Here is a 57671-nt window from a genome sequence, read left to right as displayed (position 1 = left end):
GACGGTGGGGCGGTCCCGGCCGCTCATCGGCTTCAGCGGGACGGTGGCGGCGAAGAACCCGTCGCCGTCGTCGACGAGTTCGGCCCGCGCTCCGTCGAGGAGGACGGCGACCGCGCGCGCGAAGGGGCGCAAGGCGCGGAAGACGACGCCCGCGCCGGTCGGGTGCGCGCCCAGATGCGCGTGCGGGTCGTGGTGCGTCCCGTCGAGGAGGCGTCTGCGGTCCGCCTCGGGGAGCGGTGGTGCCGGTAGGACGGCGCAGCGCGGTGCGGGGTGCTGCGGCGGGACGGGGGCGGGGCGGAGCGGGTTGCTCGTCGTCACGGCGGTGCCTTTCTGGGGCGGTCGGAGGCCGCGCTGCTGCGGTGCGGTTCAGCCGCGGGCCTCGGTCATGGGAGCGGCGAGCCTGCGGACGGCGGAGAGCGGAACGGGCAGCCAACTCGGGCGGTGGCGTGCCTCGTAGCGCACCTCGTAGACGGCCTTGTCGGTCTCGTACGCGCGCAGCAGCACCGCGTCGTCCCGCGGATCGCTGCCGGCCGACTCGGCGTAGCCTTCGCAGTAGGCACCGCGCGCGGCCTCGGCCCAGCTCCGCGCCCACGGGTCGTCGGCGGAGCGGGCGCCCGGCCGGTAGGAGGCGTAGTCGAAGGAGCGCAGTATCCCGGCGACGTCGCGGACGGCCGGCTGCGGATGGCACCGCTCGGCGAGGGGGCGGGCCGGCTCGCCCTCGAAGTCGATGAGCGACCAGTCGCCCTCCGGGCCCTGGAGGACCTGTCCGAGGTGGAGGTCCCCGTGGACGCGCTGGGCCCGGCGCCGCCTGCCGTCGCTGCCGAGCCGGGAGAGTGCGCGGAAGGTGCCCAACAGGCGGGCGCGGTACGGGCGCAGGGCCGGTACGGCCGCGGTCGTCGACTCCAGCCGGGCGGTCATGCCGGCCGCGGCCTCCTCCAGGTCGCCGCTGTCGAGCGCCTTCGTGGGGAGCGCCTCGGCGAGGGTCCGGTGCACCTGCGCGGTGGTGCGCCCCAGCGCGTGCGCCTGCGCGGTGAAGTGGCGGCCTTCGCCGAGCGAGCGGAGCGCGAGCTGCCACCCGTCGACCGCCTCGGGGAAGAACGGCTGGAGGACGCCGAGCGTCAGGGTGTCTTCGGTGGCCCGCGGTTCGGCTGCGGTGGGTGCCGGAGCCGCCCGGCGCGTACGGGGCGCTCGGGACTCCGGCGCCGCGGGCGTGCACCCGGTGCGGGGCGGCGTGCGGGGCGTGGCCTCGAACCACGCAGTCGGCGCCGGGACGCGGTCGCAGCCGTGGCGGGCGAGGGCGAGGGAGAGTTCGAGGTCCGGGTTGACGCCTCGCTCGACCCGGCGGAAGAGCTTCAGGATGTGCGAACGCCCGTAGATCACGGAGGAGTTGGACTGCTCGGCGGCGAGCGGGCGCGGCGTCAGGCCGTCGGCGATGTCCGTGTGCGGCACTCTGGTGAAGCGGAGCGGGCCGAGGCTCCCCGGCGTACGCAGCCGCTCCAGCAGGACGGACGCGAGGCGGGGATCGAGCAGCGCCTCGTAGACGGCGCGACCGCGCAGCGGCCCCGAGCGCGGCCGCCCGACGAGGGCGTGCGCCAGCTCCTCGGGGAGGCGGGGCCGTACGCCGAGGAGCAACTGGTAGCAGTCGGCGGGGTGTTCACCGGCGGCGGCGCCCGGACCGCCGCTCTCCGGGTGCGCGGCGAGCGCGGGCGAGTCGGTGTGCCAGGCGCGGACCAGCAGGTGGAGGAGTCCGGGCCCGGAGCCGAGCGTGGGGAGCAACTCCACGGAGGCGACGAGCGAGAGCCCGGCGAGGTCGCGCCCCCCGCCGGCGAACCATCGCTGTATCGGCAGCCATTCGGTGAGGAGGGGCGAGAGCGAGGCGAGCAGCGCCGTACCGCCCGCGTGGGTGGGTGCACTCGCCCGGCCCGCGGCCAGGGGCGAGGAGCTGTCCGACATGGCGTCCTTTCCCCGGGCACACGAAAGGTACGCAGAGTCTCTCGGATGACGGAGAGGGATGCTCGGGTGCGCGGTCCGTGTCGAGCAACTTCGTGGGTTTTCTGCCAGGACCCGCGCCGGGTGCGCGCGCCCCCGCTCGGCTCTCCTGCGCGAGCGGGGGTGCGGGAGGACGTCGCGTCAGACGTCCTTGCGGAGCCGGAACCAGTAGAAGCCGTGGCCCGCGAGAGTGAGGAGGTAGGGCAGTTCGCCGACGGGCGGGAAGCGGACGCCGCCGATCAGCTCCACCGGGACCCGGCCGGTGAACTCGGCGAGGTCCAGCTCGGTCGGTTGCGGGAAGCGCGAGAAGTTGTGCACGCACATCACCACGTCGTCCCCGCCCTCCGGGAGGCGCACCTCGCGGAGGAACGCGAGGACCGCCGGGTTGCTGGAGCTGAGCTCTGCGTAACTCCCCAGCCCGAAGGCGGGGTTCTGCCGGCGGATCTCGAGCATCCGCCGCGTCCAGTGGAGCAGGGAGCTGGGGGAGCTCATCGCGGCCTCGACGTTGGTGACCTGGTACCCGTGGACCGGGTCCATGATCGTCGGGAGGAAGAGGCGGCCGGGGTCGCACGAGGAGAAGCCGGCGTTGCGGTCCGGTGTCCACTGCATCGGCGTGCGCACCGCGTCGCGGTCGCCGAGCCAGATGTTGTCGCCCATGCCGATCTCGTCGCCGTAGTACAGGATCGGCGACCCGGGGAGGGAGAGGAGGAGCCCGGTGAAGAGTTCGATCTGCTTGCGGTCGTTGTCGAGGAGCGGGGCGAGCCGGCGGCGGATGCCGATGTTGGCGCGCATCCGCGGGTCCTTGGCGTACTCCGCGTACATGTAGTCGCGCTCCTCGTCGGTGACCATCTCCAGGGTCAGCTCGTCGTGGTTGCGCAGGAAGATGCCCCACTGGCACCCCGAGGGGATCGACGGCGTCTTGGCGAGGATCTCGGAGACGGGGTAGCGGGACTCGCGGCGGACGGCCATGAAGATCCGCGGCATCACGGGGAAGTGGAACGCCATGTGGCACTCGTCGCCGCCGCGCTCGTAGTCCCCGAAGTAGTCGACGACGTCCTCGGGCCACTGGTTCGCCTCGGCGAGGAGGACGGTGTCCGGGTACTGCGCGTCGATCTCGCGGCGTACGCGCTTGAGGAAGGCGTGCGACGCGGGGAGGTTCTCGCAGTTGGTGCCCTCCTCGGCGTAGAGGTAGGGGACGGCGTCGAGGCGGAACCCGTCGATGCCGAGGTCGAGCCAGAAGCGCAGCGCCGAGATCATCTCGTCCTGGACGCGCGGGTTCTCGTAGTTGAGGTCGGGCTGGTGCGAGAAGAAGCGGTGCCAGTAGTACTGCTTGCGCAGCGGGTCGAAGGTCCAGTTGGAGACCTCGGTGTCGACGAAGATGATGCGCGCGTCCTGGTACTGCTTGTCGTCGTCGGCCCAGACGTAGTAGTCGCCGTAGGGGCCCGCGGGGTCGCGCCGCGACTCCTGGAACCACGGGTGCTGGTCGCTCGTGTGGTTCATGACGAAGTCGATGATGACGCGCATGCCGCGCTGGTGCGCCGCGTCGACGAACTCGACGAACTCGGCGAGGTCCCCGAACTCCGGCAGGACGGCGGTGTAGTCCGAGACGTCGTAACCGCCGTCCTTCAGCGGGGACTTGAAGAACGGCGGCAGCCAGAGGCAGTCGACACCGAGCCACTGCAGGTAGTCGAGCCTCGCGGTGATCCCCTTGAGGTCACCGATCCCGTCTCCGTCGCTGTCCTGGAAGGAGCGGACCAGTACCTCGTAGAAGACGGCGCGTTTGAACCACTCCGGGTCGAGCTTCCCCGCGGGGGTGTCCTCGAAGGTGTCGGGGACGGGCTCATTGACGGTCATTGGGTGACCCTCCGATCGGTGAGGACGGTCGCAGGGTGAGGATGTGCGCCGCAGCGGGGGAATCACCCCCCGGCCGCAGGCGGACATAGTTGGCCCTGCCCCAGTGGTAGGTCTCGCCGGTGAGCTCGTCGCGCACCGGGAAAGACTCGGACCCGCTCAGTTGAGCGGCACTCAGGCCGAACGTTGCAAGGTCCGTGCTGTCCAACGACACCGTCGCCTCGTGGGTGTGGTGCGGATCGAGGTTGACCACGACGAGCACCGTGTCCGCGTACGGGTCCTCGCAGTGCTTGGAGTACGCCAGCACCTGGTCGTTGCCCGTGGAGTGGAAGCGCAGGTTGCGAAGGCGCTGGAGCGCGGGGTGGCGCCGGCGCAGCCGGTTGAGCAGGGTGACGAGGCCGCGGAGCGAGCGGCCCTCGCGCTCGGCCGCCGCCCAGTCGCGGGGCCGGAGTTGGTACTTCTCCGAGTCGGCGTACTCCTCGCTCCCGTCGTGCGCCGCCTCCGCCTCGCAGAGCTCGAACCCCGCGTACATCCCCCAGGAAGGGGAGAGCGTCGCCGCCAGCACCGCGCGGGTGGCGAAGGCGGCGGGTCCGCCGTCGCGGAGGTAGGCGTGGAGGATGTCCGGGGTGTTCACGAAGAGGTTGGGGCGCAGGTACGCGGCGGTCTCCGTGGTGAGCTCGGTGAGGTACTCCGTCAGTTCCTGTTTGGAGTTGCGCCAGGTGAAGTACGTGTACGACTGCTGGAAGCCGATACCGGCGAGCGTGCGCACCATCGCGGGGCGGGTGAACGCCTCGGCGAGGAAGACGACGTCGGGGTCGGTGCGGCCCACCTCGCCGAGCACCTTCTCCCAGAAGACGACGGGCTTGGTGTGCGGGTTGTCCACGCGGAAGATCCGCACGCCGCGGCCCATCCAGAAGCGGAGGACGCGGAGCGTCTCGCGGACGATGCCGTCGAAGGCCGACGGGTGGTCGTCGAAGCAGAGCGGGTAGATGTCCTCGTACTTCTTGGGCGGGTTCTCCGCGTGCGCGATCGAGCCGTCCGGACGGTGGCGGAACCACTCCGGGTGCTTCTCGACCCAGGGGTGGTCGGGTGAGCACTGGAGCGCGAAGTCGAGGGCGACCTCCATGCGCAGCGAACGCGCCTTCGCGACGAAGCGGTCGAAGTCGGCGAGGGTGCCGAGCTCCGGGTGGACGGCGTCGTGGCCGCCCTCCGCCGAGCCGATCGCCCACGGGCACCCGACGTCGTACGGGCCGGCCTCGAGAGCGTTCCCCGCGCCCTTGCGGTGCGTGGTGCCGATCGGATGGATCGGCGGGAGGTAGACGACATCGAAGCCCATCGCCGCGAGGGTGTCGAGGCGTTCGGCGGCGGTGCGGAGGGTGCCGCTCACGGGCGGGGCGCCCTCCGTGACGACGGCGCCCTCGGAGCGGGGGAACATCTCGTACCAGGAGCCGAAGAGGGCGCGCTCGCGCTCCACTTGAAGGGTGAGCGCGGCGGAGGAGGTGACGAGCTCGCGCAACGGGAAGCGTGCGAGTACCGCCGCGACCTCGGGGGAGAGCGCCGCCGCCAGACGCTCGTGCGGCGGGTGCGTCGGGTCGCGCAGCGCGTCGACGACATCGAGGACGACGGCCCTGCCGTCCCGTTTCGGTACGCCGGCGGCGGCGCGCTCGTGCACCTCGGCGCCCTCCAGGCACGTCAACTCGGCGTCGACGCCTGCCGGGATCTTCACCTCGGCCGTTCTTCGCCATGCGGTGAGCGGGTCCGACCAGGCTTCCACGCTGTACGTCCATCTGCCCTCGGTGTCCGGGACGACCTGGGCGCCCCAGCGGTCGGTGCCGGGCGCCAACTCCTGCATCGGGGTCCACGGTCCGGCACGGCCGGCGGGTCCGCGCAGCACCACATTGGCGCCGACCGCATCCTGCCCCTCCCTGAAGACCGTCGCCGAGACCTCGAAGGACTCGCCGACCACCGCCTTCGCGGGGCGGCGTCCGCCCTCGACGAGCGGTCGGACGTCGAGCACGGGGATACGACCGATCATGGATTCACCTGGAGGATCGTGGGGAGGGCAAGCGTGCTCCGCTCTTTCTATCCGCTCCGTGCACGGCTTCCCCGGCGCGCGCGTGACCCCTCAGGTCCGCGTTCACTCTGCTGGGGGCGTACGGGATTCCGGGCGTGCGGGGGCGGTTGCGGGAGGGTGGCGCGGGCGTCCGCGTCGTGCCGGTACCGCTCCGCGAATGCCGATCGCCGGGCGCGGGCGGTGGGTTGGGCGGGGCGTGCGGCACGGCCGGCCGGGTCCGTCGTACGGTGCCGCTGCGGCGGGCGCCGTTGGGTTCCACTGGGCGGCGAAACGCTGTATATCCGGGCCAACCGTGCGAAACGGGCGAGTGCGCAGCTACCTTCGTGCGGTGTGAAGGCCATTCGTCGTTTCTCCGTGCGCCCCGTCCTCCCCGAACCGCTGCGCCCGCTGGGCGAACTCGCGGGCAACCTCCGCTGGTCCTGGCACGCCGGGACGCGGGAGCTCTTCCGCACGCTCGATCCCGCCGCCTGGCGCGAGTCCGGCGGCGACCCGGTGCGGACGCTCACCGAGGCGGCGCCCGAGCGCTGCGTAGAGGCCGCCGCCGACCCCGACTTCGTGCGGCGGGTCGACGCCGCCGTCCGCGAACTGCGGCGGTACCTGGAGGAGCCGCGCTGGTACCAGGGCCAGGACGGCGAACTGCCCGCCGCCGTCGCCTACTTCTCGCCCGAGTTCGGGCTCGCGGGGACGCTGCCGCAGTACTCGGGGGGGCTCGGCATCCTCGCCGGGGACCACCTCAAGGCGGGGAGCGATCTGGGAGTGCCGCTCATCGGAGTGGGGCTGCTCTACCGGCACGGCTACTTCCGGCAGTCGCTCGGCGCCGACGGATGGCAGCGCGAGGAGTACCCCGTCTTCGAGCCGGAGGGGACGGCGTTGCGGCTGCTCCGGGAGACCGCGCGCGCGTCGGACCAGACGCCTCCGCGCCCCGTGCGCGTCGGACTGCGGCTCCCCGAGGGGCGCAGTCTCGTGGCGCAGGTGTGGCTGGCGCAGGTGGGCAGGGTGCCGCTGCTCCTCCTCGACTCGGACGTCGACGCGAACGCACCGGCCGAACGCCAGGTCACCGACCGGCTCTACGGCGGCGGCAGCGAACACCGGCTGCTGCAGGAGATGCTGCTCGGCGTCGGCGGTGTGCGCGCGGTGCGGGCGTACTGCGCCGTCACGGGGCACCCCTCGCCCGAGGTCTTCCACACCAACGAGGGGCACGCGGGCTTCTCCGGCCTGGAGCGGGTCCGCGAACTCCTCGCCGACGGCGGGGACACGCGGGCGTGGGCGTCCGCGACGGGCTCCTGTCCCGACGCGGCGAGCGACGCACAGCCGGACGACGCGGAGCAACCGCCCGCGGACAGCGCGGAGTTCGACGCCGCCGTGGAGGCGGTGCGCGCCGGCGCCCTCTTCACCACGCACACACCCGTGCCCGCGGGGATCGACCGCTTCGACCGCGGGACGGTCGCTCGGTACTTCGGGGCGGAGGGCGAGCTTCCGGGCGTCGAAGTGGAGGACGTGCTGCGGTTGGGGGCCGAGGAGTACCCCGGAGGTGACCCGGGCGTCTTCAACATGGCGGTGATGGGGCTGCGTCTCGCACAGCGGGCCAACGGCGTCAGCACGCTCCACGGGGAGGTCGCGCGCCGGATGTTCGTCGGCCTCTGGCCCGGCTTCGAGCCCGAGGAGGTGCCGTTGGCCTCCGTCACCAACGGCGTGCACGCGCCCACCTGGACCGCTTCCGAGGTGCCCGCCGACGGCGCCGCGCTCGGCGCGCTCGACGAAACCGGCCTGTGGCGGATGCGGCGCACGCTGCGCGAGCGGCTGGTGGAGGACGTACGCCGCCGCCTCCACCGCTCCTGGCGGGCCCGCGGTGCCGCGCACGCCGAACTCGCCTGGATCGACGGGGTGTTCGACCCCGAAGTGCTGACGATCGGTTTCGCCCGCCGTGTCCCCTCCTACAAGCGGCTGACGCTGATGCTCCAGGACCGGGACCGGCTGGCGGAGCTGCTGCTCCATCCGACCCGACCCGTGCAGATCGTCGTCGCGGGCAAGGCGCATCCGGCCGACGACGGGGGCAAGGGCCTCATCAGAGAGCTGGTCAGATTCGCCGACGATCCCCGTGTGCGCCACCGGATGGTCTTCCTGCCGGACTACGGGATGTCGATGGCCCAGACGCTCTACCCGGGGTGCGACGTCTGGCTCAACAACCCGATCCGCCCCCTGGAGGCGTGCGGTACCAGCGGTATGAAGGCGGCGCTCAACGGATGTCTCAACCTCTCGGTGCGGGACGGTTGGTGGGACGAGTGGTACGAGCCGGAGTTCGGGTGGGCGCTCCCGACCGCCGACGGCGCCGCGGAGGAGGACCCCGAGCGCCGCGACGCCCTCGAGGCCGCCGCTCTCTACGACCTCCTCGCCGAACAGGTGGCACCCTGCTTCTACGCGCGTGAGTCTCCCGAGGGGACCGGCGACGGGGGCGCGGAGGTCCCGAAGCGGTGGGTCGCCAAAGTCCGCGAGACCCTCGGACGGTTGGGCCCGCGGGTGAACGCGGAGCGCATGGTGCAGGAGTACGTCACCGGGCTCTACGCGCCCGCAGCCCGCGCGCACCGCGAGCTCACGCCCGGGGTGGCCCGCGAACTCTCCGCCTGGAAGCGCCGGTTGCGCGCGGAGTGGGCAGAGGTGGCGGTGGAGCGGGTGGAGTCCGAAGGCGACTCGGTCGGGGACGAGACGTTGGAGTTGGGGGCATCGCTCGCCCTCCGGGCGCGTGTCGCGCTGGGCGGTCTGGACCCCGCCGACGTGGAGGTGCAGGCCGTGGCCGGGCGGGTTGACGAGTCGGACGTGGTCATGTGGGCAGGGGCGCGGAGTCATCCCCTGAAGCGGTCGGGCGGTCGGGACGTCGAGGGCAGGTGGCTCTTCGAGGGCCGACTTCCTCTCGACCGGACCGGTTCTTTCGGCTACACCGTCCGGGTGCTGCCGGCGCACCGGTTGCTCTGCGGTGCGGCGGAGATGGGCCTCGTGGCGGTCGCTTCGGGGGACGCCGGCGTTTCCCCCGAAGCCGGCGTGCTGCTGCGGTAGTCGGCGGAGGTGCGGCTTCCCGCGCCGGGCGTCGGAGGCCCGGGCGCAGGGGTCGAGGCTGCTCGGATTCGCGGCCGTACGGCTCGTCTACCCCGCCCACTCGCCCCGGATGTGGTCGAGATGGCGGGTCATGACGGCCTCGGCGCGGGCCGGGTCACGGGCCAGCACGGCGTCCAGGAGCTGGAAGTGCTCAGGTGCCGTCTGCTGCAGGATGCCTTGTTCGGCGAGGGTACTGACACCGTAGAGCCGGGTTTGGTCGCGAAGCTGGGCCACGGTCTCCACCAGCCGTGTGTTGCTGCCCAGTTCGAGGAGCGACAGGTGGAAGCGCCGGTCGGTCTCCAGGAAGAGGGCGACGTCTCCCGTACGCGCGGCTGCCTCGATCTCTGCGGCCACGGGGCGTAGGGCCTCGATGTCCTCGTCGCGGGCGCGGTCGATCAGCGCGACGACCGCGGGGACCTCCAACATGCGGCGCATCTCGCCTATTTCGTCCAGGTCGTGCTCGCTGATGGGCACGATGCGGAACCCCCGGTTGCGCACGGGCTCCAGGATGCCCTGGTTGACCAAGGTCAACATGGCCTCGCGGACCGGGCTGTTGGAGACGCCCAGCCGGCTCGCCAGCGCGGAGGCCGAGTAGATCTCGTCCGGCCCGATCTCGCCGGAGACGATCGCCTGGCGAACGATCACCAACGCTTGCTCTCGCAGGCTCACATGTGCCAGCCGGTCCAACGTCCCTCCTCCGTCTGCTCTTCGGCAAACCCTTGACACCCGATTTCCGGTGTTCGCATACTACCGGGCATCGCTAAACGGTAATCGCTTACCGGTCACTAAGGGGCCGGCAGCGCCGTCCCTCCCCCTCTTCTCTCCCGGTTCTTCCGTTCTCCGTCTCACGCCCTCGTCCTCTGTTCGCAAGGGGTCCCCTCGTGCCACCTGAGAAGAAGCACGGATACTGCACGCTGTGCCGCTCCCGCTGCGGCGCGGTATACACCGTCGATTCCGGCCGGATGACGCGAGTGGACCCCGATACGGCCCACCCGACCGGCACCGCCCTCTGTCCGAAGGGGCGGGCCGCGCCGGAGATCGCGCACAGCACCCGCAGACTCACCACGCCCCTGCGCCGCACGCGCCCCAAGGGGGCCGAGGACCCCGGCTGGGAGGAGATCGGGTGGGAGGAGGCGATGGCGACCGTCGCCGAACGGCTCGATGCGATCCGGGCGGAGAGCGGTCCGGAAGCCATCGGCTTCGCCGTCACCTCGCCCAGCGGAACCCCGATGTCGGACTCCATCGAGTGGGTCGAGCGTTTCATCCGGCGCCTGGGCGCCTCCAACACCTGCTACTCCACGGAGATCTGCAACTGGCACAAGGACTTCGCGCACACCTTCACGTTCGGCAGCGCGCAGCCCACCGCCGACTACCGCGCCACGGAACTGGCGGTGCTCTGGGGGCACAACCCGTCCAAGACCTGGCTTGCCCAGGCCGTCGCCCTGCGCGAGGGCAAGGACAGAGGCGCCCGTATCGCGGTGGTCGACCCCCGGCGCTCGACCAGCGTCCGGGATGCGGACCACTGGATGCGGGTCCGGCCCGGTGCGGACGCGGCGCTGGCCCTCGGCGTGGCCCGGCACCTGCTGCGGACGGAGCGGTACGACGAGGACTTCGTGCGCTCCTGGACCAACGGACCGCTGCTCATCCGCGACGACACCGGCGAGCTGCTCACCGCCCGGGAGGTGGCGACCGACGAGGGCGAGGGCTTCGTGGTCTGGGACGTGGCGGCCGGCCGTACTCGTCGCTACGACACCCGTACGCGCGCCGAGCGGCCGGAAGACTTCGCCCTCCGCGGGGAGTTCACCGTCACGCTGCTGGACGGCCGGCGAATACGGGCGCGTCCCGCGTTCGAGCTCTACGCCCAGGCGTGCGAGCCGTGGTCACTCGCCAGGACCGCACGGCACACCTGGATCGGCGAGGACGAACTGCTCGCGTTCGCCGAGGACTTCGCGGCGGCGCGCACCGTTGCCTACCACTCCTGGACCGGCGTGGGACAGCACGGGAACGCGACTCAGACCGAGCGCGCCATCGCCACGCTCTACGCCCTCAAGGGCTGCTACGACACAGCCGGCGGCAACGTCGTGCTGCCCAAAGTCCCCGTCAACCCGGTCACCTCGCTGGAGGAGATGGAGCCTGGGCAACGGGAGAAAACCCTGGGGCTGCGCCGGCGGCCACTCGGCCCCCCGGCCACCGGGTGGGTGACCAGTCACGACCTGTACAACGCCGCACTCGATCACGAGCCGTACCGCGTCCGGGCGCTCGTGGGGTTCGGCGCCAACCTCCTCGTCTCGCAGCCGGAACCCGCGCGGGGCAGGGAGGCGCTCCGCGCTCTCGACTTCCAGGTGCACTGCGACCTGTTCATGAACCCCACGGCGCAACTGGCGGACATCGTCCTCCCCGTGAACAGCCCCTGGGAACGCGAAGCTCTCAAGGTCGGGTTCGAGATCGACGAAAACGCCCAGGAACTGGTGCAGTTGCGTCAGCGTATGGTGCCCCCGCTCGGTGCCTCACGCTCGGACATGGAGATCGTCTTCGACCTGGCGTGCCGTCTGGGCTTGGGCGCCGACTTCTTCGACGGTGACATCGAGGCCGCGTGGAACCACGTGCTCGCGCCCACCGGACTCACGACCGGGCAACTGCGCAGCGCCCCCGGTGGCGTTCGCTACCCTCTGCGCACCGAGTACCGCAAGTACGCGACGGAGCACGCCGACGGCACCGTCACCGGATTCGCGACGCCGAGCCGCCGCGTCGAGCTTTACTCCCCCCGCCTGGCCCGCGCAGGGTATCCGGGCGTGCCCGATGCAGGGTCTGCCCCAGCGGAGTCCTTGCCCTACGTGCTCACCAGCGCGAAGAGCGGGTACTTCTGCCACAGCCAGCACCGTGCCGTCTCCTCACTGCGGCGCAGGCACCCGGAACCCGTCGTCAACATATCCCCACGGCTGGCCGCCGACCGCGCGTTGTCGGACGGGGAGCAGGCGAGGGTCACCACGGCGCACGGCACCTTCCGCATGCGTACCGAGATCTCTCCGGACCTCGACCCGCGCGTCGTCGTCGCGGAGTACGGCTGGTGGGAAGCCGCCCCCGATCTGGGCCTGCCCGGGTCCGATCCGGTCGAGGGAGACGCCAACTTCAACGCGGCCGTGTCCGCCGCGCCCGCGGACCCGGTGAGCGGGTCGCTCCGGATGCGCGGGGTCGCCTGCGATGTCCGGCCGGACCGGGAGTCCCGCGAGGCAGCTCCCCGGCAGGGAGCGCGGGAAGGCGAACGTCGGTTCGTCGTCCGCGAGATGACCTCGCGCGGGCGGGGAGTCCTCGAGCTGCGGCTCCGGCCGGTCGACGGAGGCCCGTGCGCGTCCCACCGGCCGGGTCAGTACGTCGAAGTCACCCTCGACGGAGCGGGGGAGGAAGCCCAGGTCCGCCGGGCGTACTCGCTCACCAGCAAGCCCGGCGAGGAACACGCTGTCGCCGTACGCCTCCAGTCCGGCGGGACGGCGTCCACGCACATCCACACCGCGCTCCGTGTGGGCGACACCGTCGGCCTCAGCGAGCCCTCGGGCACCTTCACGCTGCCCGTCGATCCGCCCTTCCCCGTCGTGATCTTGGCCGCCGGGATCGGCATCACCCCGTTCCTCGGCCAACTGGACCGCACCGCCGAACTCGCGGGCGAGGGCCCGCGCATCACCGTCCACAAGGGAGACCGCGGCGGGGACGACGTCAGCTTCGAAACCCGGCTCACACACCTCGCCGAGCGCACCCCCCGGTTGCGGCTGATCCGCCACCTGAGCCGTCCGGGTCCCGGCGACGTGCGCGGCCGGGACTACGAACACGAGGGCCGCGTCAGCGCGGACGCCGTCGACCAGGCCGACATCGACGCACGGGCGCGCTTCTACCTCTGCGGCCCCGACGCGATGATCCGCGAGGTCACCGAGGGGCTCGTCGCACGCGGAGTGCCGCGTTTCGAGATCTTCGCCGAACGGTTCGCACCTCCGGCCAGGGCACTGCCCGCCGGGGACGCACAGCACCGGGTCACCTTCCGTGCCTCCGGCACCATCCTGACCTGGCGTCCGCAGGACGGCCCGCTGCTCGACCTCGCCCAGCGCGGTGGACTCCGCCTCCCCAGCGGCTGCCGCGTGGGGCAGTGCGAAAGCTGCGCCGTGCGGCTGCTCTCCGGCTCCGTCGCACACCTCACGGACCCGCCCGGTACCGATGACGCCTGCCTGACCTGCCAGGCCGTACCCACGAGCGACATCGTGTTGGACGCCTGACCCACTGGCGCCGGGAGACACCACCAGCAGACCGTCTCGGACACCGCCTCGAAGTCCCTGTCCCAACAAGCAGCCCCAGCAAGTCCGACCCGACAACCACCCGAGGAGAACCGCGCAATGCAGTACTTCGACGCCGAAGAGACAGCGAGCCGACTGGAGTACGACGTACTCATACCGGCCCTGCGTTCCGGCATGGCCCTCGACGCGACCGTGCCGCCTCGGCAGCACTACTCCCTGGGCTCAGGCGACGAGGCCACGTTGCTGGTGATGCCCGCCTGGAACCGGGAGTTCGTGGGCGTGAAGCTCGTGGACGTCTTTCCCGGGAACACGGCCCACGGCATGCCAGCTCTGTCCTCCGCCTACGTCCTGGCGGACGGCGGGACCGGCAAGCACCTGGCCCTGCTCGACGGAGGCGAACTCACCCGCCGCCGTACGGTCGCCACCGCAGCGCTCGGCGCCTCGTTGCTGTCGCGGGAGGACGCACGCGTCCATCTGATCGTCGGAACCGGCCACATCGGCAGCGCGGTCCACGACGCCTACCGCGCCGTGCGCGGCGGAATCGAGACCACCCTCATTGCCGACCCGCACGATCCCGCTTCCGCCGAGGCGCTGGCGAACTCCCTCACCGAACGGGGCGTGCACGCGCTCGCGGTCGACGACCTGCCCGAGGCGGTCGGCCGGGCCGACATCGTCACCACGGCGACACTGGCCCGCGAACCCGTCATCCGCGGTGAATGGGTGGCCCCTGGTACCCACCTGGACCTCATCGGAAGCTTTCAACCCGCGCTGCGCGAGGCCGACTCCGCACTGATGGCCCGCGCGACCGTGTTCGTCGACCACGCCGTCGCGCTCACCGAGTCCGGCGAGATCGTCACAGCCTGCGCCGAAGGAGCTCTGACCGAGGAGGAGGTCCGCACCGACCTCGACCGGCTCTGTGCGGCACCGGGCCCCCGGCCCAGGCAGCCGGGTGAGGTCACCGTCTTCAAGACCGTCGGCACCGGCCTGACCGACCTCGTCGCGGCCGTGACCGTCTACACGAGAACGTGAGGCAGGGATAGTCATGGCTTCGAAACAGGCCGCGTCCGGCCGGAACGAGCCCCGGGCCGGAAACGAGGAGACCCGGGCGCTGTCCCGCTTGGCGGTGCGCATCTCGCACTTCTCGGAGAAGTGGTTCCCCGAGGCCTTCATCTTCGCGCTGATAGCCCTCGTCGTCGTGACACTCGGCGCGCTGTCCATCGGCGCCTCACCCACCGACGTGACCCGCGAGTTCGGCAACGGCTTCTGGGATCTGATCCCCTTCACCATGCAGATGGCCTTCGTCGCGATCGGTGGCTACGTGGTCGCCACCGCACCGGCGGCCCGTGTGGTGATCGCCCGCATCGCCGCGAAGCCGTCGAGCGGCCCGGGTGCCGTGGCGCTGATCGCTACCGTGAGCACCTTCAGCGCCCTGCTGAACTGGGGCTTCAGCCTCATCTTCGCCGGCCTCCTGGCACGCCGCGTGGCGCGCAGGGACGAACTGAACGTGGACTACCGAGCCGCCGGCGCCGCCGCCTTCATGGGGCTGGGCAGTGTGTGGGCGCTGGGCCTCAGCTCCTCTGCCGCGCAGCTTCAGGCGAACCCCGACAGCATCCCCGACAACCTCATGCCGATCACCGGTGTCATCCCTTTCCGGGACACCATCTTCCTGTGGCAGTCGCTGCTGCTCGCCGCGGTCCTCATCCCCGTCGTCGTCGCCATCGCCTACTTCTCCGCACCGCGCGGCGAACAGGTGCGCAGCGCCCACGCGTTGGGGGTGGACCTCGACGCCGAGGAGGACGACCGGCTGCCGCCCCGCTCGCGGCCGGGGGAGTGGCTGGAGTACAGCCCGCTGCTGACCGTCCTCGTGGTGGTGCTGGGGGTGGGCTGGGCCGTCCAGGAGTTCGCGGAGTCGGACCCGCTCGTGGCCCTGTCCGGGCTGAACACGTACAACCTGCTCTTCCTGATGCTGGGGATGCTGCTGCACTGGCGTCCCCGCAGCTTCCTCACCGCCGTGGCACGGGCCGTCCCCGCCACCAGCGGCGTGCTGATCCAGTTCCCCGTCTACGCGGCGATCGCCGCCGTCCTGACCCGGCCGACCAACGGCGCGGGCGACTCGGTGGCCGACTACCTCACGCAGGCCTTCACCTCGCTGTCCTCCGCCGCGCCCTTCCCCATGGTCGTCGCCGTCTACTCCGCCGTCCTCGGGTTCTTCATCCCTTCCGGCGGCGGGAAATGGCTCATCGAGGCCCCCTACGTGATGGACGCGGCCAACGGACTGGAGGAGAACCTCGGTTGGACCGTGCAGGTCTACAACGCCGCCGAGACCCTGCCGACCCTCATCAACCCCTTCTGGATGCTGCCGCTCCTCGGAATCCTGAAGCTGCGCGCACGCCACATAGTCGGCTTCACCTTCCTCCAGTTCCTGTTCCTCGCCCCGCTCATGCTGGTCGCGCTCACCGCGCTGTCGTACACGCTCGGCTACACACCGCCCGCCGTGCCCTGAACCGTCGGAGGCAAGACGGAAGACGCCGCCCGCGGGACAGCCCCCGCGGGCGGCGTCTTCCGTACGGGAGAGGTCAGTTGACGTTGACGCCGCTCCAGGCGGCCTCCACGGCCGACACCTCGGCGCTGTCGGCGCCGTAGAGGCCGGTCGCCGCCTCCACGGTGGCCCGGCGCGCGTCCGCGTAGTCCGTGGTCGAGGTCATCTGCTCGGTGAGGGCCTTGAACCAGATCTGCTCGGCCTTCTCGATGCCGATGCCCTCGACGTCGGAGCCGTCGGCGGTCGGCGAGTCGTACTCGACCCCGTTGATCTCCTTCGCGCCGCTGCCCTCGGAGAGCAGGTAGAAGAAGTGGTTGGCGATGCCCGATGAGTAGTGGACGTCGACGTCGCCCGCGTTCTCGTCCCAGAAGTCGAGCGAGACGCCGTCCTTGCTCGGCTCGTCCATGTACCGCAGCGGCGTTCCGTCGCCGTTGATGTCGATCATCTCCCCGATGAGGTAGTCGGGGACGTCGGTCTCGCTGTCGACGTTGAACTCCACGCCGGTGGCGAGGATGTCCGAGGTCGCCTCGTTGAGGCCGCCCGACTCACCGGCGTAGATGAGCCCGGCCGTCGTCGAGGTGACGCCGTGCGACATCTCGTGGGCGGCGACGTCGACGGAGGTGAGGGGCGCCGCGTTGCCCTCGCCGTCGCCGTACGTCATGCAGAAGCAGCCGTCCTCCCAGAAGGCGTTGACGTAGTTGTCGCCGTAGTGGACGCGGCTGCGCGCGCCCTCGCCGTCGCCCGCGATGCCCTCGCGGCCGTGGACCTCCGCGTAGTAGTCCCACGTGACGGAGGCGCCGTAGTGGGCGTCGACGCCCGCGGTCTGCGGGTCGTCGGGGGTGCCGTCGCCCCAGGCGTCGTCCTCGTCCGTGAAGAGCTCGCCGTCTCCGCTGGTGCCGCCGTCGAGGTCGGTGGTCTCGTTGTCGCCGCGCTCGCCGTCGGTGAGGGTGTAGCTGCCTTCGGAGCCCGAAGTACCGAGTTCGACGGTGCCGCTGTACTGGCTCTCGCCCGTGCCCTCCTGGACGCCCTGGAACTCGAAGAGCTTCTCTCCGGTCGCGGCGTCGGTGACGACGTGCAGTCGGTTGGGCGCGCCGCTCTTCTGGACGCCGCCGACGACCGTCTCCCAGGCGAGAGTGGGCTCGCCCTCGGCCGCCCAGATCACCTTGCGGGGAGCCTTGCTCCCCTTCGCCTTCGGAGTGGCCGGTTTGTGCGCCGCCTGCGCCGTGGTGGTGGCGACCGTGATCTCCGCCTCGGTCGCCTTGGTGACGCCGGTGCGCTTGCCCTCGGCGGTCTTGTGGACGACCAAGTCGCCGCCGATGACGGGGAGTCCGTCGTAGGTGCGCTCGTAGCGGGTGTGGGTGGCGCCGTCCCGGTTCCGGACGACGTCCTTGACGCGCAGCTCCTCCTTTGCGCCGAGTCCGAGCGCCTTGGCCTCCGCGGCCGAGCCGGAGTCGGCCTTCGCGACGAGCGAAGTGTGCTGGGCGGCCGTCAGGTGCGCGGGGAGCGCGTCCCGGGCGGTCGAGTCGGCGGGTGCGGCGCCTGCTGTGCCGGCGGTGATGCCTGCGACCAGCAGTGCGCCGGCGGCGAGCATGGTGCCGGATATCCGGGTGAGGCGTCGCTTCTCTGAGGTGGTTCTCACGCGATGGCTCCTTCTGCCGTGGGGGCCGGGCGGTGGCTTGGGACCGTCCGGGCAGAACTGAGGTGCGGGTGCGACGCGCGCATGTACGAGTGCGTGCGCGTGGCAGCCTGCCACTGCGGCGCGTACATGTCACCGGTGTGTTGCTCGACGCCGGGGAGGTTGGCCGGTTTGTGTCCGTTGACAGGACGGGCGGATTCGGATGACGGACACGGCGACTGCCGGGCGGGCAGGGCGAGTTGGCGTCCGGAGGAGGCGACGGGGTGAGGATACGGGGGCGGCGCCCGGCGCGGTCAGTCCGTCGCCGTGCCCTCCTCCGCCTGCCGGACCGCGCTCTCGTAGGTCGATTCGGCCCTCGCCAGGACGGCGCGGAGAGACTCCGTCTCTTCGTGCTCGCGAAGGTGTGCGGCGCTCAACTCGGCGAGACGGTCGTCGACTCGACGGAGCCCCGCCCGCTCCAGCAGGTGCTTTTCGTTGGTCACCCACTCGCCGCGGGCCGCGAGGACGGCGTGGCCCGCCTGCATCGCCGAGGTCGCCAGCGCGCCGGCGACCTCCGTGCGGGCGCCGAGAGGGGCGCTGTTGGCAGCCGCGTACCTGAGGACATGGCGCGCGGTCCCGAGCCAGCGCGCGGGGGCCGAGCGGCGCAGTGCCGACGGATAGGGGATCGCGCGGGGCGTCTCGCCGCGGAGACCGCGGTTGGCGGCGAGTTCGGCGGCGAGGAGGTAGCTGGGGATGCCGGCGAGATGGAACAGGAGCGGCTCCACATGGAAGCGGCCGGCTGCCGCCTCCGCGACCTGCTCTTCCACCGTGTCGAGGTCGCGGTAGTGGATGTCGACCCTGCGACCCTCGATCGTGAGCCATGCGCCGCCGTCGAAGAGGCCGCCCCAGCCGCCGAGCTCCGAGACCTCGCCGGGCCAGCCGACATCGCGGAGCACTCCGGGGTCGAAGGTGCCTCGATAGTAGAGGGCGAAGTCCCAGTCGCTGTCGGGGCGTTCGGTACCGCTGCCGCGTGAGCCGCCGAGGGCGACCCCGCGGACGCCGGGGAGCTCGGCGAGGGTGTCGGCGGTGCGGGTGAGGAAGGCTGCGTCGTTCACTGCGCTCCTTAGGGGGCGTCGTCGAATCCGCGTCGCACAGTCAGGCGGGGATTTGACGACACACCCTAAGCGTCGGTGGCCGGGTAGACGGCGTCGAGGAGGGCGTCCACGAACGCCTCCGGGTCGTCGAGTCCCGCGGCGGTCAGGGTGCGGGGGCCGCCCGCGAGGAGGTGGGGGATGGCGGCGTGCAGCGCGAGGGTGACGACGGCGGAGCGCTGCGGTGTCGCGGGGAGCCCGGCCGCGCGCTGCGCCGCGTGGAAGGTGGTGAAGTCCGAGGCGGAGATCGGGTCGAGGAGTTCGGCGAGCCACGGTCTGCGTGCGGCCTCGGCCTGGAGCTCGACATAGGCGAGGAGCCTGGGGCGACCGGGGCCCGCGACGTTCTCCACGAGCGCCCTGAGGAGCGCCGCGAGTTGGGCGCGGTCGCTCGGTGCCGGGCCGGCTGCCGCGGCGACGGCGCGGTAGTGCTCCAGGCAGCGTTCGGCGACGCCCCTGAGGAGGGCGTCGCGGGTGGGGAAGTAGTTCTTGGCGGTGCCCGCGGGGACGTCGGCCGCGGTGTCGACGGCGCGGTGGGTGAGCCCGCGTCCGCCGGCTTCGGCGAGCACCTCTGTCGCCGCGTCGCGCAGACGGTCGCGGCGGTCCTGGTTCACCGTGGTGCTCCTCTTCGGTCGGGACGGGGCGGTGCCGATTCTCCTCCGTGCTCGCAGAGTTGGGCGACGAGGGCTTGGCGAGGCTACCCCAGACGTGGTACCACAGGTGTGGTAAATCGACGTACGGGGGAAGCATGGCGAAGAGCGCAGTAGTCGTCGGAGCCGGGGTGGCCGGACTCGCCACCGCACTGGGCCTTCGACGCGCCGGTTGGAAGGTGACCGTCCTGGAGAGGCGGCCCGAGACCGAGCGCTACGGGGCCGCCTTCGGCATCCACCCCACGGCGCAGGCGGCGCTCGAACGGCTCGGCGCGGGCGAGCACTTCCACGCCGGCGCCGTGCCCTACCGCGGCGCGCGCATCCGCAAGCCGGACGGGACGGTACTCGCGAGCCTCCCCCTCGAACGCATCGAGCGGAAGGCGGGCCGCCCCGAACTCCTCGTCTCCCGGGCCCGTTTGCTCGACGCGCTCTTCGAGGCGCTCGACCGGGCCGGCGACGTCGCCCTGGAGTTCGGCACGGGAGTCTCCGACGTGCGCGCACTCCTTGACGGCCACGACCTCGTCGTCGGTGCCGACGGCATCGGAAGCGCCGTCCGCCGGGAGTGCTTCGGCGAGCGGAGCCGCCAGCGCCGTGCCGGCACCGTGGCCTGGATCGGGATCGCCGACTTCGAGAGCCCCGTGCACGGCGAAACCTGGGGCGCGGGACGGTTCTTCGGGCTGACCCCGATCGAGCCCGGGCGCACCAACTGGTACGCGGCCGCCGCCGAAGCCACCGACCCCGGGGAACTCAGGGAACTCTTCGCCGGGTGGCACGACCCGATCCCGCACATCCTGTCGCGGACCGACCCGGACACCTGGCTCCGCTACGAGATGCGCCACCTCCACCCCGCGCTCCCGAGCTTCGTGGCGACCGGCGACCGTACCCGCGGCGGCGTCGCACTCGTCGGCGACGCGGCGCACGCCATGACGCCCAACCTGGGACAGGGCGCCTGCACGGCGCTCCTCGACGCCGAGGCCCTCGCGCGCGCCTGCGCGACCGCGGACCTTCCTGCCGCACTCCGCGCCTACGACCGCGAGCGCCGCCGCGCCGCCCAGCGCGTCGCCTTCGGCTCCCGCACGCTCCACCGCTTCATGGCGACGCGCCGCCCGGGGCTGCGCAACTCGCTTGTCAGGATGCTGCCTTGAGCTTTTCGGGGATGTCCGCTCGGGCCCGGGACGGGGGGCCGGGCCCGAGCGGGTTTCAACCGTGGCCGCTTCGGCGGTGGACGCGTACGAGTGCGGCTCGGCGTCCGGCTCCTCGTCGCGCACGATGCCGTATCGGCGCAGGCGGTACGTGCGGCTGAGCATGCGGGGTCACCTCGATGAGGCTGGCAGGGACGTGACGGTGGTCCTCCACGCCCCGCGCAGCCACGCGAGGCGAGTGCTTACACCGTGGTCAGCCTCTTACGGCTCCCGATTCCCGGCGATGACCCTCGGGTGGGCCGCCGGTATGCCCCGGGTGGGCCACAATGAGAGCTATGGGGACGACAGTCGGAGACGACGTCCGGATCCGTCGGGAAGCTCTGGGATGGACCCAGGCCCGCCTTGCACGTGAAGCGTGCAAGTCCTCGGGTATGCCTCCGGGTTCGTTGTCGAAGCACGACATCTACCGGTACGAAACCGGCCGCCGTACGCCTCGGGACTGGCTGCCCGCGATCTCCGCCGCCCTGGGCGCTTCCACCGAAACCATGAGGACGCCCGCGCGACCCGAACCCACGTCGCTCCCTGAGCCGCTTCCCGCGCTCCACCGCGCGGCCGCCGGCCAACTGGCCCCGACGATTCGGAAGTTGAACCGCCGACTGGTGGCACTCGACAACGAACTCCACGGCCTTCCCATCGCGGAGACGGCGGCCAGAGCGTTCAAGACGGTGTTTCGCCGCCTGGGGAACGGGACCCCCGAGATCCACGAACGGGATGTCCAGTCGGCCGCCGCAGAGCTGGCGGAGATCGCCGGTTGGGCGTGCTTCAACGAAGGTCGGCCGCGCGAGTCGAAGCGCTTCAGCCAAGAGGCTCTCTTCCTCGCCCAGCGGTCCGGGGACCGCGGGATCGAACTCCTCACGCTCCAGAACCTGGCCCTGCTCGCCGGGTGGACGGGCCGCCTCGGTGAGGAGCTGTCCCTCACCCGCTCCGTCCTCGAACGGGGCGACCTCGACCCGCGTGTGGAGGCCATGTTCCGGTGCCGAGAGGGCCAAGGGCTGGAGCGCGCGGGGGACAGCCGCCGGTCCGTCGAGTCGTTTGCGCGGGCGCGTTCCCTCCTCGAAGAGGCCCCGCCCTCCGACTCCCCTGCGTGGTCCTGGTGGGTGTCGGAGCGGGAGGTGGACCGGCAGCAAGGGCGGGCCCTGAACCTCACGAAACGCTGGGACGAATCGCTCCCGGTCCTCCATCGGGCGTCGGACGAGACGGCGGGGTCCCACGTCGGGTACGGCCTGGTCTCCCAGGTGTGGCTACTCGATTCGCTCCTGTCCCTGAGGGCGTGGACGGAGGCGGAGGCGGCCGCCCACGCGCTGGTCCCGTCGGTCACCGAGCTGTCGTCGCGCATCGTCCGGGGCCAGCTGGAGCGCGTGGTGTCCCGGGACCTTCCCGCTCTCCCCACAGCGCTCCGGGACACTTTGGAACACGTCCGCGCGGGTCTGGCGGAGGACCCTTACGGCTTCTGACCGCCCGGGGCCGACGTAGCGCCCCGCTCCCCCTGAGAGACGGACGAGCAGGAACGCGGGAAACAGCCGCAGCCGTTGCAGGTGACGCGTGGGGAGAGGACCCGCCCGTCCGGTCCCGCCTCACACGACCCGCCGCAGCCTCCGCACCGCCGGGACCGAGAGCAGCGTGCACGCCACGAGGAGGGCCATCGCCCCGCCGGCGAGGAGGACTTGGCGGGAGCCGAGGAGCCCCGCGGCGGGTCCCGCGAGCGCCTGCCCGGCCGGCAGCATCGCCAGCGAGCCGGCCACCTCCAGCGCGTGGATGCGGTTGAGCACCTCGGGCGGCACCTGGGTCTGCACGCTCGTCGCCCACATCACGCTCCAGAACCCCATGCCGGCACCGGAGACGGCCGCGCCGCCCATCATCGCCCAGACGGGCAGCCCCGCACCGACGGCCGCCGGAAAGCAGCAGCACCCCAGCAGCGCGGCGGAGCCCGCGCGGAGCTGGCGGAGCGGCCTGATGCGCAGCGCCAGCAGCCCGCCGGCGGCCGTGCCCGCGCCGAGCGCCGAGTTGACGAGGCCGTACGCGCCGGAGCCGGCGGTGGGGACGATCTCCGCGGCGGTGAGCGGGACGAGCGGTCCCCAGGCGGTCAGCATGAAGACCATCCACACGACGATCACCGCCCACATCCAGGTGCGGGCCCTGAAGTGCCGCCAGCCCTCGGCGAGATCGGTGAGGTAGCCGGTGCGCTGCCGGCGCGCTCCCCGCGGCGCGTCCCGGGGCAGCCGAAGGAGCAGCAGGCAGACGGCGCTGAGCGCGTAGGTGCCCGCGTGCGCGGCGAAGACGCCGCCGGGCGAGACGAGCGCGACGAGCAGCCCGGCGAGCGCGGGGCCCGCGAGCATCGCGAGCGACTCGGCGGTACGGATCATCCCGTTCGCGCCCTGCACGTCCCTGGCGACCTTGGGCACCGTGCCCGCGACGCCGGGTTCGAACATGCCGCCCGCGATGCCGTTGATCGCGCCGATGACGCAGATCTGCCAGAGGACGACGTTCCCGCTGAGGAAGAGCACGGCGGCGACGGCCTGTGTCACGACGCGCACCAGGTCCGAACCGGCCATCAGCGCCCGCGCGTTGAAGCGGTCGCAGAAGACGCCGCCGAAGATGACGAAGCCGGCGAGGAAGAGGCTCAGTGAGGCGAGCACCGCGCCGATGGCGCCGGCGCCGTGGCCCTGCTGGATGAGCCCGGCCGACAGCGCGACCGGCAGCATCGTGTCGCCGAGCTTGGCGACGGCGCGTGCGGTGAAGAAGAGGAGGAAGTTGCGGGACCAGAGGCGGTCGCCCGTCCCATCGGAGCGGGCAGTGGCGCGGAGCGGGTCGGGCAGGGTCGGTCCGTGCTCGGGGGCCGCGGTCGCTGGTCTGCCGGAGGGGGCTTCGGGAGGGGAGTCGCTCACAGGACGCTCAGTCTGCGGGTACCTGCTCCGCTCGTCCAGTTGTTTTCGGCGGAGTGTCGCCCGGGCCTCCCAACTTCCGTCTTGGGGCGGCAGGTTGACGCTCCGGCACCGTGCCCGCGAGCGGCGCCGGAGCCGTACGCCGTACGGCTCGCATGCCGCCTGATCGCCTCGTATCCCCCGCTCGGCGATGTTCGTTGAGCCGGACGGCTGCTGACCTGCACGGAGCCACCGCGCAGGCGGCGCGAGCGAACGGTGAGGCGGAGCGATGGACTTCACGGCGGGCCCCGGGCGACCCCGGGACGGACGGACGGCATTCCCCATCCGGAGCGCTCTCGCGCGCACGACCGGACGCGGAGCGCCGGAGCGCGGCCGGCCGCCCGCGCGGCCGCCGCGCCGCCGACGCGCCCTGCGCCACGGCCTGTTCGCCACGACCGCCGGCGCACTCTGCGCGCTCGCCGCCGGCTGCGGACTCCTGGGCGCCGCCCCCGACGCCGCCGAGGAGTCGATCCGCGTCACCCCGCGCGACGGCGCGCGTGTGCGCACGGGCGAGCGTGTGGAGGTCTCCGTGTCCCGGGGCACGCTCGATTCGGTCCGGGTCGTCCGCGCCTCCGACGGGCGGGCGGTGCCCGGGCGGATCGGCGGGCACGGCCGGCGATGGCGCCCGCTGCGGGCCGACGAGGCGCGGGGCGCCGCGTGGGGCCGCAAGTCGGCGCAGGGCTTCGACGGTGCGCTGCAACCCCGCGCCCGCTACCGCGTGTACGCCGTCGCACGCGGCGCGGACGGCCGCCGCCACACCCGTGCCACGAGCTTCACCACACGCCCGCGCGAGAAGCGCTTCCTCGCCCGCTTCTTCCCCGAGGACGGGCAGACCGTCGGCACCGGCACCATCGTCTCCCTGCGGTTCGACAGGCCGATCGCCGACCGGGCCGCGGTGGAGCGCGCCGTCAGCGTCGGTTCGCGCCGACAGGAGGCGGCACCGCACTGGTTCGGCCGCACCCGACTCGACTTCCGCCCCCGCACGTACTGGCGCCCCGGCAGCCGGATCACCCTCGACCTCAGGTTGCGCGGCGTGCGTGGCGGCCCCTCTCTTTACGGCGAGCAGCGCAAGTCCGTGCACTTTTCCGTCGGGCGCGACCAGCGCAGCACCGTCGACGTGCGCACCCACCGGATGACCGTCCTCCGGGACGGGCGCCCGCACGCCGACTACCCGATCACGGCGGGCGCGAAGGACACCCCGACGTACAACGGCCGGATGGTCGTCAGCGAACGGCACCGCACGACGCGGATGAACGGCAGCACCGTCGGGTTCGGCGGGCAGTACGACATCGAGGACGTGCCGCACGCGCTGCGCCTCTCCGAGAGCGGCACCTTCCTCCACGGCAACTACTGGGCGCACGACGGCGTCTTCGGGACCCGCAACACCAGCCACGGCTGCATCGGACTCCGCGACGGCCGGAAGGGCGACGCGCGGTCGCCGGCCGGGGCCTTCTGGGAAGCCACCCTCGTCGGCGACGTCGTGGAGGTCGTCGGCTCGCCCGAGCGCACCCTCGCGCCCGACAACGGACTCGGCGGCTGGAACCTCTCGTGGCAGGAGTGGCGAGAGGGCTCCGCGCTCGGCTGAGGACTCGGCCGAGGACGGGGCGCCGCACCGCCTCGCGGCGACAAAAGGCCCGTCGAGGGCGGTACCGCGAGGGTGAGGCCCCTCCCGGGAAACTGCGACCGAACGGTGACACCGTCCGGGCAGCGGCCCCGCGCAGCGGTGTGGTTACCTGTCGGCCCGACGCGGTCGGGGGCGCACGCGGGGTGCGCAGCAGCGTGACGGGAAATAAGGGGTGGCGCCGTCTTGGACCTGAAGACGTTGGCGAAGGAGAAGTTGAACCCGTCGGCGATACGCGAGGACAGTCGGCTCCAGTGGATAGGCGGCTCGGCCGTCGGTCTCCTCGTCCTCCTGCTGGTACTGGTGCTCACGCTCACCATGTGCGGCAGCGGCGGCAGTTCGGCCGACGACAAGGCACCGGCCGGCGCCGCGGGGAAGGACGAGGGCACGTCGGACGCGGTGGTGGAGATCGCGCCGAAGGACGGCAGCGACGACGTCGCCACGTCGGGCGCGCTCGAGGTCGGTGTGACCGAAGGGAAGCTCACCCGGGTCGCCGTCAAGGACGACAAGGACAAGGCCGTCAAGGGCACCCTGCTCAAGGGCGCTTCGCTGTGGAAGCCCGACCGGCATCTGGCGACCGGCACCAAGTACACGGTCGACGTGCTCGCCGAGGACGCGGAGGGCCGCGAGTCCGCGAAGCACGCGACGTTCAGCACGGTCGTCCCCAAGGACACCTTCGTCGGCTACTTCACGCCCGAGGACGGCTCCAAGGTCGGCGCGGGGATGCCGGTCTCCCTCAACTTCAACCGCTCGATCGCCGACCGCGAGGCGGTGGAGCGCGCCATCTCGGTCACCGCGGACCCGAAGGTCGAGATCGAGGGGCACTGGTTCGGCGACCGCCGCCTCGACTTCCGCCCCGAGGAGTACTGGGCGTCCGGCACCGACGTGACGCTCGAGCTCGACCTCAACGGGGTCGAGGGCGCCAACGGCGTCTACGGCACGCAGCGGAAGACGGTGGAGTTCTCGGTCGGCCGGCAGCAGGTGAGCGTCGTCGACGCGAAGAAGAAGACGATGGTCGTCAAGCGCGACGGCAAGAAGATCAAGACCATCCCGATCACCTCGGGGACCGACGAGAACCCCACGTACAACGGCAAGATGGTGATCTCGGAGAAGCACAAGGTCACCCGTATGAACGGCGACACGGTCGGCTTCGGCGGCGAGTACGACATCAAGGACGTGCCGCACGCGATGCGGCTGAGCACCTCGGGCACCTTCATCCACGGCAACTACTGGACGCCGCAGGGCCAGTTCGGCCAGGTCAACGCCAGCCACGGCTGCGTCGGCCTCTTCGACAAGCGCGGCGGCAACAGCTCCTCGACCCCGGGCGCCTGGTTCTACGAGAACTCGCTCGTCGGCGATGTCGTCGAGGTGAAGAACTCCGACGACGAGACGATCAAGCCGGACAACGGTCTCAACGCCTGGAACATGGACTGGAAGAGCTGGAAGGCCGACGGCTGAGCGCGGACCCGCCTCCCCTGGGACGGGTCGGGGCGCCCCGGTAGCCTGCGCGCATGACTGTGGAGACTGTGCGCCTCGAAGTGGCCGACGGCGTCGGAACCGTCCGCCTCGACCGTCCCCCGATGAACGCCCTCGACACCGCCCTCCAGGACCGGCTGCACGAGCTCGCCGACGAGGCCGGCCGGCGCGAGGACGTGCGGGCCGTCGTGCTCTACGGCGGTGAGAAGGTCTTCGCCGCCGGTGCCGACATCAAGGAGATGGAGGCGATGAGCCACGCCGACATGGTCGCGAGGTCGCGCCGGCTCCAGGACTCCTTCACCGCCGTCGCCCGCATCCCCAAGCCCGTCGTCGCGGCCGTCACCGGCTACGCGCTCGGAGGCGGCTGCGAACTCGCACTCTGCGCCGACGTGCGGATCGCGGGCGAGCGCGCCAAGTTCGGGCAGCCGGAGATCCAGCTCGGCCTCATCCCCGGCGCCGGCGGCACGCAGCGCCTTGCGCGGCTCGTCGGCCCGTCGAGGGCGAAGGACATCATCTTCACGGGGCGTCAGGTCAAGGCCGACGAGGCGCTCGCGCTCGGCCTCGCCGACCGCGTCGTCCCCGACGGCGACGTCCACACCGAGGCGCACGCCTGGGCGGCGAAGCTCGCGCAGGGTCCCGCGATCGCGCTGCGTGCGGCGAAGGAGTCGATCGACGTGGGTCTGGAGGCCGACCTCGACACGGGCCTGGCGCTCGAACGCAACTGGTTCGCCGGGCTCTTCGCCACCGAGGACAGCGCGATCGGCATGCGCAGCTTCGTCGAGAACGGACCGGGCAAGGCCGACTTCACCTGAGGCGGGGGCCGCTCTCCGTCGCCGTCGGTGGTCGTCGCGGCCCCTCGCCCCGTGCGGGCGCGGGGCCGTCGGTCCAGGTCAACTCCGGTTTCTCCGCCGCCGGATGGCGTCTACGCAGAGTGACGCGTTCGGCCATTCTGCAATTACAGACGGCAAATCGGCCGAACCAACCCCGGGCGGCTCCGGGTGCGTCCATGATGGTGCGCATGGCGGGACAGGGAGACGTGGCGAGCGCAGCCGGCAGTGCACCGCCGATCGCCGGGGCCGCTGCGATCGAGGAGCCGGCCGGCGACCTGCTCCAGCTCGTCGGCGATCCCACAGCGGCCGAGGTGCGGCTGCCGAACCGCCCCGAATCCGCCGCCATCGCCCGCCAGTTGGCGCAGAGCGCGATGCGGCTGCGCTGGGCGGCGCCGCCCGGCCGCACCGAGCAGACGGTCCTCCTCGTCTCCGAACTCGTCGGCAACGCGGTCCGGCACACGGGTGCGCACGTCTTCGGCCTGCGGATGCTGCGGCGGGGGAGCGCCGTCCGCGTCGAGGTGCAGGACCCCTCGCGCGGCCTGCCCTGCCGCCTCCCCGTCCGCGAGCTCGACACCAGCGGCTGGGGCCTCTACCTCGTCGACACCCTCGCCGACCGCTGGGGCGTCGACCTCCAGCCGCACGGCAAGACCACCTGGTTCGAGCTCCGCCTCCAGGACCGCTGAGCTTCCACTAGGGTGCGACCGTCCACCGACGGCCGTACACAGCAAGGGAGTTGCCATGTCCGAGAGGGAAGAGGCCCGGCGCGTCTTCGACGCGTTCGACGCCGACGGCGACGGATACGTCAGCGCCGGCGAGCTCGGCACCGTCCTCAGCGAGGCGACGGGGAGCAGCATCGAGCCGGAGGCCGCGGCCTCCCTCCTCGCCGCGAGCGACACGGACGGGGACGGCCTCCTCTCGTTCGACGAGTTCTGGACGGCCCGTCAGTCCGCGGGCTGACACCGCCCGGCCACCGCGGGAGCCGTTCCCGCGGGCCGGATCGGCCCTCCTCGGTTCTTGTCCGGTCCCCGAGCGGTGCGACCCACCGCCGGCGTGCGGGGGACGGGGAAGGGCCAATCCGCGGGCGACGCTTCGACGGGCCCGGAACGCACCGTCTCCGGATGCCCGCGAGCGCTGCCTTCCCGGCGCTCGCGGCCGCGCCGGGCCCCGCGCCGAGGGGACCGAGTCCGACCGCCGTCCAGCAGGACAGGACGGCCCCGACACGGGCAACCGGTGGGCCGGATCCCGCCCTTCCACGGAGCCCCGTCGAGCATGGCGCTCTTCTCCGGTCACTCGCCCGCCGACCGCGGAGGTGCCGACGCACCCGGGCTCCGGTCCGTCCCGGCGCAGCCGGAGGCGACGCGTCCAAGGCGAGGCACGCCGACCGGAAAGCGCCCACAGCCACGGAGACCAGGAACCGCACCCTGTGCCGGCGGACCCCGCCCGTTGACGCCCGGCGGCCCGGGCGCCGAGCACCGGTGACGGCCACGACGCGTCGGCCCTCGACGGCGCCGGCACCGAACGCCCGGCGGTCACCGGGGAGTTGACGTGCCGCCGGACCGGCCGGGGACGGGGGCAACGGCACGGCGAGAGCCGCCGCGGCAGCACCCGGACGCCGGATTCACCGCCGCGCCCGCCGGGCACTCGGACGCCGTCTCTCGGTGCTCCGCCGGGACACCGAGGGTCCGCACACGCCCGAGCCGCCCCGGAGGAGGTGCATGTGGCGACCCCGCGACGGGCGCTCGCCGAGGAGCCCCGTTCCCGCGCCCGTGGACGACCGCGGAGCGCGGGCCGCCGCGAGGTTCCGGGAGGGTCCGCCGTTCGTGGGGGCGCGGATTCGCCGGGACCTCTGCGGCGGCCCGCGGCTGGGCGCGGGTGCTTCGGTGTACCGGGTAGCCGTTCGCGTCGTGGCGGGGTGCGTGTGCGGGCCGGACGTCTGCCGTACAGGTCCGACCTTCGAGGAGTAGCCATGGCCAAGTCCGAGTCCTTCAAGGAAAAGGCACGCGAGATCGCCGAGGCGCTGCGAGGCGGTGCCTCAGGCCCCGAGGGCGGCGTTCCGGGGAAGCCGGGGCCCGAGACGCCCCCCGTGGACGAGCCGACGACGCCCCGCGAGCCGCTGCCCGCCAAGTCCGACCAGGGCGCACCCGAGGCGGTCAGCCCGACGGGCAGGGAGAGCGGCGACGAGGACCAACGCAACCAGTACGGCGCGTTCTTGACGACCGCGCAGGGCGACCGCGTCCCGGACACCGACCACTCCCTCAGGGCGGGCACCCGCGGCCCGATCCTCCTCCAGGACCACCACCTCCGCGAAAAGGTCATGCACTTCGACCACGAGCGGATTCCCGAGCGCGTCGTGCACGCCCGCGGTGCCGCGGCCCACGGCGTCTTCCAGTCGTACGGCACGGCGAGCTCGGTCACCAAGGCGGCGTTCCTCCGCGAGGGCGTGCAGACCCCGGTCTTCGTCCGCTTCTCCACGGTGCTCGGCTCGCGTGGCTCCCTCGACACCGCCCGCGACACCCGCGGCTTCGCCACGAAGTTCTACACGCAGCAGGGCGTCTACGACCTCGTCGGCAACAACATGCCCGTCTTCTTCATCCAGGACGCCATCAAGTTTCCCGACGTCATCCACGCGGGCAAGCCGCACCCGGACAGGGAGATCCCGCAGGCGCAGAGCGCGCACGACACCTTCTGGGACTTCGTCACGCTCCACACCGAGGCGACCCACCACACGATGTGGAACATGTCCGACCGCGGCATCCCGCGCTCCTACCGGATGATGGAGGGCTTCGGTGTCCACACCTTCCGGCTCGTCAACGACTCCGACGAGACCACCCTCGTCAAGTTCCACTGGAAGCCGCGACTCGGTGTCCACTCCCAGGTCTGGGAAGAGGCCCAGATCACCGGCGGGGCGGACCCGGACTTCCACAGGCGGGACCTCGCCGACGCGATCGAGGCAGGCGCCTACCCGCAGTGGGAGTTCGGCATCCAGACCTTCCCCGACACCGAGGACCAGATGTTCGAGGGGATCGACCTGCTCGACCCGACCAACCTCGTCCCCGAGGAGCTGGCCCCGGTGAAGCCGATCGGCCTGCTCACCCTCAACCGGAACCCGGAGAACTTCTTCGCCGAGACGGAGCAGGTCGCCTTCCACGCCGGCCACCTCGTCCCGGGGATCGACATCACCGACGATCCGCTCCTCGCGGGACGGCTCTTCTCGTACCTCGACACGCAGATCACACGCCTCGGCGGCCCCAACTTCGCGCAGCTCCCGATCAATCGCCCGCACGCGCCGATCAACGACATGCTGCGCGACGGCATGCACCAGACGGCCGTCCACCGCGGCGTCGCCCCCTACCGCCCCAACTCGCTCGACGGCGGCTGCCCGTTCATCGCGGGCGCCGGCCAGGGCGCGGACATCGAGGTGCCCAAGGAGATCCCGCAGGGCCGCAAGGTGCGCGAGCACGCCTCCTCCTTCGACGACCACTTCTCGCAGCCCCGCAGGTTCTGGCTCAGCCTCTCGGCCGTGGAGAAGGAGCACCTCATCGCCGCGTACACCTTCGAGTTGGGCAAGTGCTACGAGCAGCCCGTCAGGGAGCGCCTCCTGAAGGTCCTCGCCAACATCGACGAGGAGCTGTGCCGCCAGGTGGCCGACGGGCTCGGACTCCCGGTGCCCGCCGCCACGCACAAGGCCGCCTCGGTCGAGCCGAGCCCGGCCCTCTCACAGGTGGGCGAGAGCTGGCCGGTCGACGGGCGCGTCGTCGGTATCATCGCCGACTCCCACAGCGACCTGGACGAACTCGGCGGCGTCATCCGCAGGATCGGCGAGGCCAGCATGGTGCCCCTCGTCGTCGCCCCCACGGGCGGGACCCTCGGCGACTCGCTCACCGTGCAGCGCACGTTCACGACGGCCCGTTCGGTCGAGTTCGACGCGATCCTCCTCGCCGGCACCCCGTCGAAGGCGGGCGACGGCTACCCGGCCCGCGACGCGAAGGTCGGCCCGCCGGCCCGCGGCGAGCGTACCGACGCGCGCGTACCGCAGCTCGTCGCCGAGGCGTTCCGGCACGCGAAGCCGATCGGCTTCTGGGGCGGCGCCGAGTCCGTCCTGGAGGCGGCCGGCATCCCGGCCGACGCGCCGGGCGTCGTCACCGGGGCCAACGGCACCGGCGTCCTCGACGAGATCGTGGCCCTCCTCGAGCGCCACCGCGTCTGGGAGAGGTTCCCCGCGGGGGTGTGACGGACGCCGGGTGACGTATGGAGGGGTGCCGCGGCTGCGTCCGGCCGCGGCACCCCTCCGTCTGTCGTGCTACTGCGCGTTGAGCGACCGCAGCATGTTGAGGCGGACGGCCCGGCGCGCCGGCCAGACCGCCGCGAGGACCCCGACGGTCAGGGCGAGCACGAGGAGCAGGCCGAGGCGTGCCCAGGGCAGCACCGTCTCGTACGTGGCGAGCGACGAGCTGGTGAGACTGCCGACCGACCAGGCGAGGAAGATCCCGGTGCCGATGCCGAGGGCCGCGCCGAAGAGCGAGATCACCACCGACTCCAGGCGCACCATCTGCTTGACGCCCCGGTCGTCGAGGCCGATGGCGCGCAGCAGGCCGACCTCCCTGGTGCGCTCGTAGACCGACATGGCAAGGGTGTTGACGACGCCGAGGACGCCGATGACGACGGCCATGCCGAGCAGCCCGTACATCATGTTGAGCAGCAGGTCGATCGGGCCGGCCTCCTCCTTGGTCAACTGCTCCTTGTCCTGCACCAGGAGGAGCGGGCTGTTGCCGAGGGCCTCGCGGATCTCCTGGTCGAGGCCGTCGGCGCCGGGGGCCGTGCCGACGAGGAGGCTGTCGAGCCTGCCGCCCTCGGAGTAGGGGAGGACGTCGTCGAGAGGGGCCAAAACGTCCTCGACCGCCCGTGTCGACTCGTAGACGCCGGCGACCGTCAGCTCCTTTTCGTCCTCGTCGGCGAACTCGCCCCGGAAGGTGTCGCCCTGCGAGAGGCCCGCCTTCTCCGCGTACTCCTCGGAGAGCGCCACCTTGCCCGGACCGACGGCCGCGAGCGAGCCGCTGGTGAACTCCAGGTCCGCGACGCGCTCCAGGCGCTCCGGGTCCGCGCCCGTGATGAGGGCGAACTCGTCCTTGGCGAACAGGGTGGAGGAGGTGACGGGTGCGGTCGCCGTGACGCCGGGGACGTCGTCCACCTTCGCGTCGAGGGCCGGTTCGATCCCGTTGAAGTCGGCGTTGGAGACCTTGTACTCGGCTGTCAGGCCGCGTACGGCCTCGTCCTCCAGGGCGGCCTGGGCGGACTTGCCGGCCACGCTCATGCCCGTGATCAGCGTCAGGCCGATCATCAGGGCCGAGGCGGTGGCGGCGGTGCGGCGGGGGTTGCGCAGGGCGTTCTCCCTCGCGAGCATGCCGCTGACGCCGAAGAGCCGCGACGTGAGCGCGCCGGCGAGGCGTACCAGGGGCCGGGAGAGCAGCGGGGCGAGCGCGATCATGCCCGTCAGCGTGAGCACCGAACCGAATGCGGCGGCGAGGAGGTTGGAGTCCTCGCCGTCCTCCTGCGTCGAGACGAGGAGCAGGACGAGCACGCCCACGCCGGTCAGCGCACCACCGAGGCAGTTGCGAAGGACCATGCTCCGCTTCGGCGGCGCCTGGTCGACGGAGCTGAGCGCCTCAACGGGCGCCACCTTCGCCGCCTTGCGGGACGGCAGCCACGCGGCGAGCACGGTGACGCCGACTCCGACGACGAGCGACCAGACGAGCGTGCCCGCGGAGATCACCAGCGGCCCGTTCGGCATCCCCGCGCCCGCCATGTTGAGCAGCGGCCGCATGGCGGTCGCGATACCGATACCGAGCGCGAACCCGGCGGCGGAGGCGACGAGTCCGAGGAGCCCCGCCTCGACGAGCACCGCGCGGACGACCTGGCGGCGCGAGGCCCCGACGGCACGCAGCAGCGCGGTCTCGCGGCTGCGCTGGGCGACGAGCATCGTGAAGGTGTTGGCGATGAGGAAGATGCCGACGAAGAGCGCGATGCCGGCGAAGGCCATGAGCACCTTGGTGAGCTCCCCCGTGCTCCTGACGATCTCGTCGGCCTGCTCCTTGGCGAGTTCCGCCCCGCTCGCGGCCGTGACGTTCTCGTCGGGCAGGACCTCGGCGACGTCGTTGGCGAGCTGCCGGTTGTCGGTGCCGGGCGCAGAGCCGACGGCGAGCTCGTCGAACCGGTCGGGCTGGAGCAGGAGCTGCTGCGCCGTGTCCGTGTCGAAGAGGACGAGGCTGCCGCCCGCGGTGACGCGCGGGTCGTCGGTCTCGACGGTGCCGACCAACCGCCCGGAGAGGGCCGGTCCGGAGGTGGCGAAGCGGACGGTGTCGCCGAGTTCGTAGCCGGCCTTCTCGGCGGTGTCACGCTCCAGGAGAAGCTCGTCGCTGCCGGTGGGGGCGCGTCCGGTGTCGAGGGGGTAGCGGCTGTCCCGACCGCCGTCGTCCGGCACGTAGTTGGTCGCCAGGTTCTGCCAGCTCATGTCGACGTTGAGCGGCCGGCCGTCCTTGGCGGCGAGGGTGGCGGTGCCGTTGACGACGGGACGCACCGAGGTGACGCCCGGCACGTCCGCTACCTGCTCGGCGAGGTCGCCGGTGAGCGCCGTCGACCGGTCTTCGGCCGCGTCGCTCTCCGACTCCCACTCGGACTCGGCCTGTACGGAGACGGCGACGTCCTTGAGGTTGTCGGCGGAGGCGCCGCGGAGCGCCTGGGCCACGCTGTCGCCGAAGACGAGCGTGCCGGAGACGAAGGCGACGCCGAGCATGACGGCGAGCGCCGTCATGATCAGTCGGGCTTTGTGCGCGAAGAGGTTGCGCAGGGCTGTTCGGAGCATGGCGGGTCCTGGTGTAGGAAGCGGCGGTTCGGCGGGGTCGGGCGGCCGGGTCAGCCCGTGCGGCCCGCGGCGCCTGCGCGCCGCATCCGGTCGAGGACGCTCTCGGCGGTCGGCGTGAACAGCTCGTCGACGAGCCGGCCGTCGGCGAGGAAGACGACGCGGTCGGCGTAGGCGGCGGCCGTCGGATCGTGGGTGACCATCACGACGGTCTGGCCCAACTCCCGTACGGAGTTCCGCAGGAAGCCGAGGATCTCGCCGCCGGCGCGGGAGTCGAGGTTGCCGGTCGGCTCGTCCGCGAAGATGATTTCGGGCCGGGACGCGAGGGCCCGCGCGACGGCGACGCGCTGCTGCTGACCGCCGGAGAGCTGGGCGGGACGGTGGTCCAGCCGTCCGGCGAGGCCGACGGTCTCCACGACCGTGTCGAGCCACTGGGGGTCGGGCTTGCGGCCGGCGATGCTCATCGGCAGCGTGATGTTCTCCAGCGCCGACAGCGTCGGCAGCAGGTTGAACGCCTGGAAGACGAAGCCGACGTGGTCCCTGCGGAGCCGGGTGAGCTGCCGGTCGTTGAGGCGCGACAGCTCGGTGTCGCCGATCCGCGCCGAACCACCGGAGACGGAGTCGAGTCCTGCCATGCAGTGCATGAGCGTCGACTTGCCCGAGCCCGAGGGCCCCATGATGGCGGTGAACCGCCCGCGCTCGAACTCCAGCGAGACCGAGTCGAGGGCGACCACCCGGGTCTCGCCCTCGCCGTAGACCTTGCTCAGCTCGGTGGCGCGGGCGGCGGCCGAGCTCTGGGACGGGTGGGCGGGCGAGGACACGGCTGCTTGCATCGACATGGCGGCTCCAGAGTGGGCGGGGCGGTTGACTGCCTCTCATCCTCCGCGCGCCGCACGCCGGATCCGTCGGCCTCAGGGACCGAGTGCGGCCCCTGTCGAAGGTCGGGCCCGCGGGACCGTGTGGTCCTCGGGGCCCATCCGGAACTCTGTCTTCGGGCAGAGTCCCTCAGGACAGCAGGCCCGTCCGGTACGCCAGTACCGCCGCCTGCACCCGGCTGTCGGTGCCCGTCTTCTCCAGGATGGCGCTGACGTGGGTCTTGACGGTGCCGACGCCGATGCCGAGGCGCTGCCCGATGTCGACGTTGGCGAGCCCGCCGCCCAGCAGCGTGAGCACGTCGCGCTCCCGGCCGGTGAGCTCGGCGAGTTGCTGCCCGGGGGCGGCGCTGCGCGGCGGGCCCGCCGCGTCCGAACCGCCGCTCAGCATCCGCTCGATGACGGTTCCCGTGACGCCGGGGGAGAGGACGGCGTCCCCTGCGGCGGCGGAGCGCACCGCGCTGATCAGCTCCTGCGGGCCTTCGTCCTTGAGGAGGAAGCCGGTGGCGCCGGAGCGGAGGGCGCGCGTCACGTTCTCCTCGTCGCCGAAGGTGGTGAGCATGACCACCTGGGGGCGGGGTTGCAGGGCGAGGAGCGGGTCGATCGTGGCGAGCCCGTCGAGCACGGGCATCCGTATGTCGATGAGTGCGACGTCGGGCTCTGCCTCGGTGGCGAGCCGCACGGCCTCCTCGCCGTCGCTCGCCTCGCCGACCACCTCGATCCCCTCCGCATGGCGGAGGATCAGGCGGACGCCGTGCCGGATCATCGCCTCGTCGTCGGCGAGCAGGACACGGATCGGACGGTCGGGCTGCACGGTCACGGGGACTCCCAGGATGGCGTCTGCGACGCCACCGGCACGTTGAAGCGGTCGATCGCGGTCAACTCGTCGCCGCGGAAGCAGTATCGGGTGATCCTGAGCTGACCCGGGCCCTCATGGGCGTCGAAGGGAGCGTACTTCATGGGCCCCATCCCTGCGCCCACGCTCAGCGGCAGGAAGTCCTCGCTCGGCACCATCGGGTAGATGCACTCCGTCGCGGACGCGGGGCGGGCCGGCTCGTGTCCCGTCGCTGCCGCCCGCACCCCTATGTCGTCGAAGAGGGACGACTCCAACTCCGCACGGTGCATGCCGATCCGGGGCTCGACCTCCTCGGCGACGTGGGGGTCCCGGTTCGCCTCGCTCACGAGGAAGAGGCCGAAGAGGATCATCACGCTGACGCCCGTGAGGCCGAGCAGCCCGGTGAGCGCTCCGACGACGCGGCGCTGGACACGCGAGGGCACGCGCTCGGTGCCGGGCCCGGCCGGTTCCGGCCGCGCGTCCCCGGCGCCCGCGGTGCCGGTGTGCGGGTCCGGCTGCGCGGGGATGTGCGCGGTCACCGCGAACCCGCCCGCCGGCGTCGGCCCCGACTCCAACTCGCCGCCGAGCAGCGAGACCCGCTCCCGCAGCCCGACGAGGCCGCGCCCCGAGCCCTCCTGGGCCGAACCCCGGAGCGGTGGGCGCCCGTTGCGCACGCGCACCTCCACCCGGTCGTCGGTGTGCGTGACGCCGATGGTGACGTGGGCGCCGGCCGCGTGCCTGTGCACGTTGGTCAGGGACTCGCGGACCACCCGGTGCACGGCGCGGCGCACCTGGGCCGGGCGGTCGTCGAGGTCGGCGCCCTCCCAGGTGAGTTCGACGGGTATGCCGCCGCTCCGCGACTCCTCGGCGAGCGCCTCGATGTCGGACCTGGTGCCCGTCGTGTCGGTGAGCGCGCCGGTACCGGTGTCCCGGCCCAACGGGCCCAGGACGCCGAGGACTTCGCGCAGCTCCTGCATCGCGTCGCCGGTGGCCCGGCGCACCAGGGCCGCCTCGTCGCGCATCTCGGCCGACTCGTCGCGGAGCGCCATCTCCAGGCCGCCCGCGTGCAGGGAGATGAGACTGAGCCGGTGGCCGACGAGGTCGTGCATCTCGGCGGCGATCCGCGACCGCTCCTGCATCCGCGACTCGCTCTCGGCGAGCCGGCGGGCCTCCTCGGCGGCGGCGGCGCGTTCCCTGAGCGCCGGCATCAGCCGGTCCTGCTGTCCCACCGAGGTGCCGACGAGCCCCGGTACGAGCAGCGCCGTTGCGGCGAGGACGGCGCCGACGGCCGGCCCGGAGACCTGGCCCTCGGAGCCGGCGAACGCGGCGAGGGCGGTGCTCGTCAGGAGGACGAGGACGGTCGAGGCGAGCAGCAGGGCCGTGCGGCGCCGTGGCGCCGTGAGTTGCCTCGTGGCGGTGTACGCGGTGACCGCGGCAGGCAGTCCGGCGGCGGGCTGCGCGCCCGCGAGCGCCGCGATGCCGAGGAGGCTCACGACGGGGTAGCGGCGGCGGACGGCGAAGAGGCCGAGCACGGGGACGGAGAGGAGGTACTGGCTCAGCGGGGGCTGCTCGTCCGGACTGCTGACGACGACCTGGCCGAGGGAGATCAGCAGCACGCCGCCGGCGACTTCGGCGAGCGCGCGCCACACGCCGCGGCCCTGTTCGCCGGGTGCGGTGAACGGGCTTCGGGAGAGACGGGGCATCGGTCAATTGTCGGTGGTCGCTGCGGAGTACGGCTGCGACCTGGGGAGGAGACGGTGCTCTGTCGGAAGCCGGAGGGCTTCGGCCGACGCTGCTCGGAGTTCAGCGCTCCCGCTCGGACTCCAGCGCCTCGGCGATCTCCTCGTCCGCCAACGCGAGCGCGGCGTCGGCCCGGACGTACCAGACCTCACGCCGGGCCGCGGCCAGCCCCTCCCACGGGTGCCGTTCGGCACTGAACCCGAGGGTGGCGTACAGCGCCCTCGCGTACCGCTCGCGGCGTTCCTGGTTGCTCACGGAGTCCTCCTGGCCTCGGTGTCGGGCCGGGCGGTGAGTCCCCAACGGAATCCCGGGCCGTCACGGAGGGATGATCCCTTACGGGACAGCCGGTGATCGGCGCGGGGGCGACCGTCCTGCCCTTCCTCGGTGCCGCCGCCCGCATCGACGTCCTCGCCCACGACGAAGCAGCCGGTCGCCTCGACCCGACGGCCGAGCTCGCGCGGCTCGGTGCCGATCCGTCCGGCCGTCACCGTCGAAGTCGCTGCCGGGACCGACGAGGCCGAGGTCCGGGAGCGCCCACCGCGCGTGCTACGGCGCCAACTTGCTCTCGGCGCTCGTCGAGGTGACCACCCCGACGAGTCCTGAGGAAGGCGTGCGCACGGCACTCCGCCGGACGACCCACCCCGAAGGGTCGTCGATCCGCCCACAGGATGACGTCGACGGAAAAGACGGACGCTAGGCTCGTCGACCATGAGCACAGGAAGGGACCGAGAACCACGCCTCGACGCCGCCGAGGCGAACGACGCGATCCGGCGCTTCGTCGCCGGGCGCACCGTGTGGACGGCGGCGGACCTGGTCGAGCTGGACCGGCTCCGCACCGAGTGGCGTGCGGCCCGCCGCGGCTGCACCGCTGCCGCGTAGACAGGGGCCGACTCCTGTGCGCCCAGGGCCGGAACGACGCCGGCTCCGTCTCGCGGAAGCCGGTGAACGCGGCTCGTGGGGACCCGCTTACCCGTAGCTGCCGCGCCCGCGGGGCGGGAGGCGGTGGTTTTCCGTCCCGGGGCCTCCTCCAACACCCCTTCGACGTAAGGAAGTTGCCGCCCGGAAGGAGAGCCGGACCCCTCCGCGGGCACGCAACGACAGTCGCCACGACCCCGAAACGGGTCGCGGGTGCGTCGTCGCGCGCAAGACTGCGCGCGCCACAGCGTTACGCAAGGTAAAGAATCGGAAAAAAACCATCACGATTCGTGCGTCCACGGGGCCGGTACCCGCATCGCTGTCGCTGTAGAAAATTACTCAGCACGTCGTTCGCCTTTCGTCCGCACTGGGATGAACCGGCGCATGACGAGCACGTCATGGTCTGACCGACGAGAAGAGGAAGGTACTCAGCGATGGCTGTGTCACGGACCACACGGATCGCCGACTGGGCCCAGCACCACGCGGAGTTCGGCGAGCGACACGTACCCCGCAGCGAGGAGCCCCTGCCGGTGCTGCTCACCCCCGCCATTGTCTTCGCCGGCGTGACGGCCGCCCAGACGGCCGCGCAGGTCGGCCTCACGGCGGCTGCCGGCGCACTCGGCTACGACGACCACGGGTCGACCGTCCCCAGCACCGCGCTGGACACCGGCCGTTCGGTCGGGGACACCCTCGCTCACCACCCGCAGAGGTTCTGAGCGCCCGTCTCGAAACCGGTGCTCCGGCGAGCGCGCGCTCGCCGGAGCACCGCACCCGTCATCGGAGGATTGTCCGTGGACAACACACGACGCGACGACATCGACGCGGTCTTCCGCAAGGTCGAGCGGTTCACCTCGGTCGGCGCGACGATCAGCGCCCTGGAGCAGCTCGCGTCGTCCTCGCTGCACGCCGACGACGACCTGCTGAGCTGGCCGGTGCTCAAGCTGCACGCGCCGCAGTGGTGGCGCAGCGCCGGCGAAGATCGGCTGGACGCCCTCTTCGGCTACCCGAACGTCCTCTCCCTGCCGCGGACCCGGATGCTCGCCGGCCTCGGACTGCTCCTGCCGGGCACCACCCGCGCGCAGCGCGGCGCACTCGCGGCCACCATGTGCGGCACGGCGTACGGCATGCAGACGCAGATGCGGTACGGCCTCGACGGGTCCGACCACATGGCCTTCCTCAACTTCGCCGGCTCGGCGCTGGAGAAGCTCTTCCCCGACAACGCCCGCGCCCGCGAAGCGGTGGTCGTCTTCCTCGCCGCGCAGGCATGCCTGTCGTACTTCACCTCGGGCGCCGCGAAACTCGCCTCGCCCGTCTGGCGCGACGGCACCGCGATACCTGGGATCTTCCGCACGGCCACCTACGGCGACCGGTTCTTCTACGAGCTCGTACGCGACCGTCCCTGGCTCGCCAAGACCGTCGCCTGGTCGACGATCGCCGGCGAACTCGCCTTCCCCCTCGCCCTGGTGACGCCCAAGCCGGTCGCCCGCGGCCTCCTCGCGACGGGAGCGGCCTTCCATCTGGGGAACGCGAAGTTCATGGGGCTGAACCGCTTCGTCTGGTCGTTCTGCGCCACCTACCCCGCCGTCGCCCACGTCTCCAGGGCGCTGGGGCCACGGAAGGAGTCCCCCGCCAAGAAGCCGCTCGCCGGGGCGACTCGGCGCGGCGGCTCGGCGCGTACGGCGCCGCGGGCGGCGAGCCTGCTGGTCGGGGCCGGCGCGGCTGCCGTGGCGGGTGCGGCAGTGTACCGGCGCGTGCGGAGCGGGCGCGTACGCGCGGCCGCCGTGCCCGGCGAACTCGTCACCGTGGGAGGCCGGGAGGTCCACGCGGTGGCGCGGACGGGTGGCTCGGGTCCCACCGTCGTCTTCGAGAACGGCATGGCCTGCCCCGCCACCGGGTGGAGCTGGGTGTGGGAGGGGATGGAGCCCGACACCCGTTACGTCGCCTACGACCGGCCCGGCACCGGCTGGAGTGCGCCCGCGAAGGGGCCGCAGGACGCCGAGCGGGCCAGCGCCGGCCTGCGGGAGCTGCTGGCGCGGCTCGGCGCCGAGCCCCCGTACGTCCTCGTCGGGCAGTCCGTCGGCGGATTGCTCATCCGGAGCTTCGCGCGCCGGCACCCCGAACTCGTCGGCGGGCTCGTCTTCGTCGACGCGAGCCACCCCGACCAACTCGCCCGCTCCGCAGGCCAGCGGCGTACGCTCCCCTGGCTCCGCCAGCGGATGACGTCCACCTGGCTCCGCGCCGAACTCGGCATGCTGCCCGAGCCGCAGCGGCTCGGCCCGTTCTCCTCCCTGCCCGCACCGCTCGCCGCGCAGACCGTGGAGCGGATGAAGGCACCGGCGAGTTGGCGGGCCGCGCGGCGCGAGATGAGCCAGTGGCCGCGCTCCTGGTCGGCGGACGCGGCGAAGCTGACCGACGCCGGGGGACGCCCTGTCGCGGTGTTGACGGCGAGCGGCACCGTGGAGCGCGACCCGGTCCACGCCGACCTCCAGGCCGAACTCGCGGCGCTCTCCCACGAGTCGCGGCACGACCTGGTGCCGGGCGCGACGCACGAGAGCCTCGTCATGGACCCGCAGCACGCACCGCACGTCGCCGACGCCATCGCCTGGACCAGGAAGCGCGCGGCGGTCGAGGAAGGGAGTCTTCGATGAGGCGGCACAGCGGAGCCTCACTCGCAGCGGAGGCCGCCCTGTACGGGCTGCTCGGCACCTGGTTCGCGCTCACCGTCGGCCAGCAGTTCAAGAAGCGGCCCCGGTTTCTCGAGCGCGTCGACCCCGGCAACGTCACGCTGCCCGTCTCGACGTTCTTCGCCCCGCGGCCCGGCACCACGGACACCCACCTGCTCGTCCGCGACGAGCTGCTGGACGGCAGCACCACGGAGTGGGCCGAGTACCCCGTCTCCCAGGACCGGTCGCTGCGCCAGATGGTCTGGCACCCCAACAGGCGCAGGGAGAAGGCGCTCTGCGACGTGCAGAACGACCTCGCCTTCCTGGTGCGCCAGGACAAGGGCCCCGAGCACATCCACATGACCGTCCCGTACCTCGCACTGCTCAACTTCGTCAGCCACCGCTGCCCGCATGCACCCGACTCCCGGCGCGTGCAGTTCCTCCTCGTCGCCTCGGGCGGTCACGACGAGACGGAGGAGCCCGACGTCCTCTTCGCGTCCGACTTCCACACTCTCGACACGGAGGGCCGATGACCACTTCGGAAGAGCAGGCGCGTGCGGAGGCCGACGCGGCGTGGCTGCGGACGACCGCGATGTCGGGCTTCCTGCTGAGCCAGATCGCCGGGACCCTGGCGCGCGTGGGAGCCGTCGACGCGCTCGGCGAGCGGTCCCGCACCGCCGAGGAGGTGGCGCGCGACACCGGCACCCACGCGCCGTCGCTGCGCCGGTTGTTGCGCGCCGGCCGCGTGCTCGGACTCGTCACCACCGGCGAAGGCGGGCGGTTCGCGCTGACCCCGTTCGGCGCCGAGTTCCGCAGGGGCGCCCCCGCCAGGCTCGCCGCCGACCTCTACGGCACTCCCGCCCTCTGGGACGCCTTCGGCGCGCTTGAGGACGCTGTGCGCACGGGCACCTCGGCCTTCGAGAAGCGGCACGGCACCGGCTTCTACGAGTCCTTCGCGGCGGACGAGACGCTGGGGGAGCGGTTCACCGCCGCGATGGCGTTGGCCACCGCCGCCCAGGCCCCCGCGGTCGCCGGCAGTTGCGACTGGGGCAGGTTCGCGCACGTCGTCGACGTCGGCGGGGGCGACGGCACGCTGCTGGCGGCGATCCTCGCCGCCCATCCGGCGCTGCACGGCACGCTGTACGACCGCCCCGAGGCGCTGCGCCCGGCGCCGGACACGCTCAAGTCCGCGGGCGTCGCCGGCCGTTGCGCCCTGAGCGAGGGCGACTTCCTCGCCTCGGTCCCGGCCGGCGGGGACGCGTACCTGCTGCGCAACATCTTGCACGGGCTCGACGACGCCTCCTGCGTCCGCGTCCTCGACCTCTGCCGCGGTGCCGCCGGGCCCGACGGCACCGTGCTGGTGGCCACCCTGCTGCTGCCGCACGAGGGAGAGACCGTCGAGGCGGCGGGCGTGCTGCACACGACGCTGAGCGACATCGAGACGCTCACGCTGACGTCCGGCAGGGAGCGGACCCTGACGGAGTACGAGGAGCTGCTGGGCAGGGCGGGGCTGAGGTGCCAGGGGGTCACCGAGCTGGCGGGCCTGCCCTGCCACGCGGTACTGGAGGCCGTACCGGACGACGGGGCGTGAGGGCGGAGCGGCTCGTCGGCCGGCGCCCGCCCAACGGCCCTGCGACGGCAGGTCGTCGAGCGGCACGGTGTCGGCAGCTCGCACGGTGCGGTCTCGGCGCCCTCGGGCCGCGTGCGGTGTCGCGCCTCCCGGAAGCGAGGCGTGGCACCGCCCTTTGACCGGCCACGCCCGGAGGGACGAAGCTCTCCTCACGAGCCAGCGACAGCCAGGAGTCCCCCATGGCCGGCCACACCGACGGAGCCGAGGTCCCCGCCCGTACCGCACGCATCGGCGACCTCGACGTCACGTGGTCCGAGCGCGGACGCGACGGGGCACCCGTGGTCTTCCTCCACGGTCTGGCCGAGGACCGCCACACCTGGTCGTACCAGCAGAACGCCCTGCAGGACCTGCACACCTACGCCTACGACCTGCGAGGCCACGGAGACACCACGGCAGGCGGGGCCGACGGGACGCTCTCCCAACTCGGCGGCGACCTGATCGGTTTCCTCGACGCGGTGACGGGCCCCGCGACCTGCGTCGGATTCTCGCTCGGAGGCACCGCCGTCCTCAGGGCGGCCGCCCACAGGCCGGACCTCCTGCCGCACCCGGTCGTCTTCGGTACCTCCACCGTGGTCGGTCGCGCCGCCGCGGCGTTCTACGAGCAGCGGCAGGCCACCGCGGAGTCGGGTGACCGCGCGGCGATCGAGGACGCGCTCCGCGAGGACTCGGCGGGTGCGCTCGTCCGGCGTGCCGATCTGCTGGAGAGGGTCGTCGCGAGCAGGATGAAGGCCGTCGGCGGATCCGAGGGCTACCTCAACGGTCTGCGGGCCATGCGGGCGCTGCGGGAGGAGCCGCTCACGCCCCTGCTGGAGAAGGTCACCGCCCATGTGGACGTCGCCGGCGGCGAGTTCGACTCGTTCTGCCCCCGGAAGGCCGCCGACATCATCCTCGCGAACCTGCCCGACGCCACCTACCACGAGGTGCCGGGCGTCGGACACCTGATGAACGCGGACGACCCCGCCGCGGTGACGACCGTGCTCCGCACGATCCTCGCACGCTGACCCGAGTCACCGTCCTCTTCGCCCGGTCCGCGCCCCGCGCGTGGTTTCACGCTGCTCTCTCCGCGGGCGACGAAGACACTCCGAGCGCCACTTCCGGACCGCCTGCGGGTTCCGGCAGCCGGTGGCCGGGACTTCCCATCCCGGCCACCGGAAAGCTCCGGCCGAGAGCGGCAGCCGCCCCCGATCGGGCAACCCGCTCGTTGGATGCCGCCGTCGAGGCACCGGCCGGAAGCGGAACCGACCGGCACCCCGCTTCACGCGGAGCGGATCATCTTCTTGTTGACGAACTCGTTGAACGCCAGGTGACCGAGCTCGCGTCCGGTGCCCGAGCGCTTCACGCCGCCGAACGGCAGCTCGGCTCCTTCCGCACCGACCTCGTTGACGAAGACCATCCCGGCCTCCAGGCGATCGGCGACCCGCACGGCCTGCTCCCGATCCGGGGTGAAGACGTACGAACCGAGCCCGAACGGCGTGTCGTTGGCGACGGCGACCGCCTCCTCCTCGTCCCGCACCCGGTACAGGACGGCGACCGGGCCGAAGAACTCCTCGTGGTGGGCCGGGTTCCCGGGCGCCAGGTCGGTGAGCACCACCGGTGGGAAGAACGTGCCCCGTCGCTGTGCCTTCCGGTGGACGGTGGCTCCGTGCGCGACGGCGCTCCTGACCTGGTCCTCCAGCCGGTCCGCGGCCTCGGTCGAGGAGAGCGGCCCCAACACCGTGGCGGGCTCGGTGGGATCAGCGGGTTCGACGGCCGTGAACTCCCGGACGAACCGCTCGGCGAACTCGTCGTACAGGTCGTCGACGACGATGATCCGCTTGGCGGCGTTGCACGCCTGGCCCGCGTTGTCCAACCGTGCGGCGACGGCCTGTCCGACCACCGCGTCCAGATCGTCGGAGGCGAGGAGCAGGAACGGGTCCGAGCCACCGAGCTCCAACACGACCTTCTTCAGGTGCCGGCCCGCGAGTTCGGCCACCGCCCGCCCGGCGCGCTCGGAGCCGGTGAGGGAGACCCCGGCTGTGCGCGGGTCGGCGATCAGGCGCGCCGCCTGGTCGTTCGAGGCGTAGATGTTGGTGTAGGCGCCGGCCGGGAAGCCGGCGTCGGCGAAGAGCTGTTCCAGGAAGGCGGCGGACTGCGGGCACTGCGGAGCGTGCTTGAGCAGGATCGTGTTGCCGATGGCGAGGTTGGGGGCCGCGAACCGGGCGACCTGGTAGGCGGGGTAGTTCCACGGCATGATCCCCAGCAGGACGCCCAGCGGAGCGCTGCGCACCAGGGCCTCGCCCGCGGGGAGCGGGATCTCCTGGTCGGCCAGGCAGGACGGTGCCGACTCGGCGGTGTAGCGGTAGATGTCGGCGCAGAAGTCCACTTCACCGAGCGCCTCTCCGACGGGTTTGCCCATCTCGCGCACGATGATGTCGGCGAACTCCCGCCGGCGCTCCGCGTGCAGTTCGCCCACGCGCGCGACGAGCGCCGACCGCTGCTCCACCGTGTTCTCGCGTGCCCAGGAGGACTGCGCCGCGCGTGAGGCGTCGAGGGCGCGCTCCAGCGCCTCGTCGGTGATCGTCGGAACCTCCTGGACCAGCTCGTCGGTCGCGGGGTTCGTCACGGCGTACCGGCTCATGCTCCTCCTCGGATGCGCACTTGGGCGGTGGAAGCCTCATGCTGGCACAGATTGAACAGTTGTCCAGCCTGCCTGGTCGAGATCGCTGGACGATCGTTCACCGAGATATTGAACGGTCGTCCAGTTCAGTCTATGGTCGCTGTCATGACTGATGTCACCGCAGACCAGGTCACGGCGATAGCCGCTGGCTACGACGAAGATCCCGCCAATTCCATGTCCCTGCGTGCCGACGCCTACACCGAACCGAAGTGGCACGCGGTCGATCAACAGGCCATCTTCGCCCGCACCTGGCAGTGGATCTGCCACGTCGAGAAGCTCGCCCAGCCCGGCAGCTACGTCGCCGCGACGGTCGCCGGCATGCCCGTGGCCGTCGTCCGCGACCGGCGGGGAGAGCTGCGGGCCTTCTACAACGTCTGCAAGCACCGGGCACACGAGCTGCTGTCGGGCTCGGGGACGACGCGCACCATCGTCTGCCCGTACCACGCCTGGACGTACGACCTGGGCGGCTCCCTGGTGGGCGCCCGGCAGACGGACCGGATGGAGACGTTCGACAGGACGGAGATCTGCCTCGACCGGGTCCAGGTCGAGGAGTTCTGCGGCTTCGTCTACGTCAACCTCGACCCGACGGCCGCGCCGCTGGCGAAGCAGGCCCCCGACCTCGCCGCCGACATCACCCGGCGGGCACCCGACATCGCCGGCCTCACGCACGCGAAACGGCTGCACTACGAGGTCGAGACCAACTGGAAGAACGTCATCGACAACTTCCTCGAGTGCTACCACTGCCATGTCGCGCACAAGGAGTTCGTCTCCCTCGTCGACATGGACACCTACGACGTGAAGACGCACGGCATCTGGTCGAGCCACTTCGCGGACGCGGGCACCTCGGAGAACACCGCGTACGACGTCTCCGACGCGACGGTCACCGAGCACGCGGTGTGGTGGCTGTGGCCCAACACCTGCCTGCTCCGCTACCCGGGGCGGGGCAACTTCATGGTCTTCCAGGTCTGGCCGGACGGCCCGGGACGCACCCTGGAGACCTGGGACTTCTTCCTGGAGAGCACCGAACTCAACGAGGCGGAAGAGCAGTCGGTGCAGTACATCGACGAGGTGCTCCAAGTACAGGACATCGACCTGGTCGAGAGCGTGCAGCGGGGGATGGGCACGCCCGCCTTCAACCAGGGCCGGATCGTCTACGACCCCGAGAGGGCGCCGGGGCTCTCCGAGCACGGCGTGCACCACTTCCACGGCCTCGTCCTGGACGCCTACCGCGCCCTGGCCCGCGACCGGAACCCGTCCTGACCAGGAGATCCGTCCGACCCGTACGGAGGTGCGTCCGCATGCCCGAGCCAGTCATCATCACGTGCGCCCCCACCGGAGGCATCCACACCCCGACGATGTCACCCCACCTGCCGATCACCCCCGAGGAGATCGCGCAGGCGTCCGTCGAGGCCGCCGAGGCAGGCGCGGCCGTCATCCACCTGCACGCCCGCGACCCGGAGACGGGGAAGCCCGACCCCCGACCCGAGCTCTTCCAGGAGTTCCTGCCGCAGATCTCCGCCAGGTCCGACGCGGTCGTCAACGTCTCGACCGGTGGCGGCCTGGGCATGTCGCGCGAGGACCGGCTCCGCGCCGCCGTCGCGGTCTCGCCCGAGATGGCGTCGCTCAACGTCGGGTCGCTCAACTTCGGGATCTTCCCGATGCTGGAGAAGCACGAGCGGTGGCAGCACGCCTGGAAGCCCGAATTCCTGGAGTCCACCCGGGACCTGGTCTTCAAGAACACCTTCGCCGACCTCGAGTACATCGTGCAGGAGCTGGGCGGGGAGCACGGCACGAGGTTCGAGTTCGAGTGCTACGACCTGGGGCACCTCTACAACCTCGCCTGGCTCGTCGACCAGGGCTGGCTCGAACCTCCCTTCTTCGTGCAGATGGTCTTCGGCGTGCTGGGCGGCGTCGGCGCCGACCTGGACAACCTCGTCCACATGCACACGGTCGCCGAGAAGCTCTTCGGGGACGACTACGAGTGGTCGGTACTGGCTGCCGGCCGCCACCAGATGCCGTTCGCGACGCAGGCGGCCATGCTCGGCGGCAACCTCCGGGTCGGTATGGAGGACAGCCTCTTCATCGGCCCGGGCCAACTCGCCGCCTCCAACGCCGACCAGGTCGCGAAGATCCGCACGATCGTCGAATCCCTCGGGCGCTCGGTCGCCACCCCGGCCGATGCCCGTCGCCGACTCGGCCTGAAGGGAGCTGACCGTGTCGCCTTTTGAGCAGCCGGACCAACGCGCCGACGAGAGCGGCGGCTTCGCGCGCGTCGCGAGCCTCGGCGCCGGCGTGATCGGCCGGAGCTGGACCGCGCTCTTCCTCGCCGCCGGGAAATCCGTGGCCGTCCACGACCCCGACCCGCAGGCCGAGACGAGGGTGCGGCAGGCGGTCGAGGCCGCCTGGCCCGTCCTCACGCAGCTCGGGCTCACCGAGCACGGCGACCCGGAGAACGTGCACTTCTGCGCCGACCCGCGCGCTGCCGTCGACGGAGCGGACTTCGTCCAGGAGAGCGTCCCCGAGCGAATCGCCCTCAAGCACGGCCTCTACGCGGCGATCGAGCCCGCCCTCGGCGCCGACGCCGTGGTGGCCTCGTCGGCCTCGGGCCTGACGCTGACGGAGATGCAGGAAGGCTGGCGGGACCCGGGGCACTTCGTGCTCGGCCACCCGTTCAACCCGCCGCACCTCATCCCCCTGGTCGAAGTGATGGGCAACGACAGGACCGCCGGGGGAGCGGTGGACCGCGCCCGTGCCTTCTACGCCTCGGTCGGCAAGGTGACGATCGAGGTCAGGCGCGAGGTCCCGGGCCACGTCGCCAACCGGCTGCAGGCGGCGCTGTGGCGCGAGGCCATCCACCTCGTCAACGAAGGCGTGGCGAGCGTCGAGGACGTCGACACGGCGGTCTCCGCGGGGCCGGGCCTGCGCTGGGCGACGATGGGCCCGACGCAGCTCTTCCACCTGGGAGCCGGCGAGGGAGGGCTCGCCGCCTTCTGCGAGCGCTACGCCGACAGCTTCAACCGCTGGTTCGACGACCTGGGCCGCCCGCACCTCGACGAGACGACGTCGCAGCGGCTCGTCGACGGCCTCGGCTCGGTCAGTGAGAAGCACTCGGTCGACGAACTCGCCCACCGCCGCGACGCCTTGCTCACGGAGCTGATCGCCGTAGCCCGAAGGCAGGCCACCGGACGGGGCACGGAGCCTCGCCGTCACTGAGCCCCGCGGCCGCGCGTGACCGGCCACGAGCACAGCGGGAGCACGGTCGCCGCGACCGATCCGGATCGGTCGCGGCGACCGTGCCATCCGCTCCGTCAAGAAGGAGAGACACCGCCATGTCCCTTGCGAACGACAGCGGTTCGCTGAAGCTGAGGCTGGTGCGTCGGACACCGGTCGCGAACGGCGTCGTGCTGCTGGCCTTCGCAGCGGCCGACGGTGCCGAACTGGCCCGCTGGGACCCGGGCGCCCACCTCGACCTGCGCCTGCCCTCCGGACTCCGCCGGCAGTACTCGCTCTGCGGCGACCCGGCCGACCGCACCACCTACACCGTCTGCGTCCTCCGCGAGGAGGCCGGCCGCGGCGGCTCCGCGGAGGTGCACGACCGGCTGGACGTCGGCACCGAGATCGAAAGCTCCGGCCCCCGCAACCACTTCCCCCTGGTCGAGGCGCCCGACTACGTGCTGCTCGCCGGCGGCATCGGCATCACTCCGCTCAAGGCCATGGCCGAGGAACTGCAACGCCGCGGGGCCTCTTGGCGACTCGTCTACGGAGGCAGGGACCTGCGGTCCATGGCCTTCGCCGAGCAGCTCGCCGCCGCGCACCCCGCCCGGGTGACCCTCGTGCCCCAGGACGAGGCAGGGGTCCCGGACGTGGCAGGGATCGTCGCGACGCTCTCCCCCGAGGCACGCCTGTACTGCTGCGGCCCTCCGCCGATGCTCGCCGCGGCCACCGAGGAGTGCGCCCGCGCCGGCGTCGGCGACCGGCTCCACGTGGAGCGGTTCGCCGCCGCCGAGGGCACGCCGGAGACGGGCGCCGACTCCGCCTTCGAGGTGGAACTGCGGGACACCGGCGTCACGTTGACCGTTCCCGCGGACCAGAGCCTCCTCGAGGCGGTACGGGCCGTACGGCCGACCATCGACTCCTCCTGCCAGGAGGGGTACTGCGGCACGTGCGAGACCCGCGTCCTTGAGGGGCGGCCGGAACACCGCGGAACTCTCCTGACCCCCGAGGAGCACGACGCAGAAGGCACGATGCTGATCTGCGTCGGGCGGTCGCGCAGCGCGAAGTTGGTCCTCGACCTGTGAGCACGCCCCGCTGAGCACGCCGCCGAGCGCCGGGGTCCGCGGAGGAGCACACCCCGCGCCCGTCCGGCCCTCCCCGCGAGGAACAGCCGCCCGATACCATCGGCGGGTGAGCGACACGGTGGCAGAACCCGAGAAGAAGGTCGGCAGGCAGGAGCGCATCCTCGACGCCACCCTCACCCTCCTGTCCCGGCACGGCATTTCGGGCGTCAGCATGCGTGCCGTCGCCCGGCAGGCCGGAGTCGCTCTCGGGCTCGTCAACTACCACTACGACGACAAGACCACCCTCATCAGCGCGGCCCTGCGCCGCATCGAGGAGCAGGACGTGGCCTTGGTCGAGCCGGACCCGTCGAAGAGCCCCGAGGAGAACCTCCGCTCCGCCCTCCGCCGCATCGCCGACGCCGAGTTCCTGACGACGGAGTACCTCTCCCTCCGCCTCCAACTGTGGGCGCTCGCACAGGCGCACGCGGACTTCGGTGAGATCAACACGGCCGCCCAGAAGCGCTACCGGAAGGCGCTCACCGCGCTCATCCGTGCGGCCCGCCCCGATCTCTCCGGCGCCGAGGCGGGGAGACGCGCCACCGACATCGACATCGTCCAGAACGGCCTGTGGCTCACCGCCCTCCTCGGCATCGACCGCGCTTCGATCCGACGGAGCGTGCGGCACTGCGAGGAGATCGCCTTTCAGTGACGTGGTGACGTGGTGACGTGGTCCGGCCGGTCTCCGCTCAGCCGTCGCGAGGGCTGCGACGCCGGAAGCCGGTGGCCGTCCCCGCGAAGACTTCCCGCGCTTCAGCGGCTTCCTCCACGAGGCGGCCGACCGGTCGTGGTCGTTCCGGGTCCACTCGCCGCCCGAGCGCGCGGAGTACGGCTCGAAGTCGCGGTCCCTCAGCCAGCGGTCGTAGGTGAGGCCGCGCTCCAGGAGCAGTGCGGCGGTGGACTCGCCCGGTTCCCGTCACAGGGCGGCGCTCCCGGCCGGGTGGCCTCCCCGCAGCATCGCGGCACACCGGGCGGGTCGCGAGCCCGCTTCACCTGCACCGGGTGCGTGTCGGACGCACGGGCACGAACGGCCTGGCTGTCGCTGGTCGGCCGACTCGGCCCGAAGGCTGCTCCGGTCGCGGCTGCGGGAGGTCTTGAGCGCGCGGCCCCGTACCGGCAGACTTCGCCACCGTAGAGATCCGTTCGGTGAACGACCCGCTGTGCGACAGCGTCCCGGCCGCGGGGCCGCCGGGTGACCGTTCGGGCCGTCGCAGGCGCGCCACTCGACCCAGAGAGCACCACCGAATCTTTCTGGAGGCACACGTGGACAGGCAGGAACAGCACAGCGACATCACGGCACTGGCCGCACCGCGCAACCGCGAAGGGCTCCCCGTCGTCAGCCTCGACCAGGCGCACTCCCCGCAGAAGGTGCTCGCCCACGGCGACATGGTGCGCGCCTTCGCCGAAGGGCGTGAGGTCAAGCCGATCCACATGCGGATCGGCATCATGGGCGCCTGCAACATGCGCTGCAATTTCTGCAACTTCCACTCCAAGAACGAGGAGCAGTTCTACGACCTGTTCTCGTTCAAGGACCTCATCCCGACGCCGAAGGCGATCCGGCTGATGCGCGAGTTCGCTGCGAACGAGGGGCGCGCCGTGACCTTCTGCGGCAGCGGGGAGTGCACCATCCACCCCGGATACGCAGAGATCAGCCGAGCCGGGCACGAGGCCGGCCTGCGCCTCGGCGTCATCACCAACGGTTCGCGCCTGGGGCGGCCCGACATCGCCGCCGCGGTGGCCGCCACCCACACCTGGGTCCGCATCGGTCTCAACGCGGGCACGGAGGCCACGTTCAACGCCATCACCCGGGACCGCGAACAGACCTTCACCTCCTTCCTCGACACGGTCGGCCGGCTCCGCGGCGAGGCCACGGACCCCGACTTCCGGATCGGCTTCAACTACGTCATCACCGAGCAGAACCACGAGGAGATCCTCGACGCGGCCCGCATCGCCCGCTCCGCCGGCGCGCACTACGTCCGCTTCGAGCCCGAGTTCTACAGCGCCCTCGGCCACGACACCATCGACGCGGTGCTGCCGCGCATCTCCGCATTACTCACCGAGGCCGAGGGGCTCGGCACGGACGGCTTCGAGGTGTCGGTACCCAAGCTGGACCGCGGCCCGATGGACCAAGTCGAGGAAGTCGAGGGCGACTTCGAGCAGTGCCATTACAGCCGGTTCGTCACCGCGGTCGGCGCCGACGGCAACCTCTACCCGTGCCCGCAGGTGCACCTCAACAGCCGTTACCGCATAGGCAACGTCCTGGAGGAGGGCTACGCCGAAGTGCTGGACGGCGGTCCGCGCGCCGAATGGGAGGCGTCCAACCCGCGCCGCACCGACCTGTGCAAGTCATGCTTCTACCGGCCGCAGAACGAGCTGCTGGAACTCCTCAAGCAAGGCCGTATCCACCTGGGGGAGGCCCTCGACGCCTACGCCGTGGAAGTGCCCCGCACCCTCCACGCCGACTTCGTCTGAGCCGGGCGATGCAGACACGGCGCCTCGAGCGGCTCCTGGCCACCCCACCCGCCTTACGCCGCACACCACAGGACACCGACCCGGCCGCCTGGTCCGGACGGCTCCGCGACGTCGTGGAACGGCTCGCCAGGATCGACCGCGAGCCGACCACGCTCACCGCCGCACCCGCCGCGGAGTCCGGCGGACTGTGGCGCCAGGAGATCACCTTCCGGTCGCCCGGACGTGGCCCCTTCGCCGCGACGCTGCTGGCACCGCCCGGCGACGCCCCGCGGCCCACGGTGCTCGTGTGCGGGGGCAGGAACGCGGGGTTGGGCAAGCTCACCGGCGCGGAGCGCCCCGACCACCCCGACCGCAACGTCGCGGAGCTGCTCTCCCACGAGGGCCTCACCACCTTGACGCTGTCCTACGGCGTCGACGGCGGCCTCAGCACACCCGGCCGCGCCGGCCGGGACGAAGCCTCCCTGCTGGCCCACGCCTTCGCGGTCACGGGACGCTCGCTGCTCGGTGCCCTGACCTCCGACGCACTCGGCGCCCTGGAGGCGATCCGCTCCCACCCTCGTGTCGACGGGCAGCGCCTCGCCGTGTTCGGACACAGCCTGGGCGCGGCCGTCGCCCTGCACACGGCGCTGCTGGCCCCTCGGCCGCTGCCGCTGTGCACCGCCAGTCACCTGGGGAGCTACGCCGTCCTGTACGCCCGCCTCCTCACCGGGCACGAAGGGGCCGTGCTCCCCGGCATCCTGGAGTACGCCGACCTCCCCGACCTCTACGGGGCCGCCGGCCCGGCACCCCTGCACGTGCAGTACGGAACCGCCGACCCCTACCTGGAGGCGGACGACGCCAAAGCCGCCGCCGCCCTGATCGAAACCTCCCGCGCCGGGTACGGAGAGCCCGCCGAGATCCGCGAACTGCCCATGGGGCACGGCTCCCACGTTCCGAAGGCGGCACGGTTCCTCACCCGTGCTCTCTCCCGGCCGCCCGTGCCGCCCGCCGGTCTGCCGGCCCAGCGCCTCTCCTTCGACGCCGAGGAACGCCGGGCCGTCCTCGACCGCGTCGACTCCGCCCTCGCCACCGGCGTTCTCAGCCAGGGACCGCACACCGGGGACTTCGAGGAGCTGACCCGGACCTGGACGGGCACGCCCGGCGCTGCGGTCTCCTCGGGGGCCGCGGCCCTGGAGATCGCGCTGCGCATCATCGACGTCCGCGGACGCACGGTCCTCGTCCCCGTCAACACCTTCTTCGCCACGGCCGCCGCGGTCGTCCGGGCCGGGGGCGACGTCCGCTTCGTCGACATCGAACTCGACGGTCTGGGCCTCGACCCGGGGGACCTGCGCACGGCATTGGACACGCACCCCGACACGGCCGCCGTCGTCCCCGTGCACATCGGCGGACTGGTGTCGCCCGCGCTGGACGACACGCTGCGCCTGTGCCGCGAGCGCGGTGTGCCCGTCGTCGAGGACGCGGCACACGCCTTCGGCTCGCGTCTGGGCGACCGACCAGCCGGCGCTTTCGGCCGCTTCGGCGCCTTCTCCTTCTTCGCCACCAAGCCCGCCACCTCGGGCGAGGGGGGACTCCTCACCGCGCCGGACGACGAGGACCTGGAGCGGGTGCGGCGTTGGCGCGACCACGGCAAGAGCGCGCACGGCTCCACGCTGCACGACCGGCCCGGAAGCAACTGGCGGATCAGCGAACTGCACGCGGCCGTCGGCACCGTGGACGTGCTCCGCTTCGCCGACACCCTGCGGGACAGGCAGGCCGCCGCCGTACGCTACGACGAACTCCTCGGCGACCTGCCGGGGTTGCGCGTCCAACCCGTGCCCGGCACCTGTACGAGCAACTACTACAAGTACCTCGCCCACCTCGACGACCCCCGCCGGCGCACCCCGCTGAGACGAGCCCTGCGCCAACGCCACGGGGTGTCCCTGGCCGGCGAGGTCTACGGGGAACTCCTCTGCGACCACCCGTACTTCGCCGACCGGACCCCGCACAAGGCCGCCGGGGAATTCCCCCGCGCACGGTGGTTCGCCGACCACCACATCGCGCTGCCCCTCTACCCGTCCCTGACCCCGGCCGAGCAGGCGCGGATCGCCGACGCGCTCCGTGCCGAACTGCCATGACGACCGCGGTGCCCGCCTTCCGCCGGGGTGCATGGCACGCCTCGCCCGACACCGCACCGCTTCCCGGACCGGGCCGCCCGACCCTGGCGCTGGTTCCGCCCGTCGTCGCCCACTCCGACCACGCGTGGTGGCGGGGCCGGCGGCCTTCCCCGGCTCCGCCACCGGCCGAACGGCGCGCCGTCGTCCGAGCGGCGCTGCGGCTCTTCCGGTCGGGGACCGTGACGGTCGGCACGGGAACGCAGAGCGCCTCCGCGTTCCGCGCCGCTCTGTGGGCGCACGCCGGGCTGCCCGAGGCGCTGACCGACCGATGGAGCCGCATGCTCTGCGAGTCGGCGTCCGCCCGCTCCGTTGCCGGCGCCGACGACGCACTGGCCTTCGTTGCCCTGCCCGGAAACACCTTCACCTGCCTGGACGCCGTCGTCGAACAGATCGAGCGGAGCGGAGCCGTCTGGCTGCGCCCCTCACGCCGCGAACCCTGGTCGGCGGCCCGGCTGGTGGCCGCGCTGCTCGAGGCGGGCTGGCCCCCGGACCGCATCGGCCTCTACCCAGGCGAACGACGCCTGCTGGCCGCGCTGGTGCGGCGCACCGACCGGCAGGTCGTCTTCGGCGGGCAGGACCTCGCCCGGTCCCTGTCCGACCGGCCCGGCCTCACCGTGCACGGGGCGGGGCGGGGCTGCGCGCTGGTCCCCGAAGGCGTGAGCGCCGAAGCGGCCGCCGACTGGTTGGCGCCACTGGTCGCCGCCGACGCCGGACGCTTCTGCAGCAACGTCCGCACGGTGCTGTGCGAAGGCGAGGCCGAACCCCTCGCACGCGTACTGGCCGCACGCCTGGACGCGCTGCGCACCAGCCGAGAGGAACGGCGCTTCCCGCTCGCCGCGTTCCGTGTACCCGGCGCCGCCGAGCGGGCCGCCGGCACCGTCACGGACCGAATCCGTCCCGGCGACCGCCTCCTGACGGAGCGCCCTACGACGGAACCCGCGGTGGACGGGGGCGGTTACGCCTTGCCCCGGCTGGTGCTGGCCGACACGGCCGGCACACCGGAACGCTTCCATCCGCTCATCGGCCACGAAGTGCCCTACCCGTCCGTCACCGTGCTGCGCGTCACGGATGCCGCACTGCGCTCCGCCGTCGGCGCGCAGTCCCTGTTCGTTCACCGGTACCCCGAGAGCGCGGCGACCTCGGCGCCCGGCCCACCACCCCAGGGGGACAGATGACGGAACCGACGACCGCCCACCCAGCCGTCGGACCCGGCACACTCACCGCTCGCCTGCGCCGGCGGGTACCGGAACTCGGCGTCGCCCTCGACGAGTGGACGCGCCGCATGATGCGCTGGCACTTCGACCCCGCGACGGGCTCCCCGTTCTGGGTCGCCCGGCGCGACCGGCTCGGCTTCGACCCCGTCCACGACCTCACGGGCTTCGCCGACCTGCACCGCTTCGGCCTCTTCGACAAAGAGGAACTGCGCGGCGCCCGCGTCGCCGACCTGCGTCCCCGGGGCTACCGCGACCGGCCCTTCCGCGTCTTCGAGACCGGCGGGACGACGGGACGGCCGTGCCGCATCGTCAACGTCACCCGACTCGATTACGACGTGGAGATCTACCGCACCGTGCTGGAGGAACGCGGCCTCGCGGGCGGCGACATCCTCGCGATGACGCCGAGCGGCCCGCATGCCTACGGGCACTTCGTGGAGGCGCTCGCCGACAGTTGGCGCGGTGCCGTCCACGCCATCGACTTCGACCCCCGCTGGGTCAAGTCCGTCGTCCGCTCCGGCGACGACGCCGACGCCTACACGGGGCACCTGATCGACCAGGCCCTCCCGCTGCTCGAAGAACGCCCCGCGCTCCTCTTCACCACGTCGAGGCTGCTCCTCGAACTCGCCGTACGGCTGCCCCGCCCGCTCCACTCCTACGGCGTGCAAGCGGTGTGCACCGGCGGCATCAGCTGCACACCGGCGGAGGCGGCGTTCCTCCGGGAGGAGTACCTCAACGGCGTGCAGTGGATCGACACTTACGGCAACACCCTGGTCGGGCACGCGCTCCAGGCAGACCCGATGCCGGACGGGCCCCGGCTGCCCGAAGGAGCCGACCGCTCCTACCATCTGCCCCCGCCCTTCGCGGTGCTCACCGTGGTCGAACCGGACGACCCCTGGCGCGAGGTGCCGTACGGCGCACGGGGCCGCATCCGTACCACGACGCTCCTGGAAGACCTGTTCCTGCCCAACCTGCTGGAACGCGACAGCGCCGTGCGGGTCGGCCCGCACCCGTGGTTCCCCTGGGACGGCGTGGCACTGGTCCGCTCCTTCGACGGCAGCACGGAAGAGACGGGCCACGACGCCGCCGAGGGCGTCTACTGATCTCTCCGTGGCCACGAGTCACGGCCCGACCCCTGGAGTCCGGTGAAACGCGTGCACCTGTCGTCGAACAACGTCCCCGTTCCCTTCTCCTCCGAGCTGTTCGCCCCCTTGACGCCCAGCGCCGGCCACCTGGGCGATCCAGCAGCCCTGCGCGCACGGCTGCACCGCGACGGCTACCTCTACCTGCCCGGGCTGCTCCCGCGCGCCGACGTACTGCGGCTGCGCGGGCGGTACTTCTCGCTCTTTCCGCCGGGCTACCTCGCGCCGGGTACCCGCCCCGAGGACGGCGTGTTCTCCGGCAGCGTCCCGTCGGACCTGCCGCCCCACGGCGTGGCCGAGCACCCCGCGTACGCCTTCGTCCGCTCGGACCGGTTCAGCGCCTTCGTCACCGACCCCGGACTGGCCGGGTTGGCCCGGGACCTGCTGGGCGGCACGGTCGAACTGTTACGGCGGCGCATCCTGCGCCACTTCCACCGCGGTTCGGCCCTCGCCTCCCGAGCGCACGTCGACCGCGACTACATGGACCGCGGCACCGAGCGGACCCTGACATTCTGGATACCGGTCGGCGACTGCCCGCTCGCCGCGGGCCCGCTGATCTACCTGGAGGGGTCGCACCGACTGCCGAGGCGGCAGTACCAGGGGCTGCGGACCGTCACCGACCGGCCGGAGGACCGACGGCCCATCAGCCACGACCTCGAACTCACCGGACGCACGCTGGGAAGGCGGTGGTTGTGGGCCGACTTCGCCGCTGGGGACGTGGTCGTCCACACGCCGAACATCATCCACGCGTCCCTGGACACGACAACCGACACCATGCGGATGTCGGTGGACATACGCTTCGTCCGCAAGGGCGATGCGCAGGACCCCCGTTGGTCACGACCCTGGTCGGCGGACGACGGCGCCTAGGTGTGTTGTCCCGGCACGTTGGTGACAGGGCGGTTTGCA

General features: G+C 72.2%; 43 protein-coding genes (1 of these 43 running past the window's edge). 28 read left to right on the top strand and 15 right to left on the bottom strand.

The genetic code is table 11. The features are described 5' to 3' along the window. The 4 genes from glgB to UWG_RS0111320 all read right to left on the bottom strand — a co-directional run. On the bottom strand, positions 1-318 hold the start of the coding sequence (glgB, locus tag UWG_RS0111335; RefSeq protein WP_016907327.1) for a 1,4-alpha-glucan branching enzyme. The gene continues 1980 nt to the left of window position 1, outside the view; 318 of the gene's 2298 nt are visible here — the first part of the coding sequence; its start codon is at positions 316-318; the stop codon falls past the left edge of the window. 48 nt (positions 319-366) lie between these two features. Next, positions 367-1953, bottom strand: coding sequence for a maltokinase N-terminal cap-like domain-containing protein (locus UWG_RS29855; protein WP_016907326.1), 1587 nt, complete (start codon positions 1951-1953; stop codon positions 367-369). Positions 1954-2130: 177 nt separating this feature from the next. After that, positions 2131-3843: a maltose alpha-D-glucosyltransferase gene (gene treS, locus UWG_RS0111325; protein ID WP_016907325.1), complete on the bottom strand. Its 1713-nt coding sequence runs from the start codon at positions 3841-3843 to the stop codon at positions 2131-2133. Next, a complete protein-coding gene (locus UWG_RS0111320) occupies positions 3830-5875 on the bottom strand; it encodes an alpha-1,4-glucan--maltose-1-phosphate maltosyltransferase (protein ID WP_016907324.1) in 2046 nt (681 codons plus the stop codon). The genes treS and UWG_RS0111320 overlap by 14 nt, the downstream gene beginning before the upstream one ends. Before the next feature lie 369 nt (positions 5876-6244). On the opposite strand from UWG_RS0111320, the gene glgP reads away from it, so the two are divergent. After that, positions 6245-8965, top strand: a complete 2721-nt coding sequence (gene glgP, locus UWG_RS0111315) for an alpha-glucan family phosphorylase (RefSeq protein ID WP_029391357.1) — start codon at positions 6245-6247, stop codon at positions 8963-8965. A gap of 87 nt (positions 8966-9052) precedes the next feature. Here glgP and UWG_RS0111310 read toward each other — a convergent pair whose 3' ends face one another. Next, positions 9053-9673 carry a GntR family transcriptional regulator gene (locus UWG_RS0111310; RefSeq protein WP_016907322.1) on the bottom strand — a complete coding sequence of 207 codons (621 nt, stop codon included), beginning with the start codon at positions 9671-9673 and terminating at the stop codon, positions 9053-9055. A gap of 212 nt (positions 9674-9885) precedes the next feature. On the opposite strand from UWG_RS0111310, the gene UWG_RS0111305 reads away from it, so the two are divergent. From UWG_RS0111305 to UWG_RS0111295, 3 genes are all read left to right on the top strand, one after another. After that, positions 9886-13266, top strand: coding sequence for a molybdopterin-dependent oxidoreductase (locus UWG_RS0111305; protein WP_033196083.1), 3381 nt, complete (start codon positions 9886-9888; stop codon positions 13264-13266). Positions 13267-13383: 117 nt separating this feature from the next. Continuing rightward, positions 13384-14313, top strand: coding sequence for a bifunctional Delta(1)-pyrroline-2-carboxylate/Delta(1)-piperideine-2-carboxylate reductase (gene lhpI, locus UWG_RS0111300; RefSeq protein WP_016907320.1), 930 nt, complete (start codon positions 13384-13386; stop codon positions 14311-14313). A gap of 13 nt (positions 14314-14326) precedes the next feature. Beyond that, positions 14327-15787 carry a short-chain fatty acid transporter gene (locus UWG_RS0111295; protein ID WP_016907319.1) on the top strand — a complete coding sequence of 487 codons (1461 nt, stop codon included), beginning with the start codon at positions 14327-14329 and terminating at the stop codon, positions 15785-15787. A gap of 73 nt (positions 15788-15860) precedes the next feature. Here UWG_RS0111295 and UWG_RS0111290 read toward each other — a convergent pair whose 3' ends face one another. The 3 genes from UWG_RS0111290 to UWG_RS0111280 form a co-directional block, all read right to left on the bottom strand. Beyond that, positions 15861-17414, bottom strand: a complete 1554-nt coding sequence (locus UWG_RS0111290; protein WP_420235624.1) for a M4 family metallopeptidase — start codon at positions 17412-17414, stop codon at positions 15861-15863. Positions 17415-17752: 338 nt separating this feature from the next. Then, complete coding sequence (locus tag UWG_RS0111285) at positions 17753-18553, bottom strand: nucleotidyltransferase domain-containing protein (protein ID WP_029391355.1); 801 nt, start codon at positions 18551-18553, stop codon at positions 17753-17755. A gap of 65 nt (positions 18554-18618) precedes the next feature. Beyond that, complete coding sequence (locus UWG_RS0111280; RefSeq protein ID WP_016907316.1) at positions 18619-19200, bottom strand: TetR/AcrR family transcriptional regulator; 582 nt, start codon at positions 19198-19200, stop codon at positions 18619-18621. A 134-nt stretch (positions 19201-19334) separates the two neighbouring features. On the opposite strand from UWG_RS0111280, the gene UWG_RS0111275 reads away from it, so the two are divergent. Then, positions 19335-20381, top strand: coding sequence for an FAD-dependent oxidoreductase (locus UWG_RS0111275; protein WP_029391354.1), 1047 nt, complete (start codon positions 19335-19337; stop codon positions 20379-20381). Between the two features lie 323 nt (positions 20382-20704). Further along, entirely contained in the window at positions 20705-21892 is a 1188-nt protein-coding gene (locus UWG_RS0111270) for a helix-turn-helix domain-containing protein (RefSeq protein ID WP_106429952.1), read from the top strand. 120 nt (positions 21893-22012) lie between these two features. Here UWG_RS0111270 and UWG_RS0111265 read toward each other — a convergent pair whose 3' ends face one another. After that, positions 22013-23323, bottom strand: a complete 1311-nt coding sequence (locus UWG_RS0111265; protein ID WP_016907313.1) for an MFS transporter — start codon at positions 23321-23323, stop codon at positions 22013-22015. Positions 23324-23588: 265 nt separating this feature from the next. Here UWG_RS0111265 and UWG_RS0111260 point away from each other — a divergent pair, with 265 nt between their 5' ends. The 6 genes from UWG_RS0111260 (at position 23589) to UWG_RS0111235 (ending at position 31517) form a co-directional block, all read left to right on the top strand. Next, positions 23589-24944, top strand: coding sequence for a L,D-transpeptidase (locus UWG_RS0111260; protein WP_016907312.1), 1356 nt, complete (start codon positions 23589-23591; stop codon positions 24942-24944). A gap of 222 nt (positions 24945-25166) precedes the next feature. Continuing rightward, on the top strand, positions 25167-26438 hold the full coding sequence (locus UWG_RS0111255) for a L,D-transpeptidase (protein WP_016907311.1): 1272 nt from the start codon (positions 25167-25169) through the stop codon (positions 26436-26438). 53 nt (positions 26439-26491) lie between these two features. Then, positions 26492-27268, top strand: coding sequence for an enoyl-CoA hydratase/isomerase family protein (locus tag UWG_RS0111250; protein ID WP_033196080.1), 777 nt, complete (start codon positions 26492-26494; stop codon positions 27266-27268). A gap of 194 nt (positions 27269-27462) precedes the next feature. After that, positions 27463-27969: an ATP-binding protein gene (locus UWG_RS0111245; protein WP_016907309.1), complete on the top strand. Its 507-nt coding sequence runs from the start codon at positions 27463-27465 to the stop codon at positions 27967-27969. 55 nt (positions 27970-28024) lie between these two features. Further along, on the top strand, positions 28025-28243 hold the full coding sequence (locus tag UWG_RS0111240; protein WP_016907308.1) for an EF-hand domain-containing protein: 219 nt from the start codon (positions 28025-28027) through the stop codon (positions 28241-28243). A 1009-nt stretch (positions 28244-29252) separates the two neighbouring features. Beyond that, positions 29253-31517 carry a catalase gene (locus tag UWG_RS0111235; protein WP_016907307.1) on the top strand — a complete coding sequence of 755 codons (2265 nt, stop codon included), beginning with the start codon at positions 29253-29255 and terminating at the stop codon, positions 31515-31517. Positions 31518-31586: 69 nt separating this feature from the next. On the opposite strand, the gene UWG_RS0111230 is transcribed toward UWG_RS0111235, so the two are convergent. The 5 genes from UWG_RS0111230 to UWG_RS0111210 form a co-directional block, all read right to left on the bottom strand. Then, positions 31587-34145: an ABC transporter permease gene (locus tag UWG_RS0111230; protein WP_016907306.1), complete on the bottom strand. Its 2559-nt coding sequence runs from the start codon at positions 34143-34145 to the stop codon at positions 31587-31589. Positions 34146-34195: 50 nt separating this feature from the next. Continuing rightward, positions 34196-34981 carry an ABC transporter ATP-binding protein gene (locus UWG_RS0111225; protein WP_016907305.1) on the bottom strand — a complete coding sequence of 262 codons (786 nt, stop codon included), beginning with the start codon at positions 34979-34981 and terminating at the stop codon, positions 34196-34198. Between the two features lie 166 nt (positions 34982-35147). After that, positions 35148-35834 (bottom strand): response regulator, encoded by a 687-nt coding sequence (locus UWG_RS0111220; protein WP_016907304.1) that lies wholly within the window; start codon positions 35832-35834, stop codon positions 35148-35150. Beyond that, a complete protein-coding gene (locus tag UWG_RS0111215) occupies positions 35831-37552 on the bottom strand; it encodes a sensor histidine kinase (RefSeq protein ID WP_016907303.1) in 1722 nt (573 codons plus the stop codon). Before UWG_RS0111215 ends, UWG_RS0111220 begins: the two co-directional genes overlap by 4 nt. A gap of 100 nt (positions 37553-37652) precedes the next feature. Beyond that, a complete protein-coding gene (locus tag UWG_RS0111210; protein ID WP_016907302.1) occupies positions 37653-37844 on the bottom strand; it encodes a hypothetical protein in 192 nt (63 codons plus the stop codon). 453 nt (positions 37845-38297) lie between these two features. Here UWG_RS0111210 and UWG_RS33370 point away from each other — a divergent pair, with 453 nt between their 5' ends. From UWG_RS33370 to UWG_RS0111175, 6 genes are all read left to right on the top strand, one after another. Continuing rightward, positions 38298-38468: a hypothetical protein gene (locus tag UWG_RS33370; RefSeq protein ID WP_016907300.1), complete on the top strand. Its 171-nt coding sequence runs from the start codon at positions 38298-38300 to the stop codon at positions 38466-38468. Between the two features lie 470 nt (positions 38469-38938). Beyond that, complete coding sequence (locus UWG_RS0111195) at positions 38939-39220, top strand: hypothetical protein (RefSeq protein WP_033196079.1); 282 nt, start codon at positions 38939-38941, stop codon at positions 39218-39220. 75 nt (positions 39221-39295) lie between these two features. Beyond that, positions 39296-41152, top strand: a complete 1857-nt coding sequence (locus UWG_RS0111190; RefSeq protein WP_016907298.1) for an alpha/beta fold hydrolase — start codon at positions 39296-39298, stop codon at positions 41150-41152. Then, entirely contained in the window at positions 41149-41700 is a 552-nt protein-coding gene (locus UWG_RS0111185; RefSeq protein ID WP_016907297.1) for a hypothetical protein, read from the top strand. Before UWG_RS0111190 ends, UWG_RS0111185 begins: the two co-directional genes overlap by 4 nt. Beyond that, positions 41697-42758: a methyltransferase gene (locus UWG_RS0111180; RefSeq protein WP_016907296.1), complete on the top strand. Its 1062-nt coding sequence runs from the start codon at positions 41697-41699 to the stop codon at positions 42756-42758. The genes UWG_RS0111185 and UWG_RS0111180 overlap by 4 nt, the downstream gene beginning before the upstream one ends. 218 nt (positions 42759-42976) lie before the next feature. Continuing rightward, positions 42977-43798, top strand: coding sequence for an alpha/beta fold hydrolase (locus tag UWG_RS0111175; protein WP_016907295.1), 822 nt, complete (start codon positions 42977-42979; stop codon positions 43796-43798). Positions 43799-44052: 254 nt separating this feature from the next. Here the strand turns inward: UWG_RS0111175 and UWG_RS0111170 are convergent, their stop codons facing one another. Further along, positions 44053-45414 carry an NAD-dependent succinate-semialdehyde dehydrogenase gene (locus UWG_RS0111170; RefSeq protein ID WP_016907294.1) on the bottom strand — a complete coding sequence of 454 codons (1362 nt, stop codon included), beginning with the start codon at positions 45412-45414 and terminating at the stop codon, positions 44053-44055. A gap of 144 nt (positions 45415-45558) precedes the next feature. On the opposite strand from UWG_RS0111170, the gene UWG_RS0111165 reads away from it, so the two are divergent. The 10 genes from UWG_RS0111165 to UWG_RS0111120 all read left to right on the top strand — a co-directional run bounded on the left by UWG_RS0111165 (position 45559) and on the right by UWG_RS0111120 (position 57632). Further along, entirely contained in the window at positions 45559-46713 is a 1155-nt protein-coding gene (locus UWG_RS0111165; RefSeq protein WP_033196087.1) for an aromatic ring-hydroxylating oxygenase subunit alpha, read from the top strand. Positions 46714-46751: 38 nt separating this feature from the next. Then, a complete protein-coding gene (gene kce, locus UWG_RS0111160) occupies positions 46752-47681 on the top strand; it encodes a 3,5-dioxohexanoate:acetyl-CoA acetone transferase (RefSeq protein ID WP_016907292.1) in 930 nt (309 codons plus the stop codon). Next, positions 47668-48666, top strand: a complete 999-nt coding sequence (locus tag UWG_RS0111155) for a 3-hydroxyacyl-CoA dehydrogenase NAD-binding domain-containing protein (protein ID WP_016907291.1) — start codon at positions 47668-47670, stop codon at positions 48664-48666. Before kce ends, UWG_RS0111155 begins: the two co-directional genes overlap by 14 nt. A 116-nt stretch (positions 48667-48782) precedes the next feature. After that, a complete protein-coding gene (locus UWG_RS0111150) occupies positions 48783-49751 on the top strand; it encodes a PDR/VanB family oxidoreductase (protein ID WP_016907290.1) in 969 nt (322 codons plus the stop codon). Positions 49752-49857: 106 nt separating this feature from the next. Continuing rightward, positions 49858-50439, top strand: coding sequence for a TetR/AcrR family transcriptional regulator (locus tag UWG_RS0111145; protein WP_016907289.1), 582 nt, complete (start codon positions 49858-49860; stop codon positions 50437-50439). 611 nt (positions 50440-51050) lie between these two features. Next, the gene (locus tag UWG_RS0111140; RefSeq protein WP_016907288.1) at positions 51051-52259 is read left to right on the top strand and encodes a radical SAM/SPASM domain-containing protein; all 1209 of its coding nucleotides are present in this window, start codon (positions 51051-51053) and stop codon (positions 52257-52259) included. An 8-nt stretch (positions 52260-52267) separates the two neighbouring features. Continuing rightward, positions 52268-54373, top strand: coding sequence for a DegT/DnrJ/EryC1/StrS family aminotransferase (locus tag UWG_RS31700; RefSeq protein ID WP_016907287.1), 2106 nt, complete (start codon positions 52268-52270; stop codon positions 54371-54373). Then, a complete protein-coding gene (locus UWG_RS0111130) occupies positions 54370-55587 on the top strand; it encodes an aldehyde dehydrogenase family protein (protein ID WP_016907286.1) in 1218 nt (405 codons plus the stop codon). The genes UWG_RS31700 and UWG_RS0111130 overlap by 4 nt, the downstream gene beginning before the upstream one ends. Next, complete coding sequence (locus UWG_RS0111125) at positions 55584-56726, top strand: phenylacetate--CoA ligase family protein (protein WP_016907285.1); 1143 nt, start codon at positions 55584-55586, stop codon at positions 56724-56726. Before UWG_RS0111130 ends, UWG_RS0111125 begins: the two co-directional genes overlap by 4 nt. Before the next feature lie 51 nt (positions 56727-56777). Next, on the top strand, positions 56778-57632 hold the full coding sequence (locus UWG_RS0111120) for a phytanoyl-CoA dioxygenase family protein (protein ID WP_033196085.1): 855 nt from the start codon (positions 56778-56780) through the stop codon (positions 57630-57632). Positions 57633-57671 lie beyond the last annotated feature (39 nt).

It is taken from the genome of Streptomyces xiaopingdaonensis (assembly GCF_000262345.1).
In the GTDB taxonomy this organism is placed as follows: Bacteria; Actinomycetota; Actinomycetes; order Streptomycetales; family Streptomycetaceae; genus Streptomyces; species Streptomyces xiaopingdaonensis.
This window is presented reverse-complemented; position numbering and strand designations above follow the sequence as displayed.

Bases quoted from the DNA above. Each gene is read 5' to 3' on its own strand.
- UWG_RS29855 (WP_016907326.1), bottom strand. From the start codon at position 1,953: ATGTCGGACAGCTCCTCGCCCCTGGCCGCGGGCCGGGCGAGTGCACCC.
- UWG_RS0111270 (WP_106429952.1), top strand. From the start codon at position 20,705: ATGAGAGCTATGGGGACGACAGTCGGAGACGACGTCCGGATCCGTCGG.
- UWG_RS0111125 (WP_016907285.1), top strand. From the start codon at position 55,584: ATGACGGAACCGACGACCGCCCACCCAGCCGTCGGACCCGGCACACTC.
- UWG_RS0111165 (WP_033196087.1), top strand. From the start codon at position 45,559: ATGACTGATGTCACCGCAGACCAGGTCACGGCGATAGCCGCTGGCTAC.
- UWG_RS0111260 (WP_016907312.1), top strand. From the start codon at position 23,589: ATGGACTTCACGGCGGGCCCCGGGCGACCCCGGGACGGACGGACGGCA.
- UWG_RS0111295 (WP_016907319.1), top strand. From the start codon at position 14,327: ATGGCTTCGAAACAGGCCGCGTCCGGCCGGAACGAGCCCCGGGCCGGA.
- UWG_RS0111245 (WP_016907309.1), top strand. From the start codon at position 27,463: ATGATGGTGCGCATGGCGGGACAGGGAGACGTGGCGAGCGCAGCCGGC.
- treS (WP_016907325.1), bottom strand. From the start codon at position 3,843: ATGACCGTCAATGAGCCCGTCCCCGACACCTTCGAGGACACCCCCGCG.
- lhpI (WP_016907320.1), top strand. From the start codon at position 13,384: ATGCAGTACTTCGACGCCGAAGAGACAGCGAGCCGACTGGAGTACGAC.
- UWG_RS33370 (WP_016907300.1), top strand. From the start codon at position 38,298: ATGAGCACAGGAAGGGACCGAGAACCACGCCTCGACGCCGCCGAGGCG.
- UWG_RS0111225 (WP_016907305.1), bottom strand. From the start codon at position 34,981: ATGTCGATGCAAGCAGCCGTGTCCTCGCCCGCCCACCCGTCCCAGAGC.
- UWG_RS0111150 (WP_016907290.1), top strand. From the start codon at position 48,783: ATGTCCCTTGCGAACGACAGCGGTTCGCTGAAGCTGAGGCTGGTGCGT.
- UWG_RS0111320 (WP_016907324.1), bottom strand. From the start codon at position 5,875: ATGATCGGTCGTATCCCCGTGCTCGACGTCCGACCGCTCGTCGAGGGC.
- UWG_RS0111235 (WP_016907307.1), top strand. From the start codon at position 29,253: ATGGCCAAGTCCGAGTCCTTCAAGGAAAAGGCACGCGAGATCGCCGAG.
- UWG_RS0111250 (WP_033196080.1), top strand. From the start codon at position 26,492: ATGACTGTGGAGACTGTGCGCCTCGAAGTGGCCGACGGCGTCGGAACC.
- UWG_RS0111240 (WP_016907308.1), top strand. From the start codon at position 28,025: ATGTCCGAGAGGGAAGAGGCCCGGCGCGTCTTCGACGCGTTCGACGCC.
- UWG_RS0111290 (WP_420235624.1), bottom strand. From the start codon at position 17,414: ATGCTCGCCGCCGGCGCACTGCTGGTCGCAGGCATCACCGCCGGCACA.
- UWG_RS0111170 (WP_016907294.1), bottom strand. From the start codon at position 45,414: ATGAGCCGGTACGCCGTGACGAACCCCGCGACCGACGAGCTGGTCCAG.
- UWG_RS0111230 (WP_016907306.1), bottom strand. From the start codon at position 34,145: ATGCTCCGAACAGCCCTGCGCAACCTCTTCGCGCACAAAGCCCGACTG.
- UWG_RS0111175 (WP_016907295.1), top strand. From the start codon at position 42,977: ATGGCCGGCCACACCGACGGAGCCGAGGTCCCCGCCCGTACCGCACGC.
- kce (WP_016907292.1), top strand. From the start codon at position 46,752: ATGCCCGAGCCAGTCATCATCACGTGCGCCCCCACCGGAGGCATCCAC.
- UWG_RS0111215 (WP_016907303.1), bottom strand. From the start codon at position 37,552: ATGCCCCGTCTCTCCCGAAGCCCGTTCACCGCACCCGGCGAACAGGGC.
- UWG_RS0111130 (WP_016907286.1), top strand. From the start codon at position 54,370: ATGACGACCGCGGTGCCCGCCTTCCGCCGGGGTGCATGGCACGCCTCG.
- UWG_RS0111275 (WP_029391354.1), top strand. From the start codon at position 19,335: ATGGCGAAGAGCGCAGTAGTCGTCGGAGCCGGGGTGGCCGGACTCGCC.
- UWG_RS0111180 (WP_016907296.1), top strand. From the start codon at position 41,697: ATGACCACTTCGGAAGAGCAGGCGCGTGCGGAGGCCGACGCGGCGTGG.
- UWG_RS31700 (WP_016907287.1), top strand. From the start codon at position 52,268: ATGCAGACACGGCGCCTCGAGCGGCTCCTGGCCACCCCACCCGCCTTA.
- UWG_RS0111185 (WP_016907297.1), top strand. From the start codon at position 41,149: ATGAGGCGGCACAGCGGAGCCTCACTCGCAGCGGAGGCCGCCCTGTAC.
- UWG_RS0111195 (WP_033196079.1), top strand. From the start codon at position 38,939: ATGGCTGTGTCACGGACCACACGGATCGCCGACTGGGCCCAGCACCAC.